55 protein-coding genes, 1 pseudogene and 1 riboswitch (1 of these 57 only partly in view) are annotated in these 55,881 nt (G+C 60.3%); of the genes and pseudogenes, 38 read left to right on the top strand and 18 right to left on the bottom strand.

The genetic code is table 11. From position 1 onward, the window contains the following. Positions 1-1,229, bottom strand: the 5' portion of a protein-coding gene (gene thiC / locus HMPREF2943_RS09425) for a phosphomethylpyrimidine synthase ThiC (protein ID WP_070445541.1). 574 nt of this gene lie to the left of the window's left edge; 1,229 of the gene's 1,803 nt are visible here — the first part of the coding sequence; the start codon lies at positions 1,227-1,229; the stop codon falls past the left edge of the window. Further along, positions 1,225-1,339: riboswitch (TPP riboswitch) on the bottom strand. (Overlaps the previous gene by 5 nt.) 173 nt (positions 1,340-1,512) lie before the next feature. Between thiC and rplS the strand changes: the two genes are divergently transcribed. The 9 genes from rplS to HMPREF2943_RS09380 all read left to right on the top strand — a co-directional run bounded on the left by rplS (position 1,513) and on the right by HMPREF2943_RS09380 (position 8,765). Then, entirely contained in the window at positions 1,513-1,857 is a 345-nt protein-coding gene (gene rplS / locus HMPREF2943_RS09420; protein WP_010190405.1) for a 50S ribosomal protein L19, read from the top strand. A 234-nt stretch (positions 1,858-2,091) separates the two neighbouring features. Then, positions 2,092-2,787 carry a signal peptidase I gene (lepB, locus tag HMPREF2943_RS09415; RefSeq protein ID WP_236659254.1) on the top strand — a complete coding sequence of 232 codons (696 nt, stop codon included), beginning with the start codon at positions 2,092-2,094 and terminating at the stop codon, positions 2,785-2,787. Beyond that, positions 2,765-3,466, top strand: a complete 702-nt coding sequence (lepB, locus tag HMPREF2943_RS09410) for a signal peptidase I (protein WP_070520044.1) — start codon at positions 2,765-2,767, stop codon at positions 3,464-3,466. Before lepB (HMPREF2943_RS09415) ends, lepB (HMPREF2943_RS09410) begins: the two co-directional genes overlap by 23 nt. Before the next feature lie 5 nt (positions 3,467-3,471). Then, positions 3,472-4,113 (top strand): ribonuclease HII, encoded by a 642-nt coding sequence (locus HMPREF2943_RS09405; protein ID WP_070643822.1) that lies wholly within the window; start codon positions 3,472-3,474, stop codon positions 4,111-4,113. 87 nt (positions 4,114-4,200) lie between these two features. Next, positions 4,201-4,506, top strand: coding sequence for a DUF2469 domain-containing protein (locus tag HMPREF2943_RS09400; protein WP_005528899.1), 306 nt, complete (start codon positions 4,201-4,203; stop codon positions 4,504-4,506). 209 nt (positions 4,507-4,715) lie between these two features. Beyond that, positions 4,716-5,153, top strand: a complete 438-nt coding sequence (locus HMPREF2943_RS09395) for a YraN family protein (RefSeq protein WP_070711420.1) — start codon at positions 4,716-4,718, stop codon at positions 5,151-5,153. Next, on the top strand, positions 5,140-6,663 hold the full coding sequence (locus tag HMPREF2943_RS09390) for a YifB family Mg chelatase-like AAA ATPase (RefSeq protein ID WP_070445555.1): 1,524 nt from the start codon (positions 5,140-5,142) through the stop codon (positions 6,661-6,663). The genes HMPREF2943_RS09395 and HMPREF2943_RS09390 overlap by 14 nt, the downstream gene beginning before the upstream one ends. Next, on the top strand, positions 6,660-7,838 hold the full coding sequence (gene dprA / locus HMPREF2943_RS09385; RefSeq protein ID WP_070711419.1) for a DNA-processing protein DprA: 1,179 nt from the start codon (positions 6,660-6,662) through the stop codon (positions 7,836-7,838). The genes HMPREF2943_RS09390 and dprA overlap by 4 nt, the downstream gene beginning before the upstream one ends. 15 nt (positions 7,839-7,853) lie before the next feature. Further along, positions 7,854-8,765: a tyrosine recombinase XerC gene (locus HMPREF2943_RS09380; RefSeq protein ID WP_070711418.1), complete on the top strand. Its 912-nt coding sequence runs from the start codon at positions 7,854-7,856 to the stop codon at positions 8,763-8,765. On the opposite strand, the gene HMPREF2943_RS09375 is transcribed toward HMPREF2943_RS09380, so the two are convergent. After that, a complete protein-coding gene (locus HMPREF2943_RS09375) occupies positions 8,728-9,234 on the bottom strand; it encodes a M23 family metallopeptidase (protein WP_070711417.1) in 507 nt (168 codons plus the stop codon). The genes HMPREF2943_RS09380 and HMPREF2943_RS09375 overlap by 38 nt on opposite strands. A 394-nt stretch (positions 9,235-9,628) precedes the next feature. Here HMPREF2943_RS09375 and rpsB point away from each other — a divergent pair, with 394 nt between their 5' ends. The 5 genes from rpsB to HMPREF2943_RS09350 all read left to right on the top strand — a co-directional run bounded on the left by rpsB (position 9,629) and on the right by HMPREF2943_RS09350 (position 14,112). Next, complete coding sequence (gene rpsB, locus HMPREF2943_RS09370; RefSeq protein ID WP_010190382.1) at positions 9,629-10,456, top strand: 30S ribosomal protein S2; 828 nt, start codon at positions 9,629-9,631, stop codon at positions 10,454-10,456. Between the two features lie 249 nt (positions 10,457-10,705). Next, on the top strand, positions 10,706-11,518 hold the full coding sequence (tsf, locus tag HMPREF2943_RS09365) for a translation elongation factor Ts (RefSeq protein ID WP_070643830.1): 813 nt from the start codon (positions 10,706-10,708) through the stop codon (positions 11,516-11,518). Positions 11,519-11,761: 243 nt separating this feature from the next. Beyond that, positions 11,762-12,499 carry a UMP kinase gene (gene pyrH, locus HMPREF2943_RS09360; RefSeq protein ID WP_010190380.1) on the top strand — a complete coding sequence of 246 codons (738 nt, stop codon included), beginning with the start codon at positions 11,762-11,764 and terminating at the stop codon, positions 12,497-12,499. A gap of 70 nt (positions 12,500-12,569) precedes the next feature. After that, on the top strand, positions 12,570-13,127 hold the full coding sequence (gene frr, locus HMPREF2943_RS09355; protein ID WP_070711416.1) for a ribosome recycling factor: 558 nt from the start codon (positions 12,570-12,572) through the stop codon (positions 13,125-13,127). Between the two features lie 130 nt (positions 13,128-13,257). Next, positions 13,258-14,112 (top strand): phosphatidate cytidylyltransferase, encoded by an 855-nt coding sequence (locus HMPREF2943_RS09350; protein ID WP_210399733.1) that lies wholly within the window; start codon positions 13,258-13,260, stop codon positions 14,110-14,112. 3 nt (positions 14,113-14,115) lie between these two features. On the opposite strand, the gene HMPREF2943_RS09345 is transcribed toward HMPREF2943_RS09350, so the two are convergent. Beyond that, the gene (locus HMPREF2943_RS09345) at positions 14,116-14,520 is read right to left on the bottom strand and encodes a LapA family protein (protein ID WP_070445571.1); all 405 of its coding nucleotides are present in this window, start codon (positions 14,518-14,520) and stop codon (positions 14,116-14,118) included. Positions 14,521-14,613: 93 nt separating this feature from the next. Here HMPREF2943_RS09345 and rlmN point away from each other — a divergent pair, with 93 nt between their 5' ends. The 3 genes from rlmN to HMPREF2943_RS09330 all read left to right on the top strand — a co-directional run bounded on the left by rlmN (position 14,614) and on the right by HMPREF2943_RS09330 (position 18,199). Beyond that, entirely contained in the window at positions 14,614-15,720 is a 1,107-nt protein-coding gene (gene rlmN, locus HMPREF2943_RS09340) for a dual-specificity RNA methyltransferase RlmN (protein ID WP_070711516.1), read from the top strand. A gap of 71 nt (positions 15,721-15,791) precedes the next feature. Beyond that, the gene (locus HMPREF2943_RS09335) at positions 15,792-16,613 is read left to right on the top strand and encodes an ABC transporter ATP-binding protein (protein ID WP_070711415.1); all 822 of its coding nucleotides are present in this window, start codon (positions 15,792-15,794) and stop codon (positions 16,611-16,613) included. After that, the gene (locus HMPREF2943_RS09330) at positions 16,610-18,199 is read left to right on the top strand and encodes an ABC transporter permease (RefSeq protein ID WP_246817303.1); all 1,590 of its coding nucleotides are present in this window, start codon (positions 16,610-16,612) and stop codon (positions 18,197-18,199) included. Before HMPREF2943_RS09335 ends, HMPREF2943_RS09330 begins: the two co-directional genes overlap by 4 nt. An 89-nt stretch (positions 18,200-18,288) precedes the next feature. Here the strand turns inward: HMPREF2943_RS09330 and HMPREF2943_RS09325 are convergent, their stop codons facing one another. Then, entirely contained in the window at positions 18,289-18,738 is a 450-nt protein-coding gene (locus tag HMPREF2943_RS09325; protein ID WP_070445597.1) for a DUF2631 domain-containing protein, read from the bottom strand. Positions 18,739-18,930: 192 nt separating this feature from the next. Between HMPREF2943_RS09325 and dxr the strand changes: the two genes are divergently transcribed. From dxr to map, 5 genes are all read left to right on the top strand, one after another. Next, complete coding sequence (gene dxr / locus HMPREF2943_RS09320; RefSeq protein ID WP_070711414.1) at positions 18,931-20,097, top strand: 1-deoxy-D-xylulose-5-phosphate reductoisomerase; 1,167 nt, start codon at positions 18,931-18,933, stop codon at positions 20,095-20,097. Between the two features lie 15 nt (positions 20,098-20,112). After that, positions 20,113-21,321 (top strand): M50 family metallopeptidase, encoded by a 1,209-nt coding sequence (locus HMPREF2943_RS09315; RefSeq protein WP_070711413.1) that lies wholly within the window; start codon positions 20,113-20,115, stop codon positions 21,319-21,321. Positions 21,322-21,398: 77 nt separating this feature from the next. After that, a complete protein-coding gene (gene ispG / locus HMPREF2943_RS09310) occupies positions 21,399-22,562 on the top strand; it encodes a flavodoxin-dependent (E)-4-hydroxy-3-methylbut-2-enyl-diphosphate synthase (RefSeq protein ID WP_070445607.1) in 1,164 nt (387 codons plus the stop codon). A gap of 57 nt (positions 22,563-22,619) precedes the next feature. Then, on the top strand, positions 22,620-24,470 hold the full coding sequence (locus HMPREF2943_RS09305) for a penicillin-binding transpeptidase domain-containing protein (protein ID WP_070711412.1): 1,851 nt from the start codon (positions 22,620-22,622) through the stop codon (positions 24,468-24,470). 69 nt (positions 24,471-24,539) lie between these two features. Continuing rightward, positions 24,540-25,409 carry a type I methionyl aminopeptidase gene (map, locus tag HMPREF2943_RS09300; protein WP_070711411.1) on the top strand — a complete coding sequence of 290 codons (870 nt, stop codon included), beginning with the start codon at positions 24,540-24,542 and terminating at the stop codon, positions 25,407-25,409. A gap of 108 nt (positions 25,410-25,517) precedes the next feature. Here the strand turns inward: map and HMPREF2943_RS12670 are convergent, their stop codons facing one another. The 6 genes from HMPREF2943_RS12670 to HMPREF2943_RS09270 form a co-directional block, all read right to left on the bottom strand. Then, positions 25,518-25,952 (bottom strand): hypothetical protein, encoded by a 435-nt coding sequence (locus HMPREF2943_RS12670; protein WP_246817302.1) that lies wholly within the window; start codon positions 25,950-25,952, stop codon positions 25,518-25,520. Positions 25,953-26,000: 48 nt separating this feature from the next. After that, the gene (locus HMPREF2943_RS09290) at positions 26,001-26,354 is read right to left on the bottom strand and encodes a hypothetical protein (RefSeq protein WP_070643849.1); all 354 of its coding nucleotides are present in this window, start codon (positions 26,352-26,354) and stop codon (positions 26,001-26,003) included. A gap of 304 nt (positions 26,355-26,658) precedes the next feature. After that, entirely contained in the window at positions 26,659-27,057 is a 399-nt protein-coding gene (locus tag HMPREF2943_RS09285; protein ID WP_070445619.1) for a hypothetical protein, read from the bottom strand. Between the two features lie 41 nt (positions 27,058-27,098). Beyond that, entirely contained in the window at positions 27,099-27,536 is a 438-nt protein-coding gene (locus HMPREF2943_RS09280) for a hypothetical protein (protein ID WP_070445621.1), read from the bottom strand. Positions 27,537-27,877: 341 nt separating this feature from the next. Further along, the gene (gene mtr, locus HMPREF2943_RS09275) at positions 27,878-29,263 is read right to left on the bottom strand and encodes a mycothione reductase (RefSeq protein WP_070711410.1); all 1,386 of its coding nucleotides are present in this window, start codon (positions 29,261-29,263) and stop codon (positions 27,878-27,880) included. Between the two features lie 56 nt (positions 29,264-29,319). After that, positions 29,320-30,321 (bottom strand): alpha/beta hydrolase, encoded by a 1,002-nt coding sequence (locus HMPREF2943_RS09270; protein WP_070711409.1) that lies wholly within the window; start codon positions 30,319-30,321, stop codon positions 29,320-29,322. 301 nt (positions 30,322-30,622) lie between these two features. Between HMPREF2943_RS09270 and mqo the strand changes: the two genes are divergently transcribed. After that, positions 30,623-32,125 (top strand): malate dehydrogenase (quinone), encoded by a 1,503-nt coding sequence (gene mqo / locus HMPREF2943_RS09265; RefSeq protein WP_070711408.1) that lies wholly within the window; start codon positions 30,623-30,625, stop codon positions 32,123-32,125. Positions 32,126-32,423: 298 nt separating this feature from the next. Here the strand turns inward: mqo and HMPREF2943_RS09260 are convergent, their stop codons facing one another. Both HMPREF2943_RS09260 and HMPREF2943_RS09255 read right to left on the bottom strand, forming a co-directional pair. Then, a complete protein-coding gene (locus tag HMPREF2943_RS09260; RefSeq protein ID WP_070711407.1) occupies positions 32,424-33,812 on the bottom strand; it encodes a protein adenylyltransferase SelO family protein in 1,389 nt (462 codons plus the stop codon). After that, a complete protein-coding gene (locus HMPREF2943_RS09255) occupies positions 33,805-34,620 on the bottom strand; it encodes a PhzF family phenazine biosynthesis protein (protein ID WP_070643863.1) in 816 nt (271 codons plus the stop codon). The genes HMPREF2943_RS09260 and HMPREF2943_RS09255 overlap by 8 nt, the downstream gene beginning before the upstream one ends. Before the next feature lie 51 nt (positions 34,621-34,671). On the opposite strand from HMPREF2943_RS09255, the gene HMPREF2943_RS09250 reads away from it, so the two are divergent. Beyond that, positions 34,672-35,985 carry a DUF4921 family protein gene (locus HMPREF2943_RS09250; RefSeq protein ID WP_210399732.1) on the top strand — a complete coding sequence of 438 codons (1,314 nt, stop codon included), beginning with the start codon at positions 34,672-34,674 and terminating at the stop codon, positions 35,983-35,985. Between the two features lie 71 nt (positions 35,986-36,056). Here HMPREF2943_RS09250 and yaaA read toward each other — a convergent pair whose 3' ends face one another. Next, complete coding sequence (gene yaaA / locus HMPREF2943_RS09245) at positions 36,057-36,779, bottom strand: peroxide stress protein YaaA (RefSeq protein WP_070711406.1); 723 nt, start codon at positions 36,777-36,779, stop codon at positions 36,057-36,059. Positions 36,780-36,811: 32 nt separating this feature from the next. Between yaaA and HMPREF2943_RS09240 the strand changes: the two genes are divergently transcribed. Beyond that, positions 36,812-38,581, top strand: a complete 1,770-nt coding sequence (locus HMPREF2943_RS09240; RefSeq protein ID WP_070711405.1) for a proline--tRNA ligase — start codon at positions 36,812-36,814, stop codon at positions 38,579-38,581. On the opposite strand, the gene HMPREF2943_RS09235 is transcribed toward HMPREF2943_RS09240, so the two are convergent. Continuing rightward, a complete protein-coding gene (locus tag HMPREF2943_RS09235; RefSeq protein ID WP_070711404.1) occupies positions 38,578-39,417 on the bottom strand; it encodes a hypothetical protein in 840 nt (279 codons plus the stop codon). The two genes, HMPREF2943_RS09240 and HMPREF2943_RS09235, sit on opposite strands and share 4 nt — an antisense overlap. 37 nt (positions 39,418-39,454) lie before the next feature. Here HMPREF2943_RS09235 and rimP point away from each other — a divergent pair, with 37 nt between their 5' ends. The 9 genes from rimP to HMPREF2943_RS09195 all read left to right on the top strand — a co-directional run bounded on the left by rimP (position 39,455) and on the right by HMPREF2943_RS09195 (position 48,675). Beyond that, the gene (gene rimP, locus HMPREF2943_RS09230) at positions 39,455-40,021 is read left to right on the top strand and encodes a ribosome maturation factor RimP (RefSeq protein WP_070711403.1); all 567 of its coding nucleotides are present in this window, start codon (positions 39,455-39,457) and stop codon (positions 40,019-40,021) included. A gap of 3 nt (positions 40,022-40,024) precedes the next feature. Continuing rightward, positions 40,025-41,041: a transcription termination factor NusA gene (gene nusA / locus HMPREF2943_RS09225; protein WP_070711402.1), complete on the top strand. Its 1,017-nt coding sequence runs from the start codon at positions 40,025-40,027 to the stop codon at positions 41,039-41,041. A gap of 120 nt (positions 41,042-41,161) precedes the next feature. Beyond that, entirely contained in the window at positions 41,162-41,497 is a 336-nt protein-coding gene (locus tag HMPREF2943_RS12265) for a YlxR family protein (protein ID WP_083276446.1), read from the top strand. A 109-nt stretch (positions 41,498-41,606) separates the two neighbouring features. Continuing rightward, a complete protein-coding gene (infB, locus tag HMPREF2943_RS09220; RefSeq protein ID WP_070711401.1) occupies positions 41,607-44,306 on the top strand; it encodes a translation initiation factor IF-2 in 2,700 nt (899 codons plus the stop codon). A 130-nt stretch (positions 44,307-44,436) separates the two neighbouring features. Further along, positions 44,437-44,880: a 30S ribosome-binding factor RbfA gene (gene rbfA / locus HMPREF2943_RS09215; RefSeq protein ID WP_070711400.1), complete on the top strand. Its 444-nt coding sequence runs from the start codon at positions 44,437-44,439 to the stop codon at positions 44,878-44,880. Then, positions 44,881-45,843, top strand: a complete 963-nt coding sequence (locus HMPREF2943_RS09210) for a DHH family phosphoesterase (RefSeq protein ID WP_070711399.1) — start codon at positions 44,881-44,883, stop codon at positions 45,841-45,843. It abuts the gene before it with no gap. Beyond that, the gene (locus HMPREF2943_RS09205; RefSeq protein ID WP_070711398.1) at positions 45,844-47,142 is read left to right on the top strand and encodes an MATE family efflux transporter; all 1,299 of its coding nucleotides are present in this window, start codon (positions 45,844-45,846) and stop codon (positions 47,140-47,142) included. Between the two features lie 44 nt (positions 47,143-47,186). Continuing rightward, the gene (locus HMPREF2943_RS09200; protein WP_070643879.1) at positions 47,187-48,008 is read left to right on the top strand and encodes a metallophosphoesterase family protein; all 822 of its coding nucleotides are present in this window, start codon (positions 47,187-47,189) and stop codon (positions 48,006-48,008) included. Then, entirely contained in the window at positions 48,001-48,675 is a 675-nt protein-coding gene (locus tag HMPREF2943_RS09195; protein WP_070711397.1) for a 4'-phosphopantetheinyl transferase family protein, read from the top strand. The genes HMPREF2943_RS09200 and HMPREF2943_RS09195 overlap by 8 nt, the downstream gene beginning before the upstream one ends. A 9-nt stretch (positions 48,676-48,684) precedes the next feature. Here the strand turns inward: HMPREF2943_RS09195 and truB are convergent, their stop codons facing one another. After that, positions 48,685-49,578, bottom strand: coding sequence for a tRNA pseudouridine(55) synthase TruB (gene truB / locus HMPREF2943_RS09190; protein WP_070445674.1), 894 nt, complete (start codon positions 49,576-49,578; stop codon positions 48,685-48,687). 37 nt (positions 49,579-49,615) lie between these two features. Here truB and HMPREF2943_RS12420 point away from each other — a divergent pair, with 37 nt between their 5' ends. The 4 genes from HMPREF2943_RS12420 (at position 49,616) to HMPREF2943_RS09170 (ending at position 54,273) form a co-directional block, all read left to right on the top strand. Beyond that, the gene (locus tag HMPREF2943_RS12420; protein WP_070711396.1) at positions 49,616-50,596 is read left to right on the top strand and encodes a bifunctional riboflavin kinase/FAD synthetase; all 981 of its coding nucleotides are present in this window, start codon (positions 49,616-49,618) and stop codon (positions 50,594-50,596) included. Next, entirely contained in the window at positions 50,597-51,514 is a 918-nt protein-coding gene (locus HMPREF2943_RS12415) for a nucleoside hydrolase (RefSeq protein ID WP_070547207.1), read from the top strand. A 78-nt stretch (positions 51,515-51,592) separates the two neighbouring features. Next, on the top strand, positions 51,593-51,862 hold the full coding sequence (gene rpsO / locus HMPREF2943_RS09175) for a 30S ribosomal protein S15 (protein ID WP_010190317.1): 270 nt from the start codon (positions 51,593-51,595) through the stop codon (positions 51,860-51,862). A 140-nt stretch (positions 51,863-52,002) separates the two neighbouring features. Continuing rightward, the gene (locus HMPREF2943_RS09170; RefSeq protein WP_070711395.1) at positions 52,003-54,273 is read left to right on the top strand and encodes a polyribonucleotide nucleotidyltransferase; all 2,271 of its coding nucleotides are present in this window, start codon (positions 52,003-52,005) and stop codon (positions 54,271-54,273) included. Between the two features lie 96 nt (positions 54,274-54,369). Here the strand turns inward: HMPREF2943_RS09170 and HMPREF2943_RS09165 are convergent, their stop codons facing one another. The 3 genes and pseudogenes from HMPREF2943_RS09165 to HMPREF2943_RS09155 form a co-directional block, all read right to left on the bottom strand. Then, on the bottom strand, positions 54,370-54,972 hold the full coding sequence (locus tag HMPREF2943_RS09165; RefSeq protein WP_246817301.1) for an AMIN domain-containing protein: 603 nt from the start codon (positions 54,970-54,972) through the stop codon (positions 54,370-54,372). 102 nt (positions 54,973-55,074) lie between these two features. Continuing rightward, a complete protein-coding gene (locus HMPREF2943_RS09160) occupies positions 55,075-55,431 on the bottom strand; it encodes a VOC family protein (protein ID WP_369816035.1) in 357 nt (118 codons plus the stop codon). 179 nt (positions 55,432-55,610) lie between these two features. After that, positions 55,611-55,881, bottom strand: a pseudogene (locus HMPREF2943_RS09155) (HNH endonuclease); the annotation flags it as partial.

The following is a 55,881-nucleotide window of genomic DNA, read 5'->3' as shown; positions in this document are numbered from 1 at the left end:
GTGTAGAAGGGAGCATCCGAGGCCCAGTCCTGCTCGAGCTCGTTATTTTCCTGAATCATGTTGAGCGGGACGTGGCCTGGGCCTTCCACCATGACCTGGACGTCATACTCCCAGGCACGCCGGGTGAGCTCACCGATGGTTTTGAGTTCAGCGAATTGGGCGGTGTCGTTAGCATCCGCCAAGGAGCCGGGGCGCAGACCATCGCCGAGGGAGAAAGCGACGTCGTAGCGCGCGAAAATCTCACAGAGTTCGTCGAAGTTCTCGTAGAGGAAGGACTCCTTGTGGTGCGCCAGGCACCAGCCTGCCATGATGGAGCCGCCGCGGGAAACAATGCCGGTGACGCGGTTCGTGGTCAGCGGCACGTAGGGCAAAAGCACGCCGGCGTGCACGGTCATGTAGTCCACGCCCTGCTCGCACTGTTCGATGACGGTATCGCGGAAAATCTCCCATGTCAGGTCTTCCGCGACACCATTGACCTTCTCCAGCGCCTGGTAGATGGGCACGGTGCCGATAGGAACCGGAGAGTTGCGCAGGATCCACTCGCGGGTGGTGTGGATGTCGTCACCGGTGGAGAGGTCCATGACGGTATCCGCGCCCCAGCGGGTGGCCCAGCGTAGCTTGGATACCTCCTCGGCGATGGAGGAGGTCACCGCGGAGTTGCCAATATTGGCGTTGATTTTGGTGAGGAACTTCCGACCGATGATCATCGGCTCCGACTCGGGGTGGTTGACGTTATTAGGCAGGATGGCGCGGCCACGGGCGATTTCGGAGCGCACGAACTCTGGGTCGCAGTGCTCGCGTAGGGCCACGAACTCCATCTCCTTGGTGATGATGCCCTGGCGCGCATAGTGCATCTGGGTAACGCGTTTGCCTTCCTTAGAACGCAGCGGTTGGCGACGCTCCCCCTTCCACTCCTGGGAAGCCGCACCGCGGCGCTCGGCCGAGCGGCCATCGTCAGCGAGGTTGCGTGCGCGGCCCTCATATTCCTCAACGTCCCCGCGCTCCGCAATCCATTCGGCGCGCAGTGCCGGCAGACCGACTTCGGGCTCACACTCCGGGCCACGTGTGCGGTAGATACGGAAGGGCTCATTGGGGCCGGTAGGGGAATCATCCAGCTGGATCTCGGTCTCCGGTACCTCCAGGCCATTCTCCCGGATGGGGGAGTAGGAGTGCTTGGGGTGGATCTCGCCGGAGTTGGTGGACTGGATGGGGTTATGGGTAGCCGTCATGGCTGCTCCTCTCTTCCTTCGCTGGTGCTAACCAGACAGGTTCGAACGGTGCAGGCGCGGTATCAGCGCCACTCTCAGCCCACTTCCCGTGGGCACCCGTGGGGTATCAGTGCGCCACCCACCTTAGAGCCAGCAATGAGGAGATGTCAGGCGTTTGACGGAATTTGTTCTTCCGGGGTGGGGTGTGGAAAGATAACGATGTTCTGTGTAATAGGCACGAACCGGTCAGCTGCCGCGAGGTGGCGCTAGGGTCCTCTGTCTTAAACTGAAAAGGAAAACACCAATGGCAAACCTCATTGACAAGGTTGATGCAGCTTCGCTGCGCGACGATATCCCGTCCTTCCGCCCGGGCGATACCCTCGACGTCAACGTCAAGGTCATCGAGGGCACCACCGAGCGTACCCAGCTCTTCAAGGGTGTCTGCATCCGCCGTCAGGGCGACGGCATCCGCGAGACCTTCACCGTGCGTAAGGTCTCCTTCGGCATCGGCGTTGAGCGTACCTTCCCGGTTCACTCCCCGAACATTGCCTCCATCGAGGTAGTCCGTCGCGGCCGTGTCCGCCGCGCCAAGCTGTACTACCTGCGCGACCTGCGCGGCAAGAAGGCCCGCATCAAGGAGCGCCGCTAATTTACAGCGCATCACAGCCCTTCGCCTTTATCCTCACCGCGAGGAAAGGCGAAGGGCTTTCCTTTTGCCTTCTCCTTTTAGCGTGCGCCGCGCGGGGCCACAAGGCCCGTGAGGGCAAGACACATTGCTAGGATTTAGCCCGTGGAAAAAGAAAACGACATTACTGAAAGTTCCCAGGGGGTTGGGAGAGAGGCGTCGGAAAGCGCGGCGCCCCCAGCTGAAGAAAAGAAGCAGATGCCCTGGTTGCTGGAGACTGCCCTCGTGGTGGTCTCCGTGCTCGCAGTCGTCGGCATTTTCCAGAACTTTGTAGGCCGGCAGTACGTGATCCCCTCCGGCTCCATGGAGCCGACATTGCATGGTTGCGAAGGCTGCAATAACGACCGGATCTTTACCGAAAAGGTTTCCTACTACGGCGATAAGAGCCCGGAACCCGGTGATGTCGTGGTATTCAAGGGCACCCCGGACTGGGATAGCAACTGGGTGTCCCCGCGTTCCGATAACCCAGTGATCCACCGCATTCAGGATGCCCTGAGCTATGTGTCGCTCACCCCGCCCGATGAGAACACTCTGGTCAAGCGCGTTGTTGCCACCGGTGGCCAGACGGTGTCCTGCCAAGAAGGGGATCCGGCAGTCATGGTGGACGGCAAGCCCATTGAACAGGATTATGTGCAGGATCCACCGACCTATCGCGTTGATGAAACCACCGGTTCCTATGCCTGCGGCGGCGCGTACTTTGGCCCCGTGACCGTGCCGGAGGGCAATATCTGGGTGATGGGAGATAATCGCACGGCCTCCGCGGACTCGCGCTATCACATGCAGGATGAGTACCAAGGAACAATCCCCCTGGAGAATGTTCGCGGCAAGGTCATGTTCATCTTCTTCCCCTTCAACCGTATTGGTGGAGTCGATGACCCGGACATCCAGTCCTAGAGTTCGCGATGTTCTTTCGGCGCTGGCTGTCACCTTCGTGGCGCTGGCGTTGATTCAGGCCTTCGTGGGAAGGCTGTATCTCATCCCGTCTTCTTCCATGGAGCCCACCCTGCATGGCTGCCCGGGGTGTACGAATGACCGCATTGCGGTGCAGAAGGTGAGCTATTACTTCAGCGATCCGCGCCCGGGAGAGGTTGTGGTCTTTGCCGGTCCGGAATCGTGGAACACGTCTTTTGAGGTCAAGCGTTCCCACAATGTGTTTCTCCGCGGCATCCAAAATATGGCGGCTGTTGTGGGGCTGGCTCCCAACGGCGATAACATTCTGGTCAAACGGGTCATTGCCACCGGGGGTCAGACCGTGTCGTGCCAGGAGGGCGATCCGGCCGTCATGGTGGACGGCCAACCCACCAACCAGGACTTTGTCCTCGATCCGCCGGAGATACCCGTCGATGAGCGGGTGGGATCGCAGGCCTGTGGCGGCGCGTACTTTGGGCCCGTCACCGTTCCCGAGGGGCACCTGTGGGTGATGGGGGACAACCGCACAAACTCTTTGGATTCGCGCGCGCACCTAGGCGATAAGCTCCAGGGCACCGTTCCAGTGGAGAACGTGCGCGGGAAGGTCGCTGCCGTGGTGGTTCCGATTAGCCGTGCGCACACTATCGAGGACATGCCCCTCTAACCGCTATGCGCCGTCTAAAACAGAAGAGAACCTATGAGGTCGCGCTCTCCAAAGCAGGGTTGGGGCCTGTTGCCGGGGTGGATGAAGCTGGGCGCGGAGCTTGCTGCGGGCCAATAACTATCGCCGCGTGTATTTTGCCGGATCGTATCCTGCCCGGCTTGGAGCGGCTTGATGATTCGAAGAAGCTCACGCCGGCGGCCCGGGAAAAGTTGGAGCCGGTGATCAAACGCCGTGCGCTGGCCTGGTCAGTGGTGCACATAGGCGCGAAGGATATCGATGCCTTTGGCATTCAGCATGCCAACCTGTCAGGAATGCGCCGTGCGGTGGCGCAGCTGGGGATCCGCCCGGGCTATGTGCTGAGCGACGCCCTCTTCGTCCCCGGCCTGCCCACCCCGCAGCTGCCGATCATCGCCGGCGATACCGCCGCACGCTGCATCGCTGCGGCTAGTGTTTTGGCCAAAGTTTCCCGGGACCGTCTCATGGTGGATGTGGCGAAGCACTACCCAGGCTATGCTCTGGAAACCCATAAGGGCTATGGCACAGCTGTGCATCAGGAGGCCATCGCCCAGCTGGGGGCGACGCCTGAGCACCGTATGAGCTATCGCAATGTTGCTGAAGCTCATGCACGATTCCTCGCGCGCGCCTGAAGGCTTAGGCAGCAAGTGCGAACTAAGCTTGTGCTCAATCTGTGACACCGTGATCCCGGGTAATTGTGAGCGAAGGAGAAGCACACCGTGAGCGCTGAGGAACTCGATAACTACGAGGCTGAAGTCGAGCTGTCGCTGTACCGCGAATATCGCGATGTGGTCAGCCAATTCTCCTATGTGGTAGAAACCGAACGCAGGTTTTACCTGGCCAATGCGGTGGAGCTCATCCCGCATACCTCCGGCCCGGATGTCTACTATGAGGTCCGCATGTCGGATGCCTGGGTGTGGGACATGTACCGCTCGGCGCGCTTTGTGCGCTATGTCCGTGTGATCACCTACAAGGACGTCAACATTGAGGAGCTGGACAAGCCGGACTTTGTTCTCCCTGAATAGAGTTCTAGGTAAAGGAGTGCGGGGAAACACCATCGAGGTGACCCCGGACTAGTTATCCACAGATTTGCGGTGGCGAGGGAAGAAGCCCTCGCCACCGGACTGTTGTGTGGGGTGTTCTGGAAGTGCCGTAAGGGGTGTGCGGCACGGGGATTTTCTTGTGTCGTGCTTACGGCGTGTTGTGTACACGTTCAATTCCAAGGAGCACCATAGTGACAAGAAATCTAGCAGCCTCTCTGCATTCGCCGACCGTGGGGCAGACCATTCGCCCCGCGGATGCACTAGGAAAAGCAGGGGAGAAATTCGCTGCTGACTTTTACCGCGCACGCGGGGCGCAGGTTATCGCCGCAAACGTTCACTACCGCGTGGGCGAGCTCGATCTCGTTGTGCGCGAGAGCGATGGGACCATTGTCTTTTGCGAAGTTAAGACTCGGGCTACCCGCAACTTTGGAGTCGCGGAGGCGGTAACCCCACGCAAGCTAAAGCGCCTGCGCAAAGCAGCCGCGCAGTGGCTGAGTACTGCGCGGAGTGAAAACCAGACATTAAGCAAGCTTCGTTTTGACGTGCTTGGACTCGTGGCCACCGGGGCACACTCTGGGGAAGCCTTCGAAGTGGAATATTTCCAGGGAGTTGATCATGGCTCTCGGTAGATGCGACACGATAGCGCTAGATGGAGTCCTGGCCCGGGTGGTCACAGTGGAGGCCAACGTTGGCCCCGGACTTCCCGGAGTTCACGTTGTGGGCCTGGGGGATGCAGCGATCTCCGAGTCGCGAGACCGCATCCGCACCGCGGTGAGCAATTCGCATTTGTCATGGCCTAAGACGAAGGTCGTGGTGTCCATGTCACCGGCGTCGCTGCCTAAAGCCGGGGCTCACTTTGACCTCCCGATGGCCTTGGCAATCTTAGCGGCCGGGCAGAGTGAGAAGAGTCGGCTCAGCGGGGCGCTCGTCCTCGGCGAGCTGGGATTGGACGGGCACGTGCGCCCAGTTTCTGGCATCATCCCGGCGATCCTGGCCGCGCGCTCGCAAGGCTATGACACCCTCATCATTCCTGTGGGAAATGCGGCCGAGGCGGCATTGGTGCCCGGAATGACAGTCCTCGTGGCCGAAACCCTGTGGGATGCTTTTGCCTGGGCGTGCGGGAGGGATTGTCTGCCGGATGCACATCTCATCGCACACGCGGCAGCGCCTGCCCGCGAACAGGTCGCAGACTTCAGCGAAGTCGCTGGCCAGAAAGAAGCCAAGTGGGCGGCGGAAGTCGCTGCCGCCGGCGGTCACCACGTGATGATGGTGGGACCGCCCGGCTCTGGAAAGTCGATGATTGCCTCGCGCTTGCCGGGCATTCTGCCGCGCTTGAGCATGGAGCAGGCGGTAGAAGCCACAGCCATCCACTCGGTGGCCGGGGACGTTGGTACCGCCGTTTCTCGCGCTCCCTTCATCGCACCGCATGCTTCGGTAACAAGGGCCGCGCTGATCGGTGGCGGCTCGGGGCGCCCGCGGCCAGGCGCGGTGAGCCTAGCCCACCATGGTGTGCTCTTCCTCGATGAAGTCAGTGAGGTTCCAGCGCAGGTTCTCGATAGCCTGCGCGCCCCTTTAGAAGAAGGACAGGTGCGCCTGACGCGAGCGAGCAGAGAAGTCATCTTCCCCGCACAATTCCAACTGGTACTAGCCGCGAACCCCTGCCGGTGTGGTGCCGAAGAACCAGCGCGCTGCGAGTGCCGTGCGGCAGACAGAATGAATTATCTGTCGAACCTTTCAGGGCCGCTGCGGGACCGCCTCGACATCATCGTGTCGCTATCGGGGCAATCCGCAGTGCTTCATGCCGAAGGGGAGGAAAGCTCAGCGGATATAGCGCAGCGCGTGGCTGCCGCCCGGGAACGGATGAAAGCGCGCTGGGAGGCTGACGGGTTGGGGAGCGTGGTCAATGGTGCCGTGTCCGCTTCCTATTTGAGGCGCCACCGCCCGGCGGCGGAGTCTGCGATGATTATGCTTGCTGCCTATCTAGCGGAAGGTGAGCTGAGCCAACGCGGAGTAGATCGGGTACTGCGTCTGGCATGGACCTTGGCAGACCTCGACGGCTCCGCACGCCCCGAGCTGGACCATGTCAGTCGGGCGTTGGATCTCCGCGGCGCCGGAACCATCGAAAGGCTGGCAGCATGAGCGAGCTCAATCTATCGAGTACCCGGCACACGTGGGCCTACCTTAACCGCGTTGTGGAGGGCCCCTCACCAACCCTCCACGGGCTGCTGAGTCAGTACCCGGCTGAGGAGATCGCCCGGGGAATCTACAAGGGCGAGGAATGGATCGGCCCCTTGCGGCAGGCGACGGCTTCGCGGCGCGATTGGCTGCGGCAAGAAGAAGACCTCGCCGCCGCGGAAGCGGTGGGGGCTCGACTGATCACACCCGCGGATGCGGAGTGGCCGGGAGAAGAGTTATCGCGAGCCTTTGGCTTCTACCACCAAGGAATGGTGGAAGCCCCAGCAACATTTGATGACCAAGCGTTTCCTCCTCACAGCCTGTGGGTCCGTGGAGGCAACCTGCGCGAAACGGTATCCCAATCGGTGGCGCTGGTGGGGACGCGTGCGGTGAGCCGATATGGCTGGGAAGCCGGCTCACTTCTGGCTAGCGGCCTTGCCTCCCACCAATGGACTGTGGTTTCCGGCGGGGCGGTGGGTGTCGATACAGCAGTCCACGAAGCCGCGCTGGATGCAGGAGGCCTAACGGTAGCAGTAGCGGCCTGCGGCATCGACATTTCTTACCCAGCGCGCAATGCAAGGCTCTTTGACAGAATCGCTGAGAAGGGATGCATCGTGTCAGAGTTCGCGCCGGGCACGCGGCCACAGCGTTTTCGCTTTCTATCCCGCAACCGCCTTGTGGCGGCGATGACGAGCGGTACCGTGGTGGTCGAAGCCGGATTCCGCTCTGGTGCGCTCAACACGTTGAACTGGGCGGAAGCACTGGGCAGGGTTGCCATGGCAGTGCCAGGGCCCATCACCACATCTGGGTCCTTGGGTTGCCATCAACGTATCCAGGATGGGCGGGCTCAGTTGGTGGCCTCTGCGGATGAAGTGCGGGGTTTGGTTGGCAAGGCGGGGGAGGTGGACGTGGCCGGCCAATACGAACTGGAGTTTCAGCCGACTGCGGTGCAGCGTCTGTCCCGCAATGAGCTTCGGGTGTATGACTCCACTCCGCCGGAAAGCGCGGAGGAAGGCGCGAGCGCAGAAGATATCGCGGCGGCCGCAGGAATGCGGGTAGCGCTGACTATTCACTTGCTCGTGGCCATGCAAAAGATAGGGGTGATCACCCGCTCGGGCGCGATGTGGCAGCGCACCTGAGTACACTCATGAGACATGAGTGGTGAAAGTGGCAGTAGCGAGCGGCGCGTGGGGGGACAGCTAGAGGAAGCGATCGAGGATTTCGCAGAATACCAGCGCATTGTACGCGGGCGTTCCGAAGCGACCGTCCGCGGCTATTGCTCTGACTTGCGCCTGTTGGCAACGGAAGTCCCGGAATTCGCAGCATTTACTCTGAACTCACTGCGCGAATGGTTGGCTCACGCCGTTGCTGAGGGCAAGTCCCGTTCCACCCTGGCGCGCCGCACCGCCGCGGTGCGCGCTTTTTCCACGTGGGCCGCGCGCGAAGGCTATTTACAATCGGATGTGGCGCAGCGCCTCGCCACACCCAAGGTGGGCAAGCACCTGCCAACTGTGATGTCGCCCATCGCAGCGGGGGAGTTGATGGGCAATGCCGTCTCCACCGACGAGGTCCACTTCTTGCGCGATAGCGCCATGCTCGAATTTCTCTACGCCACCGGTGTGCGTGTGGCTGAGCTCGTCGGCCTCGACGTCGGCGATATCGACCTGTCCCGCCGCACAGCCCGCGTGACCGGTAAGGGCAATAAACAGCGGGTTGTCCCTTTCGGGGATGCGGCTCATGATGCGCTCTGCGCTTGGCTAAAGACAGGGCGCCCCGAGCTTGCTGGCGATACGGAAGCGGTGTTTGTGGGCACGCGCGGCGGGCGCATCGACGCGCGTCAGGTCCGCCGCGTTGTCGAACGCGCCGCCCAAGTGACGGGGACACCGGGGTTAACCCCGCACGGTTTGCGCCACTCGGCGGCAACGCATCTGCTTGAAGGCGGAGCGGATTTGCGCATCGTGCAAGAGCTGCTTGGTCACTCGTCGCTGCAGACCACGCAGGTCTACACGCACGTCTCCGCCCAGCGTCTTAAGGACGTCTACGCTCGCTCCCATCCGCGGGCTTGAGGCGAATGACAGGTTCGCCGAGGAGATCCAGTGGGTTGATGTAGTCCTCGCGGCCTTCAATCGCGCCCCAGTGCAGCCCCGGATAGCCATCCACGGACGGCGCGAGCGTTCCGATGATGTCTCCTTCCTGCACCTGGTCACCTTTCTTAACCCGCGCAAACACCGGTTGATAAGTGGTACGTAGGCCGTTGCCATGAGCAATCGAAAGGGCCGGTTTGCCCGCTATGGAGCCGGCGAAATACACAACGCCGTCGCCAGCGGCACGCACCTTACCGCCGACGGGCAGGTCCAGATCCACACCGCGATGCCCGGCCATCCACCGCTTCTCAGGAGGTTCGAAGCCGCGCAAGACACGCGAAGCAACCGGTTCCCCAGTGGTGGGGTCGACGAAGGCGGCGGCAAGGGGGACGTCGACAAGCGCAGCCCAGAGGCATAGCAGGGCAGATAAACAAAGTAGACGGTGACGCATGATCTCAAGCCTGCGCGTGAGCACGGCCCGAGGTAAGGGGGTGTGGTCGACCTGTGGATAACGTGTTAAAGAAGTAACCCATGGTGCGCCAGGGATAAGCTTCGTGTGGCTGTCAACAAACCGGCGGCGATTAAACAGTCGCGCCGTTTGGAATCAGCGCGTGTGCAGTACTAAGCTAGCCCACAGCAGTCTGTGTCTAATGCCCGGAAGGGTTCTGCATGGATTGACTACGCGCGGCGAAGTAGTCGCTTCCTGGGTTAAGGAAGAGACAGTCCGTGGTTGACGTGGTCCCCAGGATAATGGGGTGTTAACCAGGGCCTTCGTTGCTAGGGTGCGGAATAAAACACCGCACAATTTTGCAAAACCGAAACAATATATAGAAAGCGAGCGAAACATGGCAGTCGTAACCATGCGCGAGCTCCTCGACGCTGGCGTCCACTTCGGTCACCAGACCCGTCGTTGGAACCCGAAGATGAAGCGCTTCATCTTCACCGACCGTAACGGCATCTACATCATCGACCTGCAGCAGACGCTGACCTACATCGATGAGGCCTTCGAGTTCGTCAAGGAAACCGTCGCACACGGCGGCACCATCCTCTTCGTTGGTACTAAGAAGCAGGCTCAGGAAGCCGTTGCTGAAGAGGCTTCCCGCGTTGGTATGCCGTACGTGAACCACCGCTGGCTCGGCGGTATGCTCACCAACTTCCAGACTGTCTCCAAGCGCCTGAAGCGCATGAAGGAGCTGCAGGCTATGGATGCGGCTGAGGACGGCTACAAGGGCCGCACCAAGAAGGAAGTTCTGATGCTGACCCGTGAGCGCACCAAGCTGGAGCGCGTCCTGGGTGGTATCTCCGATATGACCAAGGCTCCGTCCGCACTGTGGATTGTTGACACCAACAAGGAGCACATCGCGGTCAAGGAAGCTCAGAAGCTTAACATCCCAGTCGTTGCCATCCTGGACACCAACTGTGATCCGGATGAGGTTGACTTCCCGATTCCGGGCAACGACGACGCTATCCGCGCTACCAAGCTGCTCTCCGGCATCATCGCCACCGCTGTGGATGAGGGCAAGAAGGCCCGCGAGGAGCGCCAGCTTGCTCAGGCCAAGGAAGCTGCCGGCGACACTGCTGAGAAGGACGCCCGCGACGCTGCTGAGGCTGCCGCTGCGTCTGACCCGGCTTCCGCAGAGAAGTCTGAGGACGCCGAGAAGTCCGCAGAGTAATCTGCATACCTAAAGCCCCCGTACCGCACGGCCCACAGTGTCCGCGGCGATGGGGGCTTTTTCTCACGTGTTTTTCTTAGCTCGCTAAGGCACGTGACACACTAGAGGGTTGAAACACCACGCAGAGGTTTCCCTCCGCTTAGGGGAGTGGGAGAAAAACTACCACCCCCTCAACGCGACGTGGTGGTAGTGATTCGGCTACGCTGTTTCAACGAATACCGTTTAATTCCAAGGAGGATCGCTCCAACTATGGCGAACTACACTGCTGCAGACGTAAAGGCATTGCGTGAGGCCACCGGCGCCGGCATGCTCGATTGCAAGAAGGCTCTCGACGAGTCCCAGGGTGACTACGACAAGGCCGTTGAGTACCTGCGCATCAAGGGCGCAAAGAACGTGTCCAAGCGCGCTGAGCGTGAGGCTACCGAGGGCCTGATCGCCGTGTCCGGCAACACGATGGTGGAAATCAACTGCGAGACCGACTTCGTGGCCAAGAACGAGGCTTTCAAGTCCTTCGCTACCAAGATCGCTGAGGCTGCCGGTGAGGCCAAGGTCAACTCCGGTGAGGAGCTCAACAACCTGGAGATCGACGGCAAGAAGGTTTCCGAGGTCGTCGACGAAGAGTCCGCAAAGACCGGCGAGAAGCTGCAGGCCCGCCGCGCCGTCACCATCGAGGGTGACAACGTCGCTGTGTACCTGCACCAGCGTTCCGCTGATCTGCCGCCGGCAGTAGGTGTTCTGGTTTCCTACGAGGGCAACGCAGAAGGCGCTCACGCAGTCGCACTCCAGATCGCAGCCATGAACGCTGAGTACCTGACCCGCGAGGACGTTCCGGCTGAGATCGTTGAGAAGGAGCGCGAGATCGCTGAGGCCACCACCCGCGAGGAGGGCAAGCCGGAGGCAGCCCTGCCGAAGATCGTGGAAGGCCGCCTCAACGGCTTCTACAAGTCCGTGGTTCTGCTGGAGCAGGCTGCTCTGTCTGACTCCAAGAAGACCGTCAAGCAGGTCGCAGATGAGGCCGGCACCACCATCACCGGCTTCATCCGCTACGAGGTTGGCGCCTAAGCTTTGTGAGGTCATGCAGTCAGGGCACAGTGCCCGGTGACTGCGAGTACTCCCTCCTCCTCTTTCTTCCTAGGGCTGAGTGCCCGGTGGGGAGAAACTGGGGGAGGGAGTTCGCCGTTTTGCCCCCGCCCCTGAGGGTGGGGGTCGCACGCAGCTGAATATATGACAGCGCCTTCCTATGGTTAAGATGGAACAGAATTATTCAAGCGCTTAACTGAAGCGTCGCCATGCGTGAAGGAGACGATGAAGACCGTGACTACCCCTGAACCGAAGCGAACCGGATACAAGCGAGTCATGCTCAAACTGGGTGGTGAGATGTTCGGCGGTGGCAAGGTCGGCATCGATCCTGACGTTGTAGAAAATGTTGCCCGCCAAATCGCCGAGGTGGCGAAGCAGGGGACTGAAATCGCCGTCGTTATCGGTGGCGGTAACTTCTTCCGCGGTGCCGAGCTTTCGCAGCGCGGCATGGACCGCGCTCGCTCGGACTACATGGGCATGCTGGGCACCGTCATGAACTCCCTGGCGCTGCAGGACTTCCTCAAGCAGCAAGGCATTGACTGCCGCGTGCAGACTTCCATCAACATGGCGCAGATTGCGGAGCCTTACCTGCCGCTGCGCGCCGACCGCCACCTGGAGAAGGGCCGCGTAGTTATCTTCGGTGCCGGTATGGGCATGCCGTATTTCTCCACCGACACCACCGCCGCACAGCGCGCCCTGGAGATCGGTGCGGAGGTCCTCTTCCTGGCCAAGGCTGTCGACGGCGTCTACTCCGCCGACCCGCGCACCAACCCGGACGCGGAGCTGTACTCCGAAATCACCCCGCGCGAAGTCATTGAGAAGAACCTCAAGGTGGCTGATGCCACGGCATTTAGCCTGTGCATGGACAACAATATGCCGATTTTGGTCTTCAACCTGCTTACGGAAGGCAATATCAAGCGCGCTGTCAACGGCGAGCAGATCGGCACGCTGGTCCAGTCCTAGTACAAATAGGCCGCGACCTGCTAAATTCTTTCCCAGTACTTTTGACTATTTCAAGGGAGTTGTAACCCTCATGATCGACGAGATCCAGCTCGAAGCTGAAGAGCACATGACCGCTTCGGTTGAGCACACCCGCGAGCAGCTGCTTACCATCCGCACTGGCCGTGCCAACCCGGCTATGTTTAACGGCCTGGTTGCTGAGTACTACGGTGTGCCGACCCCGATTACCCAGATGGCCACCATCTCGGTCCCAGAGCCGCGCATGCTGCTTATCAAGCCTTATGAGCAGTCCGTGATGAACGAGATTGAGAACGCAATCCGTAACTCAGATCTGGGCGTGAACCCGACCAATGACGGACAGGTGCTGCGCGTGACCATCCCGCAGCTCACTGAAGAACGCCGCCGCGACATGGTCAAGATGGCCAAGAGCAAGGGCGAGGAGGGCAAGATTGCTATCCGTAATATCCGCCGCCGTGCGATGGAACAGCTCAAGAAGCTGCAGAAGGATGGTGACGCCGGCGAGGACGAGGTTATCGCTGCCGAGAAGGAGATGGAAAAGATTACCTCCGGCTACATCGAGCAGGTGGACAAGCTCGTCGCCAATAAGGAAGAGGAGCTCATGGAGGTCTAGCCTCCGCACTTTTAGAGCTTTGATTTGCCGCCGCGCCAGGCACCGGCCAGCACGGCGGTCTTTTCTGTGTAGAGCCAGACCACCCACGATGAGATGAGGAGCATGCGTGAGCACTGAGCACTCGAGTCGGATGCCCAAACCCAAGAATTCTGCGGGGCGAGACATGCCCGCGGCAATTGCCGTCGGCGTCGGCCTAGGCGCGCTCGTCGTCTTCGCGGTGTGGGCTGGGCCTCTTGTGTGGTACCTCGTCGTCGCCGCCGCGGTGGGATTGGGCATGTGGGAAGTGCTGACTCGGCTGCGGGAGCACTCCTACTATGTCCCACGCACCCTGCTGATCCTTCTCGGCCAGGCAATGCTCTGGGTCTCGTGGTTTCTTAACGCCCCGGGCCTTGTTGCGGTGTATGTGGTCGCGGTCCTAGCCCTCATGTTTGGGCGCCTCTTCCATAACGGCAGGCACCGCCCGCCAATTAACTATCTTCGCGATATGTCGATGGGCATCTTCGTGCTGACGTGGATCCCCTTGTTCGGCACGTTTGCCGCGATGCTCTCACGGGTGGAAACGCCGTTTGCCTCGGGGACGGCGTCGATTGTCGTGTTTATGCTCTGCGTGGTCGCCTCAGACACCGGTGGTTTCATCGCCGGCGTGATGTTTGGCTCGCACCCCATGGCGCCGGCTGTAAGCCCCAAAAAATCATGGGAAGGATTTGCCGGCTCTGTCGTTTTCGGCACCCTTACCGGTGCGCTATCTTTCGCATTCCTTCTTCACCACAAGCCGTGGGTGGGCGCGCTCATGGGACTAGGACTGGTTTTCTGCGCCACTCTCGGTGACTTAGTGGAATCCCAGTTCAAGCGCGAACTGGGAATCAAAGATATGTCTGCCCTGCTGCCGGGGCACGGCGGCATCATGGATCGCCTGGACGGCATGCTGCCCTCCGCGATGGTGACGTGGGTGGCGATGAGCTTTCTCACCACCCTTGCGCCTTAGGGCTTAGCGGCGAGCTTGCTTGCGCACCTGACGGCGTAGCTCGAACATGCGCCAGCCGCCTACCAGGGCCATGATGAGTGCGCCAGAAATAGCGCAAATGAGGTAGGTGACGCCAGCCGGGAACTGAACGGACCAGTTAAGGAAGTTCAGCGGTACCTGGTGTTGGTTCTGCAGGATGAAGATGATGAGGACGATGAGCAGCAGGAAGCCCACGATCAGGGCAATCCACGTGCTGGCAGCGAAGGAGCCCTTCACCTTGCCATCATGCTTGTTCTCATAATCCGGCGTGGTCGGAACCGGCTCTACGGAGCCTTCGGTGGCGGGGGCTTCCGCAGAGTAATCGGTCAACGGCTCCTCGGCCGGAGTGCTGGTGCGGAATTCCTCAGGGGAGTTTTCTGGATTCGTCATGCATCTATTAAATAGGTTGAGATGTCACTTTCGCCACTCCAGCAGAGTTTAGATTGGATAATGTGGCCGAAAACGTGGAAAATGGGCTCTACCATGGCTGAACCACTGAAACTGAATTTCTCCGCTCCGCGCCGCGGGCTACCCCCGAAGCACTTCGCGGACCTGACCGAGGCCGAGCGCATTGAGGCGCTCGCGGAACTTGGCCTGCCCAAGTTCCGGGCAAAGCAGCTAGCCAAGCACTACTACGTCCACCACACCGCCGATGTTTCTGAGATGACGGATATCCCGGCCGCCGCCCGCGAGGCGGTCCAAGAGCGTTTGTTCCCTACGCTCATGCAGCCCATTCGTCAGACCTCCACCGACGATGGGGAAACCACCAAGTCCCTGTGGCGTTTGCACGATGGCACCCTGTTGGAGTCCGTGCTCATGCGCTACCCAGGTCGCGCCACCCTGTGTATCTCCTCCCAGGCTGGCTGCGGCATGGCCTGCCCATTCTGTGCCACCGGCCAGGGAGGTTTGGATCGCAACCTGTCCACCGCGGAAATCGTGGAGCAGTTTAGGCACGCTGCTCGCCTCATGGAAGAAGAAGGCGGGCGCCTAAGCAACGTTGTCTTCATGGGTATGGGCGAGCCGCTGGCCAACTACAAACGCGTGGTCCATGCGGTGCGCCAGATTACTGGCTCTGACCTCACCGGTTTCGGCCTTTCCCAGCGCAATGTCACGGTGTCCACGGTCGGCTTGGCACCGGCCATCCGTAAGCTCGCGGATGAGGAGTTATCCTGCACCCTCGCAGTCTCCCTGCACACCCCGGACGACGAACTGCGCGATACCCTCGTGCCGGTTAACAACCGCTGGCCGGTTGAAGAAGTGCTCGATGCCGCTAAGTACTACGCCGATAAGTCGGGCCGCCGCGTGTCCATCGAGTATGCGTTGATCCGCGATAAGAACGATCAGGATTTCCGCGCCGACATGTTGGGCAGGAAGCTCCATGCGGCACTGGGCTCTAAGGTCCACGTCAACGTCATTCCGCTCAACCCCACACCAGGCTCGGAGTGGGACGCTGCCCCGAAGGCGCGCCAGGACGAGTTCGTTCGCCGCGTCATCGCGCAGGGCGTGCCCTGCACCGTGCGTGATACCAAGGGTGATGAAATCGCTGCGGCTTGTGGCCAGCTCGCCGCTGATGAGCGCGAGACCGCTTAAGGGCTCTGCTTACAGTTTCCTAACGATAGTTTTGCCGGAGAACAAAGCATTAATGGTTCTTGATACCGTTAATGCTTATGACTCATTCTTATCGTGAGGACTTAGCCGCTGATCCGCGCAGCCAAGCTCTGGCTGTGCGCGATCTGTGCAAGTCCTTTGGTTCTCAGATCGCTGTCAATAGCCTCAACCTGGATGTTCCACGCGGATCCATCTACGGGATAGTGGGGCCCAACGGTGCGGGCAAGACCACGATGCTGACCATGGCCTGTGGTCTCCAGCGCCCCGATTCGGGCCAGAGTTTCATCGCTGGTCACAATGTGTGGGAGGAGCCCATTCCCGCCAAGCAGGCCATGGGCTTGCTCATGGATGGGGCACCGGTCTTTGATCGCCTCACGGGCGCGGAGTATTTGCACTACCTCGGTGCTTTGCACAAACTGGAGCGCACCGAGTCGCTGCGCCGTGCGCAGGAGCTTCTCGACGCCCTCTCCCTCTCCGATGCCGCCGATAAGCGCATCGCGGATTATTCCGCCGGCATGACCAAGAAGATCCTCTTAGCAGGAGCCGTCCTGCACAACCCAGAGGTGCTCATCTTGGATGAGCCGCTGGAAGCAGTGGATCCGGTCTCTGGACGCCTCATCCAGCAGATGCTGCGCGCCTATGCCTCGCGTGGCGGAACAGTCATTTTGTCTTCACACGTCATGGAGCTCGTCGAGGGGCTGTGTGATCACGTCGCCATCATCAACGGCGGCCAAGTCATCACTGCGGGACACGTTGACGATGTCCGCCAGGGCCAAAGCCTGAGCGATCTATTTATCGCTGCCGTCGGCGGACGGGATCTGGATGCCTCGAAGTTTGGGTGGCTGCGCTCGCCAGCGGCAGGTGAGCGCGAATGACATCCACTCTGTTCAGCCTTCACCGCACTCTGTGGTGGCGAAGCGTTTCCTCCAATCCGGCGACGCTCATGATGGGGCTCATGATGCTGATCTACGGAGCAATCGGTCTCCTTTCCATCGCAGCTATGGCATATGCCGATATCACCACGCCCGGACACGGCTACCAAGCACTGACCGTCGGCGTGGCGGGCGGCATGCTCATCTACATACTCCTCGCTCTCTTCATGCCGGCGGGGGAGAACCAATTGAGTCCGACAACTCTGGGCGCACTTCCGTTGACTCCCCGCGAGGTCCTTCCGGGCTTGTTCTTTGCCGGCCTGCTGACCACCCGTGCCATCATGTCGGTCGTCTTTTCCCTGGTGTATGCGATCATCGGCAGCATTTTCCTCATCCTGACGGGGCCCGGGTGGGCTGCAGCGCCCTTCGCCGTGGGCATGGTTTTATCGTGCGTGACGACCATCATCTTCGGTGAATGCCTTGGTCAAGTGGCTTCTGCCATCGTGGATTCCCAGAAATCCCGCACCCAGATCGCGGCGATGGTCGTGATGGGCCTGCTGGTCTTTGGCGTGCTGCAAGCGCAGAGCGTTCTGGAGTCCTTGCCGCCGCTTCACACCGTGGGCGCGATCAGCGCCTGGACACCGTTTGGTGCTGGGGTGGGGTGGGCGCTCGCGCTTGCCGACGGCCACCTCATCACCGCTCTAGCCCAACTACTGATCGCGGCGGCCAGCCTTGGCCTGCTGGGCTGGGTGTGGTCGCGCCAGATATCCAGCCTCATGCGCAATCCGGGAGCGGGTGGTGACGTAGCCAGCGAGGTGACAGGAAAGGGCGTGTCCAAGTTGGAGCTGGGCGCGTGGTCTTATTCCAGCCCTGCGGCGATGGAATATACCCGCGCGTTGCGTTATCTCACCCGTGATAAGCGGCAAACGGGCATGCTGTATATGATGCCTCTGTTTGGTGTGCTGACGCTCTATCAGTTGTGGCGGGGCGATGATTTCACCGCCTATTTTATGCTCTGTTTCAGCGCCATCGTGCTCTCTTCGCTCTTGGCTAATGATTATGGCTTCGATGGGCCATCGAATTGGGTCCACATGGTGGCGCCGGTTGCCCCACGCACCATCCTTCATGCGCGCCACCTCGCACACGTGACTATTCCTTTTCTTGGGTTCGTTCTGCTTGCCGTAGTGGTTCTTGTCTTTAGTGAGAACTTCACCTTGGGCTTGTTGTGCACAGCTGTGGCCGTAGGTGTGTTTATCTCTACGGCGGCGGTGGGCTTGGGCCTGACCGTGCTGAACCCTTATCCCTTGTCCGCTCCTGGGCAGAACCGGTGGAACGATAAGTCTGGCTATTCTGCTGGTGCTTTTCTCACTGCGTTTGTCGGCATGCTGTTGGTGTGGGTGCCCGCGCTTCCCGGCATCGTGATTTCTGCCTTCAGCTATGAGCGCGGCGGCTGGTTGTTGTATGCCGCGTTGATTGTTTCCGTGCTGGTTCCGGCGCTTGTCTACGCCGGTGTCTGGCGGTTTGCCGGAAACAGGGCGCAGGCGCGAACCCCGGAGATTTACGCTACGGTAAACCGTTACGTGAGCTAGGGGTTGAGCAGACAGTACAAAAGCTCCCTTCCATGTGCAGTTCATTCATGAACTGCGGGAAGGGAGCTTGTGTTTAAAGCGAAGAAGCTTTAGTTAGCCACCGGCTTGGCAGCGTGGCGGCCTTCGGTTACGCCGCGGAGGTGAGCAACGCGGGAAGGCTCAATGTTGAGGGCACGCAGCTCATCGTCGGTCAGGGAAGCGTAGACGTTGCCAACGGTCTTCTGCTCATAGGCCCAATCCGGCTCCGCGTGGCCCACCGGCTTGTTACGGGCGGTCAGGGTACGCACCTGGGAGAGCTTCGGCTGCAGAGCGTAAATCACCAGACCAAGGGCAATAAGAATTGCCAGTGCGATAAGCCAGACCGTCTCCACGTGGCCCTTGTGGTTACCAAAGTTATAAGCAAGCAGGAAGGCGACGGACGTCCAACCAGCGATCTGTACGCCCGAGCGGCTGATGCGGGACCAACCGAAACCTGCGGACGGGACGTCATCGGTGGATACGCCGTCGAAAACCTGCGATGCCGGCTTGTGGGAAGACACTTGCTCTCCTTTGCGTGTACATGCAGCTCACCCGGGATAGAACTAGTTGAGTCGAGCGAGCGCACGAAAAATGCCAGTTATTCTGTGTAGTAGTTTAAATGATTCTGCCGATAACCGCGATTAAACACCCCCGACTATCGCTAGTGCAGCGCTCACGACTCTTGCTTGGGTTGACCGGCTAGGGTTGACAGGGTGAATACCCAACGCATTCTTATTCTCGGCTCTACAGGCTCGATTGGCACCCAGGCTCTGGACGTTATCGCGGATAACCCGGATAAGTTCACAGTCGTGGGTATCGCCGCCGGCGGTTCCAACCCGCAGCTCGTCATTGAGCAGGCTCGTGCCCTCAACCTTTCGTTTGACCACGTGGCCGTCGCCAAGCCCGATGCGGCACGCACCGTTTCCGAGGCCCTCGGAGGCACCGTGCTCTCGGGCCCAGACTCTGCCGAGGAGCTGGTTAAGGCGGTGGACGCCGATAAGGTCCTCAACGCGCTTGTGGGCTCCATGGGCTTGGCCTCCACCATCGCCACCTTGGAGAAGGGCGAACTATTGGCGTTGGCGAACAAAGAATCCCTCGTTGCCGGTGGTTCCATCGTGACCCGCTTGGCGGGGGAGGGCCAGATCATTCCGGTGGATTCCGAGCACTCCGCCATGGCGCAGTGCCTGCGTGCAGGCAGCGGCGTGGAGCTTGAGCGCCTCGTTCTCACCGCCTCCGGTGGTCCATTTCGCGGGTGGTCCCGCGAGGCGATGTGGGATGTCACCCCGCAGCAGGCAGCACAGCACCCGACGTGGTCGATGGGCCAGATGAACACTCTGAACTCGGCGACTCTTGTAAACAAAGGGCTTGAGCTCATCGAAGCGACGCTGCTTTTCGACGTCCACCCGGACCTCATTGACGTCACCGTCCACCCCCAGTCCATTGTCCACTCTATGGCTACCTTCACCGATGGCTGCACGATTGCGCAGTGCTCGCCGCCGTCGATGAAGCTGCCGATCTCCTTGGCGCTGGACTGGCCGCACCGCGTGCCAGGCGCGCAGCCGGCGCTGGACTTTTCCACCGCACATGAGTGGCGCTTCGAGCCGCTCGATGACGAAGCCTTCCCAGCCGTCCGCCTTGCCCGTGAGGTGGCCGCTGCCGGAGGCACCCACGCTGCCGTATATAACGCCGCGAACGAGGAGGCAGCAGCTGCTTTCCTGGCGGGCCGTATTCACTTCCCGGAAATTGTGGACGTGGTTAGCCACGTCGTGGGGCAGGCCTCAGAGTTTGCTGGTGTACCCTCTAGCGTCGATGATGTCCTCGCCGTGGAAGGTGAGGCCCGCCGTCGCGCTAATGCGATGGTGGATTCGCTCGCTCGTTAGAAAGCCCCGTAGTTTATGGCACATGTCCTCGGTATTATCCTCTTCGCTGTGGGGATCGGCATCACCGTTGCCTTACACGAGGCAGGCCACATGTTTACTGCCCGTGCCTTCGGGATGCGGGTGCGGCGTTACTTCATCGGTTTTGGGCCGCGCGTCGCCTCTTTTACACGTGGCCACACCGAGTATGGCCTTGCGGCATTTCCGGTAGGTGGCTTTTGCGATATTGCGGGAATGACGGCGCAGGATGAATTCCTCACGGAGGAAGAAGCGCCCTATGCCATGTACAAAAAGCCGGCGTGGCAGCGCATCATCGTGCTGGCCGGTGGTATCACAGTCAACCTGCTGTTGGGATTCATTATCCTGTTGATGATCGCAATGACCACGGGCTTGCCCAACCCAGACGCGGATGTTCGCCCGCGTGTAGGGGAGGTCTCCTGTGCCGCGAATCAGAATGCCGAGGGCAAATTAGAACCCTGCCAGGGGCTGGGCCCAGCCGGCGAAGCGGGTGTGGAACCAGGGGATATCGTTGTCGCGCTCAACGACGAAACGATGGACTCCTTCGCGCAGCTTCGCGATACCGTCATGAACTACCCCGGTGACACCGTCACCCTTACCGTCGAGCGGGATGGTGCACCGCGTGATTTCGATATCACGCTTGCAACAGTGACCCGGCTCAACGCGGAGGGGCAGCTGGTGAAGGTCGGCGCCATCGGCATGACCAACCAGATTATCGATATCAGGGAGACCTACTCCTTTGTCGACGCTATCCCGGCCACCGCTCGCTATTCGGGAAATGCCTTGAACGCCACCGTCCAGGGCATCGCCCAATTCCCGGCAAAGATTCCGGGTGTGGTGGCTTCTATCTTCGGGCAGGAGCGTGACGTCAACGGGCCCATGTCCGTGGTGGGTGCCTCCCGCGTGGGCGGCGAGTTGGTCGAGCGAAGCCTGTGGTCCTCCTTCTTTATGATGCTGGCCACCCTCAATTTCTTCCTCGCGCTGTTCAACCTCATTCCGCTTCCGCCTTTTGACGGCGGTCACATCGCCGTCATTTTCTACGAGAAGATTCGTGATGCCCTGCGCCGTCTTATGGGCAAGGAACCGAAGGGGCCGGCGGATTACACCAAGCTCATGCCGGTGACCTATGCGCTGGCTTTTGTTCTGATGGCGGTGGGTGCGCTCATCATGATTGCGGACGTGGTCAACCCAATTCGGCTGTTTGGCTAGTGATCTAGCTGCCTGCTCCCGCTGTCGTGCGCGGTGCTAGAGTAGGGGCGTTAAAACCCAATTAGCAAGGAGCACACATGTCGACCCCTATTGGTCTTGGTATTCCCGACGGCCCACCTCCCACCTTGGCGCCGCGCCGCAAGACGCGTCAGCTCATGGTTGGCCAGGTTGGCGTGGGCTCTGACCACCCCATCTCCGTGCAGTCGATGACCACGACGAAGACGCATGACGTCAACGCCACCCTTCAGCAGATTGCTCAGCTGACCGCCAGTGGCTGCGATATCGTTCGCGTGGCTTGTCCGAAGACGGTGGATGCGGAGGCTTTGCCGGCAATTGCGCAGAAGTCTCCGATCCCAGTGATTGCCGATATTCACTTCCAGCCCAAGTACATCTTCGCCGCCATCGATGCCGGCTGTGCCGCTGTCCGCGTCAACCCGGGCAACATCAAGGAATTTGATGGCCGCGTCAAGGAGGTAGCAAAGGCAGCCGGCGATGCTGGTATTCCGATTCGCATTGGCGTTAACGCAGGCTCCCTAGACAAACGCATCATGGAGAAGTACGGCAAGGCCACCCCGGAGGCTCTTGTTGAATCCGCACTGTGGGAGGCTGGCCTCTTTGAGGAGCACGGTTATGGCGATATCGCCATTTCCGTGAAGCACAATGACCCGGTCGTCATGGTGGAGGCCTACCGCCAGCTCGCCGCTCAGTGTGACTACCCGCTGCACCTCGGTGTTACCGAGGCCGGCCCCGCATTCCAGGGCACCATCAAGTCTTCGGTCGCTTTCGGCGCCCTGCTTGCCGAAGGCATCGGTGACACCATCCGCGTGTCCTTGTCCGCGGACCCGGTCGAGGAGATCAAGGTCGGCGACCAGATTCTGCAGTCCCTCAACTTGCGCCCGCGCAAGCTGGAGATTGTCTCCTGCCCGTCCTGTGGTCGCGCACAGGTGGACGTGTACAAACTGGCCAACGAGGTCACCGAGGGCCTCGACGGTATGGAGTTCCCGCTGCGCGTGGCCGTCATGGGCTGCGTGGTGAACGGTCCGGGCGAGGCCCGCGACGCTGACCTTGGCGTAGCTTCCGGTAACGGCAAGGGCCAGATCTTCGTTAAGGGTGAGGTCATCAAGACCGTTCCTGAATCCAAGATTGTGGAAACGCTCATCGAAGAGGCAATGCGTCTGGCAGAAGAGCAGGGCTTGGAAGCCGTGGAAGGCGCCAAGGCTGAGGTTCGCGTTACCAAGTAGTCCACCTGCGGTGTGGGGCGGCCGTCAGGCCGCCCTTGGCTGCTACGCTGCCCAATCATGAAGAAGTTCGTGGCGCTGCTCGGTGCGGCAAGCATTGCGGCGTCGTCCTTGGTGGGATGTACCCCCAAGCCGGTGTCCGCGCGCCCAGTTGCTGAGCAATTCCTAGAAGACATGGAAACCCGCAACAATGAGGACTTAGCGCAGCTCGTTGATGACAGCACCACCGCCACGAACACCCTCGACGCAACCTTCGCGGGCCTGCAAGCAGAGGGCCTCGACGTTGAATTGACCGACGTTGAACAGGAGGAAGCCAAGGCGACTGCGCACTATTCAGTGACGTGGGCCCTGCCGCGCAATCGTTCCTTGCGCTATGACACGTCCATGGCCTTGACGCGCAAGGATAAGGACTGGACCGTGCGCTGGCAGCCCAGCATTATCCACCCCGACCTCGGTGCGCACCAGCACCTTGAGCTGCGATCGATAGCGCCTAAACGCGCTGGTGTGGTCTCCTCCGATGGGGTGGAACTCATGTCTCCGGGCTTGCAATACCGGCTCGTCGTCGACACCGACGCCGTCGACGATCCCCGCCCCGTCGCCGCGAAAGTATCCGGCGCGCTGAGCCAGGCGCACCGGGAGGATGATTCCTTCCCCGAAATTGATTCCGGAGAGCTTGCCAAGAATCTTGAAGAGGTTGATGGCGCTTATTCGGTCACCATGCTCAATGAGGCTCAGGCAGCGCGGCTGCGCCCAGTCCTGGAGAACCAGAAGGGGATTCGCTTTAACGAGGAACCGGCGCTCATTACGCGCGATACTGGTTTGGCCCCAGATATCCTCGCCCGCGTGCGTTCTCTGGTCTCCGAAGACGTAGACGGCAAGAATGGTTGGTCCGTCTCGGTAGTCAACGAGCACGGCGCCGCGCTTTCCGACGTCGAGTATCACGAACCCGAGGCAGCCCCTTCCGTCAAAGTTTCGCTGGACTATGACGTCCAGCGTGCCGCTCAGGAAGCGGTCAATCTGCGCCCCGAGTACGAGGCCATGATCGTGGCCATGCGCCCCTCGACGGGCGAGATACTTGCTGTGGCCCAAACTCCAGAAGCGGATAAGAAGGGCGATATTGCCCTCCAAGGACAGTTCCCTCCCGGATCGGTGTTTAAGATCATTACGGCCTCGGCGGGCGTCGACAAGCAAGGCCTTTCGCCAGACTCCATCGTGCCGTGCCCCGGAACCATGGACCTGTATGGGCGAACCGTGACCAACGACAACGGTTTCTCCCTCGGCTCGGTGCCGCTGCGCCAAGCCTTCGCGCAATCTTGTAACACCACCTTCGCGCAGATCTCGACGGACCTGCCGAAGGGAGAGCTGCGCGATGTGGGCAAGCAATACGGACTGGGCATCGACTATGAGGTGCCGGGGCTGTCGACGCTCACCGGCTCCATCCCAGAGGGCGAGACTCCTCTGGAGCGCACGGAAGCTGGCTACGGTCAGGGCCTGGACCTTGTGTCTCCCTTTGGCATGGCCCTTGTCTCTTCGACGGTTGCAGCAGGTAAGACCCCGACGCCAACGCTCATCGAGTCACGCAAAACCAAGGTTTCTGAGGAGGTCCCCGCGCCCAGCGAGGAAACCCTGGCTCAAGTCCGTGACATGATGCGACAGGTAGTGGCGAGCGGTACCGCCGCCGGAATGCAGGCCCAGGGAACCGTCTACGGCAAGACCGGTGAGGCGGAAATCAACGGCGGCTCGCACGCCTGGTTCACCGGATTCCGGGATGATGACATTGCGTTCGCAACACTCGTCGTTTTGGGTGGTGGCTCGACCATTTCGGTCAACATCACTGATAATTTCTTGCAGCGTCTGGACGCCCTCCGCGCGGAAGGCCACGGCGAGGTTGCCCCGGCACAGTTGCAGTAGCGCGTCATAGCCGGTGCACCTGTGGTGTCCTTTGTCGGGTGCTGGGGAAGAGGGCTACCATGAGTAGTTATGACTAAGCGCGCGATGCTAAAACAAGAAAAAGATACCCCAATCCGCAAGGTACCGAAGGATATTGAGCGCCCCGAGTACGTGTGGAAGGACACGGTCCAGGAAGCTCAGGGCGAGCCATTCGTGCAGACCCCGGAGATTATTGAGGCCATGCGTGAGGCCTCCCGGATTGCCGCCAACGCCCTTCAGGAGGCGGGAAAGGCTGTGGCTCCCGGTGTGACCACGGATGAGATTGACCGCGTTGCGCACGAGTATATGTGTGACCACGGTGCCTACCCCTCGACGCTGGGTTACTTGGGTTTCCCGAAATCCTGCTGTGTTTCCCTCAACGAGATTGTCTGCCACGGCATCCCGGATACCACGGTGATCGAGGACGGCGATATTGTCAATATCGATGTCACTGCGTTCAAGAATGGTGTCCACGGCGATACCAACGCTACTTTCCTTGCTGGCAACGTCACTGAGGAACATAAGCTACTGGTGGAGCGCACTAAGGAAGCGATGATGCGCGGCATTAAGGCCGCTAAGCCGGGCCGTGAGATCAACGTCATCGGACGCGTCATCGAGTCCTATGCTCATCGATTTGGCTACAACGTGGTTACTGATTTCACGGGTCACGGTGTAGGTCCTACCTTCCACAACGGGCTGGTTGTCCTGCACTACGATTCCATGACCTACCGTGACATCCTCGAGCCCGGAATGACCTTGACCATCGAGCCGATGATTAACCTGGGCTCGCTGGACTATGAGATTTGGGATAACGGCTGGACCGTCCAGAACACGGATGGAAAGTTCACCGCCCAGTTCGAGCACACCATCGTGATCACCGACGATGGCAATGAGATCCTCACCCTGCCGGATGAGGCCTAGCGTTTAGGCGCTAAGCGCCTAAACATTGCTAAAACGAAACAAGCCCTCCGCCTCCCGTGTGATTCACGGTGGGGCGGAGGGCTTTGTGTTGCCAGAAATGAACGCGAACTAGAACGAGACGTTCTTGATGGCCTGGCCGACGTAGTCCGGGATCACGCCGGAAAATACAGCGTAGTTGTAAGCTGCAACGGCGGAGGAAACAGCAGCAGCGGCAACCATAGCGATGGTGCCACCACGCCAGAGGTCCAGCCACTGCGGAACCTGGGACGGGTTCTTGGTGGAGCCGAAAGCGTCGGCACCATTACCGGTGATGTTGCCATCGGTCACGCCGCCCAGCTTGGAGGAAAGAGAGCCCTCGCCCTCAGAGGAGAGCGCGGAGGACATTTCGGAGGAGGTAGCGTCCTTCTGGAGCTCCTTCTGGACCTGCTCTTCGGTCAGTCCGGAGCCCTCAACGGCCTCAGCGGCGGAAGCAACGGTGGTGCCAGCGAAGGCGACGGTGACGGCGGTTGCAGCAGCAACGGCGGCGGTGCGGAATTTACGCATCTTGAGAAAAGCCTTTCAAAAAGTGGGTTAGAAGGGGGAAGGGGAGAACTACATGCCGAACTTGAGGTAGTTCAGTGCCGGGCCAACCAGACCACCGGCGATGGTGATGATGGTGGCGACGATGCCGATGCCAGCCAAGGCCTGTGCCCACTTCGGCTCGGTGGAGATAGAAGAGTTCTGGCCGAAGATGTTCTGACCGTTGGCTTCCTTCTCAGCCTCGAGCGCCTTGCCCAGTGCGGAGGAGCCGCCTGCCTTCTGGGTGCCCTGCTGCTCACCAGCGGATGCGGAAGAGTTGGAAGTGGAATCGTTGCTGCTGCCCTCTGCAGCGGCAGCAACGGTGGTGCCGCCGAATGCAACAGCGAGAGCGGTAACACCGGCAATGGTGGCCTTGCGAATGCGCATAGTGTGAATCCTTTTAAACCTCGTAGGAACTGGAGTAACTATAGGGTGCCCCAAGTCACTTGAGCGATTCTAGCGTAAACATTGACAGGATTCACTGGAACGGCACCACTCTTAGATGTTTACTTGAGGCCGCCAAATCCCCCTGTCGGGCACACCACTGTAGCAATTCACTCAGCAATTATTAAGAGAGTTAGAGTATCTCCACAGTTCATCGGTGCCTAGGCATGCAAAAGCGCCCACCCCCACGATGCGAGGATGGGCGCTAATGAAGTGCGCTGAGTCAGTCAGCGTACCCGCAACTTAATTAGCGGCGGAAAATCGGGTCCAGCACGTGTGCCGGAACGATGTTGTTGTACACAGCGAAGTTGTAGGCAGCGAACAGGGCGCCTGCAATTGCGGTGCCGAGGGCAGCGTAGGTGCCGCCACGCCAGATCTCAGCCCACTGCGGGTTATCCTCGGCGCGCTTCTTGCCGAAGAGGTCCTCGCCGGTGACCTTCCTGTCCTTCTCGGTAGCGGTGCCCCACTTGGAGGACAGGGTCTCGTCGGAGTCGTCTTCCTTGACCTTGTCGTATGCGGAGGACAGGTTGGAAGAGGAGGTGTTCTCGGTCTCGTTGTCCTCTGCAGCGAAGGCAACGGAGGTGCCGGCGAAAGCAACGGAAGCGGCGGTTGCAGCGGCAACGGCAGCGGTGCGGAAGTTACGCATGAAATTTAAACCTTTCGGAAAAAGTGTGTAAGGGAGACGTCTTAGAAGGACGGGCCGTGGACGAAGAAGTTGTACACAACGCCGATGAAGCCAGCTACGGAAGCGATGGCGCTAGCGATGCCCAGGCCGTAGAAAGCCTTGGCCCAAGCCGGCTGGTCGCCGAGAGTGGTGCACTCTTCCTCGGTCTCGTCAGCATCGCAGTTCTCGTGCTTGGAGGAGCCGAAGATGGCGCGGCCGTCAGCCGCAGTGCCCTTGTTGTCGTTCTCATTAACGTAGAACCAGTCACCAATCTTGGAGGACAGGGAAGCCTCGGAGTTGGTGTTGTCCTCAGCGGAGGAGGAGCCGTTGTCGGTGGAAGCGGAAGAGTTGGTGTTCTCCTGAGCGGAGCCGTTGGCGTCCTCAGCGAAAGCGACGGTGGAGCCGCCGAAAGCAACAGCGAGAGCAGTAGCGCCGGCGATGGCTGCATTGCGGATACGCATATCAAAAGTCCTTAGAGTCGTACGTGCAAAGCCTCCAGAGTAGGAGGCTTTGATTTACAGGGATAGGGATTATTTTGGTATCCCCAAAACACACTGAGCCGGTAGAGAGTATCGGCTCGTTCCGGTGTCTGTAATTAACCTAGCCAACGGTCAGGCAAAATGCACGTCAGTTTGAGTCTTCTTTTAAGCCCTCACGGCTATCACCCCCAAAATGGGTGAAATTCTGAAAGGGTGCTGACAGATGTTGTTGGTGTTAAAAAGTGCTTGTAGTGCGGTTCAGGGCTTTTGGTGAAATTAGTTTAATCGCAATGTGAAAAAGATCACTCAATCCGATGTAACTTTCACTCCTGCCACTCTAGTCCCAAAACTGCGTTTTCCACTACTTCTGGCAGTGCCGGGTGGATCCAGTATTGCGAGCGAGCGAACTCGCGTATATCAAGGTCGTAGACCATGGCAGTGATCAACTGCTGTATAAGAGTGGACGCTTGTGGGCCCATGATGTGGGCGCCGAGGAGCTTGCCGGTGGCACGATCGGCCACGAGCTTGCAGATGCCCGTTGCGTCTTCCATAGCCCATCCATAGGCAACGTCGCCAAAGTTCTGCACCTTCACCGTGACGTCATAGCCCTCTTCGCGGGCTTGTGCCTCAGTAAGTCCCACCGTCGCAATTTGCGGGTGGGTGAAAATGGCAGCGGGGATGTGCTCGTGCGGCATGGGACGGAGGTCTTCAGGATGCAACAGATTGTGCTGTACCGCTCGTTGCTCCGCATTGGCTACGTGCTTGAGCATGTAAGGAGAGGAGACATCGCCGAGCGCCCACACGCCCTCGCAGGTCGTGCGACCAAACTCGTCGACCTTGATGCGCCCGTCCTCGTGCATTTCAATACCGCTGGTAGAAAGATCCATCTGATCGCCGTTGGGCTGGCGGCCGGTGGCCACGAGGATGGCTTCCGCCTCCACGACATCACCGTTATCCAAGGTGAGGCGTACACCGTCTGCGGTTTCCTCTAGTGCTGTGGCGGTGCCAATGCGTACGTCGAAACGTTCGCGTGCGATGTCGTTGAACCGGGAGCTTAAGTCTTCGTCAAGGAACCGGAGGAACTTCTCCGAGCGGTTGACCACGGTCACTTCCGTCCCCAGGCCGTCGAAGACGTGGGCAAATTCCATGGCGATGTAGCCGCCACCGACCACGATGAGGCTACGCGGCTGCTTCTCAAGCCGCATGATGTCCTCGTTGGTGTGGACCGGCACGGAAGAGCTGGCATAGGGTTCGGGCAGTACAGGGCGTGAGCCGGTAGCAATAACAATATTGTCACCGGTGATGATGTCATCGCCCGCTTGCAGGGTTTTCGGTCCGATGAACCGAGCATGTTGATCAAAGACTGTAATATTGGGCGTTTCCTCGCCACGGCGGTACTCTTCGCCGCCGCGGGCGATCTGATCGATGCGGTTGTGGAATACGCGCTCGACAATGCCGTCCCAATCCACAGCATCCACGTGGGCGCTGAGCCCAAGACGGGTTGCCTCGCGCGCGGCGAGTGCCACGTCGGCAGCGTAGACGTACATCTTCGTTGGGATGCAGCCCACGTTGAGACAGGTTCCGCCGAAGGTTCCCTTTTCGATGACGGCGATGGATTTATCGTCGAACTCAGGGGAGGGGATTGAATTTCCCGACCCAGTGCCGATGATGACGAGGTCAAAGTGCTGTGCGGAAGTCATGCCGACCATTCTAGAGGCTGCCTAGCCGCAACCCGTGCAGGCCGAAAAGCGCGAGGTGGGCGAGTCTAATCCGTCTCAAGAGGGGCCACGGCGCGCAACCATTCCGCGGCGGTGGAGAATGCTTCCTGCAGCGGCTCGGGGCGGGAAAGAAAGAGATCGTGGCGCCCATTATTTACAACGTGGAGCGTGTAACGGGCGCTGAGCTCCTTGGCCCATCGCTGGCTCTGGCGTACGTCCACAACAACATCGGCGGTGTTAGAGGATTCGCTATAAGGCTGATTGAGTTCGGAGCGTCCTGAAGTCATGGTCAGCAGCGGGAGTCCCATGTTGATGCGGCCGGAATGGATCGCGTCGAAGCCATGGAAGACCGCTGCTACCCAGCCCAGGTATTTCGGGTGCCCGCCCAGTGGCTTGAGGCGACGGTCGAAATCCCAGTCGCCCTGCTCCTCGGCATGGATAGATTCCCCGTAGGCGGTGAGATCGCCCCCGGGAATTTCGATCCGCGGAGCGATAGCGGCGCCAGCGAAGATTACGTGCTTGAGCACCTCATAAGTTTTATCCGCTATTCTCATCATGGCTAACCAGGGGCTGTTGAACACGACACCAGAGATTCGATCGAAGCGCTCACGGTCCTGGCGGCGAAGGCGATCAAGCCAGAGCGCGGTGATGGTGCCAGCGGTGGAGTGGCCCATGATGATGACACGCTGGTTGGGGAGGGCATCGAGGGCCGCGTTGAGATCAGCGTCGTAGTACTGCAAGTCGCTGATGTAATGCCAGGTCTGTCCGTCCCGTCGAGAGCGTCCGCACTTGCGCAGGTCGATAGCGTAGAAGGCATAGCCGAGCTCATAAAAGTATCGTGCCACGTGGTCGTGGAAGAAATAGTCCGTCATCCCGTGGACCCACAGTAAGGCGGGGCGGTCATCATGGGCATCGCCACGGGGGCAATAGCGCACGAGCGTCGCGCGGACATTGCCTTCACCGTCAGGGTCGGTGCCGAGTTCGAGTGGGGCGGCCTGGAAGTCGGGGCCGAGGATATCTTCTGACCATTCGAGTTCGTTATGCATCATGGGATTCATGATAGGTCGCGCTCCCAGAAGTGTCCGGCCCCGCAGAGCGCTGACGGGAAATGCCCTGCACCACAAATGGGGTAGCAACTTCAGATTCGGGCATTTATTTTTCCAGGAATGCCTATTTCGCACTAAGGGGCGTAAAGTGGAATTAATGCTTGACGGACCTCTCGTAGGGGAGGTCTGTATGCCGGTTTGCTTCCTAGCATCGTCGAGCGCTTTCTCACCGCGCCCTGTGTACCCACATGCGCAGGGCACTTGACCACAACGAATACATCGACTCAAAGAGGTAATAAGTACAGTGTCCTCCGATAAGAAGACAGCACAAGTAGTAGACGAGGTTGAGGTCGCACTCATTGGTGCAGGTATTATGAGCGCCACCCTCGGCGCCATGCTGCGTGAGCTCGAGCCCAGCTGGACGCAGATGGTCTTCGAGCGTTTGGACGGCCCTGCGCTTGAGTCCTCTTCCCCGTGGAACAATGCCGGTACCGGCCACTCCGCGCTGTGCGAGCTGAACTACACCCCAGAAAAGAACGGCCGCATTGATGTTTCCAAGGCTATGAATATCAATGAGAAGTTCCAGGTTTCTCGCCAGTTCTGGTCCCACCAGCTCAACAACGGCATCCTGACGGACCCGAAGGCCTTCATCAACTCGGTTCCGCATGTGTCCTTTGCACAGGGCTCCATCCAGGTGGATTACCTGAAGCGCCGCTTCGACGCGCTGAAGGATAACCACATGTTCCCGAACATGCAGTTCAGCGACGATGACGCCACCTTCCAGGAGAAGCTGCCCCTGATGTCCCAGGGCCGTGACTTCAACTCCCAGAAGGTTGCCATCTCGTGGACCGATGCGGGCACCGACGTCAACTTTGGCGCCCTGGCTAAGCAGTTCTTCACTGCGGCTAAGGCTGCCGGCACCGAGATCCGTTATGGCCACGAGGTCGTTGATATCAAGCGTGAGGGTTCCAAGTGGCGCGTGGTGGCAAAGAACCTCCACACCGGTGACTACCAGGCTGTCCACGCCAAGTTTGTTTTCGTTGGTGCCGGCGGTTACGCACTCGACCTGTTGCGCAAGGCTGGTGTCCGTGAGGTTTCTGGTTTCGCCGGTTTCCCGGTTTCGGGCCTGTGGCTGCGCTCCAAGAACCCGGAGCTGGTCAAGCAGCACCACGCAAAGGTTTATGGCAAGGCTGCTGTGGGCGCTCCGCCGATGTCCGTGCCGCACCTGGACACCCGTGTCATCGACGGTGAAGAAGGCCTGCTGTTTGGTCCCTACGGCGGCTGGTCCCCGAAGTTCCTGAAGAAGGGCTCCTACCTGGACCTGTTCAAGTCCATCCGTCCGGACAACATCACCTCTTACCTGGGCGTGGCAGCACAGGAGTTTGGTCTGACCAAGTACCTGGTCACTGAGGTTCTCAAGGACTTCGATAAGCGCGTTGAAACCCTGAAGGAATACGTCCCGAGCGCTGACCCGGCTGATTGGGAGACTGTTATCGCCGGCCAGCGTGTCCAGGTGATTAAGCCAGCGGGTGCACCGCAGTTCGGCTCCTTGGAGTTCGGCACCACCCTCATCAACAACCCAGAAGGCAGCATCGCTGGTCTGCTTGGCGCTTCCCCGGGTGCTTCCATCACCCCAGCCATCATGATTGAGCTACTGGAGCGCTGCTTCGGTGAGAACATGATTCAGTGGGGCGACAAGATCCAGGAGATGATTCCTTCCTACGGAACTAAGCTGTCCAAGGACAAGAAGCTCTACAACGAGATGTGGGAGTACACGCAGAAGACTCTGCAGCTGGACACCAAGTAATCTCGCTCTTCGCCCCGTCGGCGATTCCTCGCAGGTAATTCTCAGTAATTGGCAGGAAGCGTTCAGTGCACCGGAACGCTTCACCAAGGACAGCGCCCCATAATGATGGTGTGCGTTTGAGAGAGCGCATGCGAGAGAGATAGAGAGAACCCCAGCCACGCGGGGCGGTCGGCCTGAGAAACCGACCGGGAGCGTGGCAGTGAAAGATAGAGACGCACCGCCGCCCCGAGACTCCGTTTCCTTTCCTACGGAGACCTCGGGGCGGTGGTGTGTTTGCTTCTGTTTGCGCTCGTGGTTCTTAGGTTCCGCAGTAGGTGAGATAGCCTTCGGTGCCGCCGGGCTGCTCATACTCCGGCGCAGCATCAAAAGGATGCGTGGTGGCGTGCAGAAGACGGGCGAACTCTTCGGCATCGCCCAGAGCGCTTTCGACCAGCCGCGGCCGAGGAATCACGCGCGGCACGGTTCGCTCGAGCAGCACAGCGTCGGGGCTACTTGCGCAGTAGGCTTCAACGAAACTTCTATCCTTGAGGAGTTCATAGGCCGCCGCAGGCTCGCCCGCCGCGGCACTGACAAGGCTGCGGTTGGCTTGTGTGAGGTCCGGGGCGGCCTGCACGAGGGCAGCGTTGTAATCCTGGAAAAGCTCTTCGGGCATCTGTAGGCAGCGCTGTGCTTCCTGGTGACGCGCTCTTTCATAACGCTCGCCAAAGGTATCAATGGCCTCTTGAGCCCAGGTGAGGGCGGTGTCAGGGGAGTCGTCGATAAGCGGAAGCAGTGACTCCACCAATCGCGCAAGGTTCCAGCCCAACATGTCGGGCTGGCGCCCAAAGCGGTAGCGTCCCTGCGTATCGATAGAGCTAAACCAGGTGTTGGGGTCATAGCTTTCCATGAACGCGCAGGGGCCATAGTCAATGGTTTCGCCCGATAACGTGGTGTTATCGGTGTTCATTACGCCGTGAATGAAGCCCAGCTGCATCCACCCGGCGACCGTCGCGGCTTGTGCCTCCATGACGTGCGTGAACAGCTCCCGGAAGTCGGCGCCGGGGTAGTGGCGTTCACTGGTGTAGGCGGCAAGGCGCTGCAGTAGCCCAGGCACCTGCGAGTGCGCGGCAAAGTGGAAGGAACCAACACGGATGTGGCTCGCGGCCACTCGCACGAGAACCCCTGCCTCTTCCACCATCTGGCGCTGGATGGGGCGACCGGTGGCAAGAACCGCCAGCGACCGAGTGGTGGGCACACCTAGGGCATGCATCGACTCGGAGAAGAGATACTCACGCAGCATTGAGCGCAGCGTGCCGCGCCCATCAGAGCCATAACGCGAGTAGGGAGTCAGCCCCGTGCCCTTGGCATGCAGATCCCACAGACCCGTGGGGTTGTGAGCGGTGGTGGGGCCGGTGACTTCGCCCAAGAGGAGGGCGCGGCCGTCACCCATTGACGGGTTATACTGCCCGAACTGAAAGCCCGCATAGGCCATTGCGTGCGGAGCGACTGCTCCACGGCCAAGGAGGAACTCTATTCCGTCCTCGCTGCGCAGCCAGTCTGGGTCGAGGCCGAGCTCGGCGGCTAGGCGCTCATTGAGCGCCACGATTCGTGGAGCTGGCTGTTCTTCCCCGCGGCTTGCCGTGACCATCTGTGGCAGGCGTTGGGCAAAATCGTTGTGCAGCTCAAAAGGCAGGGGCTTTTTAGTCATCGCGGGACCCCAGGGTTCCGCGCACGCGAATGTGGACGTTGCCGCCTACCCAGAGCTCGTCCCCGTCATCGTCGATAAAGACGCGGCCATCGCGTCCTATTTGGCTGCCTTGTGCCGCGGTATAGCGGGCAGGAACGGCGCCCTTGGCACGGAGGAACTGGGCGGCTCCGCCATTGAAGGAACCGGTGACGGGGTCCTCGAATTGCCCGGTGATAGCGCGAACCTCGTAGGCCGGCTCCGTATCCCCGGTGAGGCCGACCACGCCGACCTTGACGCCGGGGGTGGGTGTGGGGCGAAGCTTCCGCACGGTTTCAGCAGATTCGAGCTGGACCAAGCGCCAGCCAGGCCCGTTGTCCACCCAGCCGGAGTCAACCATGCTCTCTTCATCGATTCCGAGTACGGCGGCTGCTTCGGAGCGCTCGGCCTCACTGAGTTCCCCGTGGCGCAGTAAGGGCGGGGTAGCGAAGGCGAAACGGCCCTCTTCCTGGCGCACGGTTACTAACCCGACACCGCATTCCTGAATCAGGGTCCCGCTCTTTCCTAATAGCTCCGCCGCGACGCGCGCACTGCCCAGCGTGGGGTGACCGGCGAAGGGGAACTCTTCGTACGGGGTGAAGATTCGTACGCGGTAGTCCGCGCCAGGATCTGTAGGTGAGCACAGGAAGGTCGTCTCAGAGAAATTGGTCCAGTGTGCGATACGCTGCATCTCTTCGGTGCTCAAACCATCGGCATCCGCAACCACGGCGAGGGGATTACCGGTAAACGGCCCAGTGGCGAAGACATCTACTTCAAAGAATCGGTGCTGCATGAGGCCTAAGTCTAGTCGCACCGGCGGGTGGGGAGGTCTACGCTGGGCAGCATGAGCGAAGCACTTTTTAGCCGCGTCGAACCTATCCAGACCATGGCGGATGGGACCGTCAAACAGGTCAACCCTTTCTCCGGAACAGAGGTGTGGACGGTGCCGGGACGTGGAAACCGTCCGCTTGCGCATGTGGCAAAGGAACCGCATCCGCTGGGCCCTGATGCCTTGACGCACAGCTGTGCTTTTTGCTCCGGGCGCATGCTGGACACCCCGCCGGAAAAGTCCCGCATCTTGGCTTCGGGGGAGATTCAGCGCGGCCTTTTTCCCCACGAGCTGGATAACTCCCAGCCGCTGTTTCGCCGCGTTCCGAACCTTTTTGAAATCGTGTCTTATGACTATTGGCACGAGAACTATGGCTTCACCATGGATCCAGACCTGGCTCAGCACAAGGAGAAGTACGAAGGCGACGAGGCTGGGCGCCTGCACGTACTTAACGTGGTGCGCACCAAGCTCAAGGCAGCGGGCAAGGATACCGCGCTGGACGACGATTCTCTGCTCGCCCTCGCCGATGGCTTCTTCGGCGGTGGACACGATGTCATCATCTCCTCGCGCCACTTCGTGGACGGGGCGGTCGATGACAGCCAGCTGGCGTCCTCCGGCACGCTGAGCCCCGATGAGCACTTCCTACTCACCACGTTTACTGCGGAATCAACGCGCGAGCTCTACCAGCGCAACCGCTATGCCTCCTATGTCGCCGTGTTCCAAAACTGGCTGGCGCCGGCGGGTGCGTCCTTCGATCACTTGCATAAGCAGCTCGTCGCGATTGACGCCCTGGGCATGGCCGCTCACCAGGAAAATGCGATTCTGCGTGCGCACCCCAACATGTACAACGACTGGGCTGTGGGCTATGCGGCAAAGCGCAACCTCGTCATCGCAGAAAATGATTATGCGGTGCTCTTCGCCGGATTTGGCCACCGCTATCCCACACTGGAGATCTTCTCCAAGTCACCGCGCTGTGAACCGTGGGAACAGAACCCGGAGGAAGTACGTGGAATGTCGGATCTGATTCACGCGGCCCACGCCGCGGTGGGGCCGGACGTGGCCTGCAATGAAGAATGGCACCACCGTCCGCCCAGCGTGGACCTGCCTCAGCCGTGGCGCGTCATGCTCAAGCTCAGGGTATCGACCTTGGCTGGCTTTGAGGGCGGCACGAAGGTCTACATCAACACCATTGATCCGTGGGGTTTGCGTGATCGCGTCGTGGACGCCATGTTCCGCCTTCGCGAGCGCGGAAAGATTGCTTCCGGCATCTCTATCGCCACTGAGTGCGAGCTCAAGCGCAATAGTTTGCGCTATAACCCATTGGTTTGAATGGCCCCGCTTCGCCTGAGCCAGATAAATAGATAAATCGGCGGGCGTAAATAAATTGATAAATAGATAAATCAGACCACGAGCACCAGCTCGGTGCCGCGCAGTTCGGTGCTCATGCCCGACTCTTGGGCTACGCGGGCGGCATCCTCGAGGGTGGAGACGCTCTCGCCCTTGAGAGCGAGTACGCGAGCGAGCTCCCCCTTGTAGTGCTTGTTGAAGTGAGAGACCACCTTGCGGGAGCCATCCTCTTGCACTGACTCCACGCGCACGGTGGCGGCGTCCTTGAGCTTGCCCAGCTGCTGATAGGTGCCCGAGCGCATGTCGATGAGGAACTCGCCAGCGTCGACAAGCGCGCGTAGCTCATCCGTGATCGCCGTACCCCACTGAGACTTCAGCGTCCGCCCGCCCAGTTTCGTACTACCGGAGAGCCGGTAGTGCGGGATGAGGTCATCGGCGCGCAGCAACCCGAAGAGCGCATCGCCCACGGCTAGGTACTTCCGTGCTTCTGGAGGGAGGGTGGGGGCGTCGAGGGCGTCGTAGAGCACGCCGGTGAAACGCTCCAGCGCGGGCATGGTGGGGGAGGAAGCCAACTCGCGGTTGGACTCGGCCTCCCCACGCAACTTCTCAGAGAGCTTGAGCACCTCCAGCGCTTCATCGACGTCGAGGGACGACAACTCTGCAGCAATTTCTCGGCGGATCGGGTTCAGCGCGGGAAAGGAAAGCTCGTCCCAGTTCAGGGCCGCGCCGCTGCCGCCGTGTGCTTTGGTCTCAGAAGGAGGGAGGATGATCAGCATGGCTACATGCTAGCGATGTAGACTGAGCAACCATGATTACACGTCTTTCTGAGCTTTTCCTCCGCACTCTTCGTGAGGATCCGGCTGATGCCGAAGTCCCCAGCCACAAGCTTCTCGTTCGCGCAGGTTATGTGCGCCGTGTCGCGCCGGGTGTGTACACCTGGCTGCCACTGGGGCTGCGTGCCATGCGCAAGATTGAAGACGTTATCCGTCAGGAGATGAACGCCATCGGCGGCCAGGAGATGCTCTTCCCGGCGCTGCTGCCGCGCGAGCCTTATGAGGAGTCGAACCGCTGGACGGAATACGGCGATAATCTGTTCCGTCTGAAGGACCGCAAGGGTGCGGACATGTTGCTGGGCCCGACCCACGAGGAGATGTTCACCACTGCGGTGAAGGATATGTACTCCTCGTACAAGGATTTCCCGGTCACGCTGTACCAGATCCAGACGAAGTACCGCGATGAGGAGCGCCCGCGTGCGGGCGTGCTGCGCGGCCGCGAGTTCACCATGAAGGATTCCTATTCCTTCGACATGACGGATGAGGGGCTCGATGAGTCCTATGCCCGCCACCGCAAGGCCTACCAGAACATCTTTGACCGCCTAGAGATCGATTACGCGATTTGCAAGGCCACTTCTGGTGCGATGGGCGGTTCGGCCTCTGAGGAATTCCTTGCCGTGTCTGAGGTAGGCGAAGATACCTTCGTGCGCGCCACCGAGGGCGATTACGCTGCCAACGTGGAGGCCGTGGTCACTCAGGCTCCAGAGGAAATCCCCTTCGACGGCCTGCCGGAGGCACAGGAGCATGAGACTCCGAAATCCGAGACCATTGAGTCTCTGGTGGAGTGGGCTAAGGGCGCCGGCATTACTGTCGACGGCCGCGAAGTCACCGCCGCGGACACCCTCAAGTGCATGATGATCAAGGTGGCCGCCCCCGCAGCCACGGAAGAAGAGAAGGAATGGGAGCTGGCCGCCGTCCTCATTCCGGGCGACCGCGAGCTGGATGAAAAGCGCCTCGAGGCCTCGCTGGAGCCGGCCGAGTTTGAGCTCGCCGGTGAGGGGGACTTCAAGAAGAACTCCTTCCTGGTCAAGGGTTATGTCGGGCCGCGTGTCCTGAATGCCCACGACGTGAAGGTTTATGCTGACCCGCGCGTGGTTTCTGGTACCTCCTGGATTACCGGCGCCGATGCCCCGCAGCGCCACGTCATCGGACTGGTGGCCGGCCGTGACTTCACTGTGGATGAGTTCATCGAGGCCGCCGAGGTTAAGGAAGGGGACCCGGCACCGAATGGTCAGGGCACTCTGACTCTGGAGCGCGGCATTGAGCTTGGCCACATTTTCCAGCTGGGCCGCAAGTACACCGAGGCTTTCGACGTTCAGATTCTGGATGAGAACGGCAAGCGCGCCGTGCCGACCATGGGGTCCTACGGCATTGGTGTTACGCGCATGCTCGCCGTGCTGGCAGAGCAGCGCCACGATGAGAAGGGCCTCAACTGGCCGGTGGCCGTGGCCCCGTACCAGGTGCACGTGGCCGTAGCGAACAAGGACGCCGCTGCCCTGGAGGCAGGTCAGAAGCTGGTGGAGGATCTGGATCGCGCAGGCATCGAGGTGCTTTACGACGACCGCCCCAAAGTCTCCCCGGGCGTGAAGTTCAAGGATGCTGAGCTTTTGGGTATGCCGTTCATCGCCATCCTGGGCCGCGCTTTCGCTGATGGCATCATTGAGCTGCGCATCCGCGGCGGCGAGACTCGTGAAGTTCCCGCCGATCAGATCGTGGAGACCCTCACGGAACTCATCCGCGGCTAGGCAGCATGAAAGCGGTGCGATTGCGCCGCAACCGTGATAAGCCAGTGCTGCCACGGGGTTGCCGGTGCCGCCGTGATGGCCGCATTGGTCCACTTCAGCGTGTCGTTATGTGCGACCTCGTCGATGAATGCGCGCGCTGAGTCGGCGTCCTTTGGCAGGCTACCTGCCGGTGAATCGTATGCGGGTGCGGGCTGCGGCACGGGACCGAGCTTTTCCAGTTGCAGCTGAAGTTGCAGGATTCTGTCCTCGTGAATGCGCAGAAGCTCATCGACATGATCTTCTTGGTCGGGGGACACATAGGAGCGCGCGAAATCGAGGGCATAGACCTGCTGGTATTCCCATTTTAGGAGCTCGACGCCGAGTTCACGGTCCTGTTCTGTGAGTTCGGGAGCGTCTGCCAGCTCCTCGTTCTTCCACGCGTTAAGCGCAATGGCTTGTGTCAGAACAAGGGCGCGGGATTCTTCAGGAACGTTGCTGATGTTCTCTTCGGAGAATGAGGAGGCGGCGTCAAACACGGCGGAGACGTCCGCGGAATCCTGCGGGGCAACGTCACGGTCGACCGCACAGGAGCGTGGAGTCTCTCCTTCCTCATCGCGTCCGCATAGTCGCTCGATTTCTTCATAGAGCTGCTCAGCTTGCTCTGCGCGCAAGGCAGCGGCATCCGCATCAAGTTCTTCCAAGGCGAGAGCATCCGCACTGGCGGTGTGAGCAAGCGAGGTGAGGGAGGGGTCCGCGTGGGGGCCAAAATAATCCACGATCGCGTCGGTGGCTTGGCAGCCGCCCATCCAGGGGGCAGCGCACACAAGCAGGGTGGGGACAACTACTCGGCGGTTCACGCGATAGACCCTACCCGGGTGACCTAGTCTAGAGCGCATGGCATTCCCAACACCCGCGCAACTAACCGAAATTCTGCAGCCCGTCGCCGTCGCACGCGGCCTCGACATCGAAGACGTGAAGACCACGCGAGCTGGTAAGAAATCTCAGGTCATCATTCGCATCGATGGCGATGAGCGCCCGAGCTCCGATCTCATAGAAGAACTATCGCAGGAGATTTCCGAGCTTTTCGATGCCCAAGAGGAAGCGGGCACCCTCAACTTTGGCGCGGGCTACACCTTGGAGGTGTCGACGCCAGGTGTGGACTTCCCGCTGAGCGCCCCGCGCCATTGGCGCCGCAACCAAGGAAGGCTGGTCGGATATGCGCTTGTCGAGGAACCTGGAACCACTCGCGTCGCGCGCATCGGCGCCCTGTCTGAGGACGAAGAATCCGTGGCGCTTATCACGACGGTGAAGAAGGAGGTGCGTTACCAGATCGAGCGATTGGAAAACTTGAGCCGTGCAGTGGTAGAAATTGAATTTGCTCAGCCTTCAGCCATGGAGCTGGAGGCGGCTATGCAGACGTTCGACTTCGCCGAGCAGAACTCGGCAACCCGAGAGGACTAACAAGTGAATATTGACCTAGAGGCACTCCGCACGATTCAGCGCGAGCGCGGCGTACCTGTGAAGGACCTGCTCGAAGCTATCGCGGGTGCCCTTTTGTATTCCTACCTGGACCACCGTGCAGAATCCGCTGAGAAAAAGGCGGAAGGTACGAAGTCGCGCGTAGACATCGACGCCGACAGCGGCGCCGTCACTGTAATCGTGACCGAAAGTGATCCGGAGACCGGAGAGGTCATCAGCGAATACGACGACACCCCGGACAACTTTGGGCGCATCGGCGCGCAGGCGGTCCGCGATGCCATTCTGCGCAAGTTGCGCGAGAACAAGGCTGAGCGAACCTATGATTCCTATTCTGAGCTGACCGGAACGGTAGTGTCGGGCGTCGTCCAGCGCGATATCCACGCCAACAAGCGCGGCGTCGTTGTGGTGCAGTTGGGCACCGAACACGATTCCCAGGATGCTTTCCTGTTGCCTGCTGAGCAGCTGCCAGGGGAGAAGCTCGAGCACGGTGACCGCGTCAAGGCCTATGTCGTGGGCGTGAACCGCAACGGCGCTAAGGTGCAGATCACGCTGTCGCGTACTCACCCCGAGCTGGTTCGCGGTCTCTTTGAGCTGGAGGTCCCGGAGGTTGCCGACGGTGCGGTCGAGATTATCGCCATTGCCCGCGAGGCTGGCCACCGCTCCAAGATCTCCGTTCGCGGCCACGCCAAGGGCCTCAACGCCAAGGGTGCGTGTATCGGCCCGAAGGGTTCTCGCGTCAGCAACGTGATGCGTGAACTCGGTGGTGAGAAGATTGACATCATCGACTTCAACGAAGACCCAGCTGTTTACGTGGGCAATGCTCTCGCCCCGTCGAAGGTCGTGCGCGTAGAAATTCTCGACGAGGAAGCGCAGGTGGCCAAGGTAACCGTGCCGGATTACCAGCTTTCGCTCGCTATCGGCAAGGAAGGCCAGAACGCACGCCTCGCAGCACGCCTGACCGGATGGAAGATTGATATTCACTCCGACGCCGCTCGGGACTAGCTTTCCGAGCAGCCTGCGGGGGAATTAAAGGTTTGGCCTATTTTCGCGTAGACTAGACAACGGCCCACATGCAGGAATGCTGTGGCGTAGCAGCAGTAGCGATATGACCTAAGGAGTTGGATGTCTCGAGGACAGCGTCTCCGCACCTGTATCGCTACGCGTCAAAAGCATCCCGACACGGAACTGCTGAGGGTTGTCGCCGATAAGGGTGATCCCACAGGATGCCGTGTTGTTCCGGATCCCGGCCGACGCCTTCCCGGAAGGGGAGCGTGGATAAGGCCTGATCTGGAAGCAGTAGAGCTGGCGGAGCGGACCCGTGCCTTCAGGCGCGCGCTCCGATTGTCCACAGACGTGGACACAGGTCACGTACGTGAGTACCTCGCTGCCACGCAGCAGGTGCAGTCGGCGGGCAACAGCCCGTGCGACCCAGAGTTAAAAAGGAAGACCGAACACTGATGAGCGCACAACCATGAAGCAGCATCAGCGATGAAAGTCCATAGCCATTAACTAGGGGTCAGGCCGTATTCCGCGGCCTTGGCTCCTAGAAAGATTAAAGAGGAGACAAGTGCCCGGAAAGCTACGTGTACACGAGTTGGCAAAGCAGCTCGGCGTAACCAGCAAGGAACTACTCGCCACGCTGAAGGAACAAGGCGAGTTCGTCAAGACCGCATCCTCGACCATCGAACCCCCGGTGATCAAGAAGATGCGCGCTCACTACGAAGCTAAGGGTGGCGAGGACAAGGCAGCGGAGAAGAACGCGCCAGCAGCCACCCCAGCTTCTGCTGCCAAGAAACCGGCAGAAAAGAAGCCTGCCGCCGCGGCAAAGCCAGGCCCGAAGCCAAGCGCTGCCCCCAAGCCGGGTGCCGCCCCCAAGCCGGGCGGTGCACCGAAGCCGGGTGCCGCTCCGAAGCCGGGTCCCGCACCGAAGCCTGGAGCACAGCGCAAGAACACCGAGAAGGGTGGCGAGCGCGCTGTCACTCCGCGCAGCATGCCGAAGCCTGGTGGCACCCGCCGCGTGGCTAATAACCCGTTCTCCACGGGTAGCTCCAGCGATCGTCCGAGCCCCGGACCTCGCCCAGGCGGCACCAAGGGACAGCGCTCCGCTGGCAAGCCCGGTGATAACCGTGGCGGCAAGGGCGGCGCACGCCCGCAGGGCGATGGCAACCGTAGCGGTGGACGTCGTCCTTCGCCGGCAATGATGCCTTCGCACCCGAACCCGGCCAGCATGCCGTCGAAGGCCGCTGGTAGTGGCGGCGGTGGTCGTGGTCGCGGCGGCCGCGGTGGCGGCCCCGGCCGCGGTGGTCCTGGCCACGGTGGTTTCCGTGGACGCGGCGGTCGTCGCGGTGGCACCGCTGGTGCATTCGGCCGTCCGGGTGGTGCGCCGCGTCGCGGTAAGAAGTCGAAGCGTCAGAAGCGCCATGAGTTTGAAGAGCAGCAGAAGCATGAGGTAGGCGGCGTACGTCTGCCTGACGGCGGCGGTAAGGTCGTGCGCCTGCGTCGCGGTGCTTCCCTGGCTGACTTCGCTGAGAAGATTGGTGCAGATCCTGCAGCATTGGTGCAGGCGCTGTTCAACCTCGGTGAGATGGTGACTGCTACGGCTTCTGTCTCCGAAGACACCCTGCAGCTGCTGGGTTCGGAGATTAATTACGAGGTCCAGGTCGTCTCCCCAGAGGATGAGGACCGCGAACTGCTCGAGTCCTTCGACCTGCAGTTCGGCGAGGACGAGGGTGGCGAAGAGGCACTTGAGAAGCGCCCGCCAGTGGTTACTGTGATGGGTCACGTCGACCACGGTAAGACTCGCCTTCTGGACACCATTCGTAAGACCAACGAGGGTGCCGGCGAGGCCGGTGGCATTACCCAGGGCATCGGCGCTTACCAAACCACGGTGGACCTGGAGGATGGTCCTCGCACCATCACCTTCCTGGATACCCCGGGTCACGAGGCCTTCACCGCCATGCGTGCCCGCGGTGCTAAGTCCACCGACTTGGCCATCCTGGTCGTTGCCGCCGATGACGGCGTGATGCCGCAGACCATCGAGGCAATCAACCACGCGAAGGCAGCAGACATCCCTGTGGTTGTCGCAGTCAACAAGATTGATAAGCCGGAGGCTTCCCCGGACAAGATCCGTGGTCAGCTCACTGAATACGGACTGGTTCCGGAAGAGTACGGTGGCGACACGATGTTCGTGGATATCTCCGCGAAGAACAACATCAACATTGATGATCTGCTTGAAGCCGTCATCCTGACGGCGGACGCTGCCTTGGAGCTCACCGCTAACCCGGACATGGATGCACAGGGCTCTGCCATCGAGGCCCACCTCGACCGCGGCCGCGGTCCGGTGGCTACGGTCATCATCCAGCGCGGTACGCTGCGCATTGGTGATTCCATCGTGGTTGGTGATGCACACGGACGTGTGCGCCGCATGCTCGATGAATTCGGTCACGATGTGGAAGAGGCCGGCCCGTCCCGCCCGGTCCAGGTGCAGGGTCTCAATGGTGTGCCAGGCGCCGGCGACAACCTCCTAGTTGTTGAGGATGACCGCGTGGCACGCCAGATTGCTGCACAGCGCGATGCCCGCAAGCGTTCTGCTCTGCAGGCGAAGGCTCGCAAGCGCGTCTCCCTCGAGGACCTGGATGCAGTGCTCAAGGAAACCTCGACGCTCAACCTCATCCTCAAGGGCGACAACGCAGGTTCCGTGGAAGCCCTCGAAGATGCCCTGTTGGACATTGAGATCGACGACGAGGTACAGCTCAACATCATCGACCGTGGTGTGGGTGCGGTGACGCAGACCAACGTCTCCCTGGCTGCGGCGTCGGACGCCATCATCATCGCTTTCAACGTCCGCGCTGAGGGCAAGGCCACCGAGGAAGCCAACGCTGAGGGCGTCGATATCCGCTACTACACGGTGATCTACCGCGCCATCGAAGAGGTTGAGGCAGCTCTGAAGGGCATGCTCAAGCCCATCTACGAGGAGCGAGACACCGGTGCGGCAGAAATCCGCGCGCTGTTCAAGTCCTCCGCCGTTGGCACCATCGCCGGTTGTATGGTCACGGAGGGCAAGGTCAAGCGCAATGGCAAGGTGCGCCTGGTCCGCGACGGAAACGTCATTACCTCCGATGCCAAGATCGAGTCCCTGCGTCACGAGAAGGATGACGCAAACGAGATCAACGCCGGCTACGAGTGCGGTATGGTTCTGTCCTACCCGGATATTCAGGTAGGCGATATCATCCAGGCCTACGAAGAGGTCGAGGTCCCGCGCGACTAAGCGCAGGAAACCTCAGGTAGTGAAGCCCAGCCAGGAAAGATTCTGGCTGGGCTTTCCTCATTTCAGCCGAAAGGTGCAGAATCGGTATCCTAGACTAGTTGCCAGTAACCGTACGTAAAGGAGCTTCACTATGGTTGATCACGCACGCGCCGCACGCATGGCAAAGCGCATTCAGACAATCGTTGCCAGCGCAATTGAGCGCCAAATCAAGGATCGCCGCCTTGAGCTGGTGACAATCACGGATGCCCGGGTCACGGGTGATCTCCACGATTCCACCGTGTTCTACACGGTGCGTGGTACGGATATCGAGACCGAGCCAGATTATGATCAAGCGGCCGAAGCCCTCACCAGGGCCAAGGGGCAATTGCGCAAGATTGTGGGTGATGAGCTCTCCGTTCGCTTTACACCGACGCTGTCTTTTGAGCTTGATACCGTCCCCGAGGCTTCCGCGCACATGGAGGAACTGCTCGCCCGCGCCCGTGCACGCGATGCGGAGTTAGCGAAGCTGAAGGAAGGTGCACAGCCCGCAGGCGACGCGAACCCGTACAAGACCTCGGATGGGGAAGAGGACTAAGTGTCGCGAACCAATTACGAAGCCGCAGTGGATGCGCTGGTGCAAGCCAGCAGCATTTGCATCATCACGCACTTGCGCCCAGACGCCGACGCGGTCGGCTCGGCAGCCGCCCTTACCCTGGCGCTCCGCCAGCGCGGGAAACAAACCCGCACCGTGATTGGCCAACGCCGTGACATTTCAGCCAACCTGTTTACCATCCCCACGGTGGATGAGATTGAGTTGGTGGATGAGCTTCCACAAGGATATGACCTCTATGTCACTGTGGACTGCGGCTCGATCGATCGGACGGGTTCGGTGGCCCGGGAGATCGAAGACATGGCCGCCGTGGGCCGCGTCCTGTGCATCGACCACCACGCCTCCAACGATGGTTTTGGAGCCATCAATGTGGTGGATCCGGTATGTGAGTCCACCACGGTGGTGCTGCTGGACATTCTGGACAGGCTGTCCATCCAGATCGATCGCGTCATCGCGCATTGCCTGTACGCGGGCCTAGTCACCGATACCGGTAATTTCCGGTGGGGGCGCCCAGCCATGCATGATATCGCTGCGCGCCTGATGCTCTATGGTCTCGACACCAAGCAGATTGCGCTGGAACTCATGGATTCCAGCACCGCCGATGACCTGCAGATGATTGGACGCGTGCTCTCAGGCCTCAGGATTGAAGAAGCAGGGGAGCACCGCCTCGCAGTTCTCTTCGTCCCGCATGAGGAGGTCAGCTCTCACGCCGATTCCGCGATTGAATCTTTCGTCGATTATGTCCGGGCCTTGAAAGGCACTGACATCGGAGTGGTCTTCAAGGAACAGGCGCCCGAAATGTGGGCGGTGTCCTTACGTTCCTCCGCTGTCAACTGTGCGGAAGTGGCCCTCACCTTCGGCGGCGGCGGGCATATTCCAGCCGCAGGCTATACCGCGCACGGAAGGCCCGAGGAAGTTATCGCACAGCTGGTAGGTGCGTTGTCCTAGATGGCTTCCGAGCAACCAGTGAAGGTTTCTGCCGCCGAGGTCTTCCGCCTCGCCGTCCCCGCCCTGGGCGTTCTGGCGGCCATGCCGCTGTATTTATTGCTGGATACCGCGGTCGTAGGCCGTTTAGGGGCGGAGGATCTGGCCTCGCTTGGCGCAGCGGCCACACTCCATTCGGTGGTTACCACCCAATTAACCTTTCTGTCTTATGGCACGACCGCGCGTGCGTCACGGCTGTTCGGCGCGGGGAAGCGCGAGGAGGCCGTCGCCGAGGGCGTCCAGGCAACGTGGGTTGCCGTGGGCGTTGGAATGGTGCTCGCCGTCATCATGTGGCTCTTTGCCGGCGTCTTTGCCACCCGGTTGACAGGTAACCCGGATACAGCGCGAGGGACTGCACAGTGGTTGCGGATTGCCGCCGTCGCTATTCCTTTTACCCTCATCAACATGGCCGGCAACGGCTGGATGCGCGGTGTTCACAACACCCGCAAGCCCCTTTACTTCACCCTTGCAGGTATGGTTCCCGGCGCCATCGCGGTGCCTATTTTCGTGCACTTCTGGGGTCTACCGGGCTCCGCTCTGGCCACGGTGCTGGGCATGGGGATCATCGCGGCGTTCTTCGTGGCGGAGCTGCGCCGCGAGCATACCGGCTCGTGGGAGATTCGCTGGAGCGTGGTTCGTCGGCAGCTCGTGCTGGGGCGTGACCTCATCGTGCGTTCGCTGAGCTTCCAAGTGGCGTTTCTGTCAGCGGCGGCCGTGGCCTCACGTATCGGCACTGCGCAGCTCGCTGCGCATCAAATCATGATGCAGATGTGGAACTTCCTATCCCTCGTTCTGGATTCCCTCGCGATCGCTGCCCAAGCCTTGACCGGCGCGGCATTGGGAGCGGGATCAGCGCGCTATGCCCGCACGGTAGGAACCAAGGTGACGCTCTACTCGACGTCCTTCTCCCTCGCACTGGCAGCGGTATTGGGCCTTGGCTCCGCCTTTATCCCACGGATATTCACCACGAGTCCGGAGGTCCTAGAGGTCATCTCCGGCCCCTGGTGGGTTATGACTTTCCTCGTCATTATCGGCGGCGTTGTCTTCGCTTTGGACGGCGTCCTTCTGGGTGCTGGGGACGCAGCCTTTCTCCGCACGCTGACCCTCGCGTCAGTGCTTCTCGGCTTCCTGCCCGGGGTCTGGTTGGCCTTTGTTTTCGGCACCGGCCTGACCGGGGTGTGGGGCGGTATTGCCGCTTTCATCCTCATCCGCATGGTGGGCGTGGTTGGGCGCTTTTACTCCATGCGGTGGGCACGGGTCTAAGCCTGTGGTACAAGTAGAAGGACTGTTCGTGCGAAGGAGGCGCTATGACCACTCTGTGGGCCGTCTCTGATCTCCATGCAGCGGTACGCGTGAACGGGGACCGCATTGATGAACTTGTCCCGCCGAATCCCAACGATTGGTTGATTGTTGCGGGAGACGTCGCCGAACGCATTGATCTGGTGATTAACACCCTGGCGCGCCTAAAGAACCGCTACGCTACGGTCATTTGGGCACCTGGCAACCATGAGCTTTTTTCTCGGTCACAGGACGTTTACCAGGGACGCTCGAAATACGATCGCCTCGTTGAAGGCTGCCGGGAAATCGGCGTGATTACCCCAGAGGATCCGTTTCCGGTATTCGGAGGCGTCACCGTGGTCCCGCTGTTTACGCTCTACGATTACAGCTTCCGTCCACCAGGCACCACGGTGGAACAAGCGCTTGCGAGTGCGAAGGAGAAGCAGATCGTCATGACCGATGAATTTGCCATCGCCCCCTTCGTCGATGTGCGCGCGTGGTGCTGGGACCGCCTGGCTTATTCGATCAAGCGGCTGTCACGGGTCGAGGGCGAAACGGTTCTTATCAACCACTGGCCGCTGGTACAGGAGCCGACTCTCTACTTGCGTTGGCCCGAAGTGGCCTTGTGGTGCGGCACCCGCCACACGCGCTCCTGGCCGCGGCGCTATAACGCTAAGGCTGTGATCTATGGTCACCTCCACATGCCTAATCGCGCCAACATCGATGGGGTAGACCACATCGAGGTGTCCCTGGGCTATCCGCGTGAGTGGCAGGCGCACGGTGGTCTTCAGCCGTGGCCGTACCCAGTGCTTACCATCGACGAGAAGACAGGGAGGGCCGAGCATGCTTGAACCTTCTCTCTTCCCGGAATCAGCTCGTTTTTGCTATGTGCGCACGGATGAGTCGATGACCAATCTTCTCAATTATCATCATCTCTCCCCGGAAGAGCGCTCCGTGGTCTCCCAAGCCGTGGACGTGCGCAAATCCGAGTTCGGGGATGCGCGCTGGTGCGCCCACCAGGCCTTGAAGGAGCTCAACTACACGGGAGACGAGCCGATTCTGCGCGGCGAGCGGGGCATGCCGCTGTGGCCGGAGGGCTATACCGGATCGATGACGCACACCGAAGGTTTGCGCGCAGCCGTGGCAGCTCCTGCCACGCACGTGCGCTCCATGGGGCTCGACGCCGAACCAGCGGAGCCCCTGCCGGAACACGTGCTGACGATGATCGCGCGGCCGGGGGAGATGCCGCAGTTGGCTCAGTTGCAAGCGGCGGGTATTTCCTGTCCGGACCGCCTGTTGTTCTGCTCCAAGGAGGCCACCTACAAGACGTGGTTCCCCATGACCCGGCGCTGGCTGGATTTTGACCAAGCCGAAATCGATTTACGCCTCGATGGCACTCTGGTGTCCTACCTCTTGGCGCGGCCGACCCCAGTGCCTTTCATCACTGGGCACTGGATCATCCGAGATGGCTATGTCATCGTCGCCACCGCTGTCCCTGCGCTCAACTTTGACCGCTAAATCAGGCAGTTATAGCGTCGAGGGGCGCGCGACGAAAACCGTGGCTAAGCGCTTTCCTTTTTCCTTGATCAAGGCAATCGACCGTCCCTGCGGGTCGACGGCCGCGTACGTGCCTTTCAACCCACGCGGCTCCAGCCACTTACCCATGGCCAAAGCTTGGGCCTCATCATCGGTGACGTCCACAACCGGATAGCTGCGAGCGAGCGCCTCGTCGAGGCTTAAGGACAACTCCGGGGAGTCTTCGAGGGCGTCGAGAGGGAGGGCGTCGTCAAGCGTGAAAGGGCCCACTTCCGTGCGGCGCAGCGCGGTAAGGTGTCCGCCGACGCCGAGGGCCTCGCCCAAATCCCGAGCCAACGAGCGGATATAGGTTCCCGAAGAACACGCCACTGAGACGTCGAGGTCGATGAACTCACCCTCGCGGCGCGTAGCGAGAATATCGAAGCGGCTGACCGTTACTGGCCGAGCCGGAAGCTCGACCTCTTCACCTGACCGCACCCTTTCATGCGCGCGCTTGCCATCCACTTTGATGGCGGAGACCGCTGCTGGGCGCTGCATAATATCGCCGGTCAAGGCAGCAATTTCTCGCGCAATGGCGGAATCCTCCACTGCGGTTGCCGGTTTGCCCCACGTTGCTTCCCCCTCCGCGTCGTCGGTGTGGGTTGCCATGCCAAGACGAATCGTTGCGTCATAGGCCTTGGTGGAGGCCACCATGTGGGCAAGAAACTTGGTGCCGCGCTCGATGCCTACGACGAGCACTCCAGTAGCCATCGGATCAAGCGTGCCTGCGTGCCCCACCTTGCGGGTGCGGAAGAAGCGGCGCAGTTTTCCCACGACGTCGTGCGAGGTCATGCCGGCGGGTTTGTCGACGACCACGAGGCCGGAACGTTCGAGCGGATCAGTCATGCCCTGCAGTCTAGGGCACCGGCCGCAGTGGGATAGCATGGTGCCCGTGGATATTTGGTACGGAATCGATAGCATCCCCACTGACCTTGGCCCGACCTCGGTGACAATTGGTGTCTTCGACGGCCTGCACCGCGGGCACCAACAGCTCGTGAGGAAGGCCGTTGAGCACGCACACAGACATGGACAGCGCGCGGTCATGGTGACCTTCGATCCGCACCCAGTCTCCGTATTCTTGCCGGAGCGTGCTCCTCTCTCCGTGATTACTTTCGAGCGCCGCATGCAGCTGGCGGAAGAAATGGGCATCGAGGCCGTGCTCGTCATCGACTTCACCGAAGAACTCCGGGGCGTCGAGCCGCGCGACTATGTGACGGAGCTCCTGGTGGAGCGTTTGCACACAGAGCACGTCGTGGTGGGGGAGAACTTCACCTTTGGCGCGGGCGCGTCCGGCACCGCGGAGGCGCTGGCGGAATTCGGCGCTGAGTTCGGCTTCGGCGTTGACATCGTGCCCTTGCTTGACGACGACGGCGAGCGCATCTGCTCCACCAACATTCGCGCCGCCCTTGCCAAGGGCGATATTGCGCGCGCCAATTGGGCGCTGGGGCGTCATTTCACGGTGACTGGGCCCGTTGTGCGTGGTGCAGGACGTGGTGGAAAGGAGCTTGGTTTCCCAACCGCTAACCAGTATTTCCCGGAATCCGTCGCCATTCCAGCCGATGGCGTCTACGCGGGCTGGTTCGTGGTTGAGCCCACCGGCGCCCCTCTGGAAGGTGACATGGAGCCCGGCATTCCTTATCCCGCAGCCATTTCGGTAGGCACCAACCCTACCTTTGGTGACGAGGAGCGTTCGGTGGAGTCCTTCGTGCTGGACCGCGACGCTGACCTCTACGGCCACGAAGCCACCGTGCATTTCGTCGACCACGTGCGTGACATGGAAAAATTCAATTCCGTGGAGGAACTCCTGACAGCTATGGAACGTGACGTTGCCCGAGTTCGTGAAATTCTTGCCCGCGAGGTTTAAATGAAGATCATCCTCGACCTTGATACCGGAATTGATGACGCCCTTGCGCTCGCCTATGCCTTAGCGCACCCCGATCTCGAGCTGATCGGGGTTACGGGTACCTATGGAAACGTTCCGGTGGCGTTGGGCGTGCGTAACTCGCTGGCGTTGCTCGAGCTTCTCGACGCCGAGGATGTCCCCGTCTTCATCGGTCCGACGCGGCCGGGCTTTAGCGTTGCTCCCATTTCTGCTTTCATCCATGGCCGCAATGGACTTGGGGAAGTTCTTCTGCCTCCGCCGCGCCGCAAGGCATACGAGGACGCAGTGGGCTTTCTTATCCGTTCGGTCCGTGAGCATGGCGAGGATCTGGTTATCGTGCCGACGGGGCCGTCGACAAGCATTGCAGCCGCCATGCGCAAAGACCCGGACTTTGCCCGCAACGCCCGCATCGTGATGATGGGTGGGGCGCTGACCGTACCCGGGAACGTCACTCCTTATGCCGAGGCCAACGTTTTCCAAGATCCCCAAGCCACGGACTATGTATTCCGCCATGCTCAGGACCTCACGATGGTGGGGCTCGATGTCACGCTGCGCACGTTGCTCACCAGGGAGCACACGAAGCAATGGCGCGGTACACCCACTGGTCGTATCTACGCAGACATCGTGGACTACTACATTCGCGCCTACAAGACGACCTCTCCGCACCTTGGCGGTTGCGGGCTCCACGACCCTTTAGCGGTAGCTGTGGCTGCCGATCCCTCGCTGGTCACCTGCCTCGACCTCAATCTGCGGTGTGAGGATACTGGCCGCACAATCGGTGACCCGGAACGCTTGGATAACCCCACCACCCGTGTGGCCGTTGCGGTAGATGACGCGCGCTTTGTTGATGATTTGATGTCGAAGCTCGGCAGCCTCTATACTTCTACTTCGGCTTGCTGACTGCGGTCCACAGTAGTCACGGGCAGCGCCTCATGGCGCAACATTTCATGTGGACTGAAATACAATAGGAGATTTTCCATGGCTTTGAGCACCGAGAAGAAGGCTGAAATCCTCAAGGAGTACGGCCTGCACGAGACCGATACCGGTTCCCCGGAGGCACAGGTTGCGCTGCTGACTTCCCGCATCAACAACCTGACCGAGCACCTCAAGGATCACAAGCACGATCACCACTCCCGCCGTGGTCTGTTGCTGATGGTTGGTCGCCGTCGTGGCCTGCTGAAGTACCTGGCCGCTAACGACGTTGACCGTTACCGCGACCTGATTTCTCGCCTGGGTCTGCGCCGCTAAGCGCTTAACTTTTGGCCCCCGCACCTTGTGTGCGGGGGTTTTCTTGTCTCATCTGCTAAAATCCTTGGACGTTGTCAGAAAACATCGAAGAAGAGGCGGCACCGAAGATCGCCATGACAGCTCCAAGGAGAGTTATATCCATGAGCGCTAAGAACGCTAAAAAGCAACCGAACAATTCCGTCGAGTTTCTTATCGACGACGATTACGGCATCACCGAGGCCATCGCCACCCTGGACAACGGCGATTTCGGCACTCGCACCATCCGTTTTGAGACGGGCCAGCTGGCTCGCCAGGCCGGTGGCTCCGTGACCACTTACCTGGACGAGGACACCATGCTGCTGTCCACGACCACCGCTTCTAACCAGCCGCGCGAAGGCTTCGACTTCTTCCCGCTGACTGTGGACGTCGAGGAGCGCATGTATGCCGCGGGTAAAATCCCGGGTTCCTTCTTCCGCCGCGAGGGGCGCCCTTCCACCGAAGCTATCCTGGCCTGCCGCCTCATCGACCGCCCGCTGCGCCCAACCTTCGTGAAGGGCTTGCGCAACGAGGTTCAGGTCGTTGTCACGGTCCTCTCCATGGACCCGGAGGAGTACTACGATGTCGTTGCCATCAACGGCGCTTCCGCCTCCACCCAGCTCTCTGGCCTGCCGGTATCCGGCCCGGTGGGCGGCGTGCGCATGGCACTGATTGCTGATGATAAGCACCCGAAGGGCCAGTGGGTGGCCTTCCCGAATAACGAGCAGCACGAGCATGCCCTCTTCGAGATGGTCGTTGCCGGCCGCATCGTGAAGAAGGGCCGCAAGGACGACGTAGCCATCATGATGGTCGAGGCCGGCGCTGGTGTGAACGTAGCCGAGCGCATCAAGGAAGGTGCACCGGCTCCGCAGGAGTCCACCGTGGCTGAGGGCTTGGAGGCTGCGAAGCCTTTCATCAAGTCCCTGTGTGAAGCGCAGGCAGGTCTGGCGGAGCGTGCAGCCAAGGAGACACAGGAGTTCCCGCTCTTCCCGCCCTACGGTGATGATGTTTACGCGGCCGTCGAAAAGGCAGCCTCCAAGAAGCTGGAGAAGCTGCTTACCATCCCGGGTAAGCAGGACCGCGACGACGCCACTAATGAGTACATGGAGCAGGTCGAGGCTAAGCTCATCGAAGACTTTGATGACCTCGACGAGACCGATGCATCCAAACAGATCCGCAACGCCTTCAACGCCGTGATGAAGGACATCGTGCGCACCAAGATCCTCACCGAGGGCTTCCGGATCGATGGCCGTGGTGTGACCGATATCCGTGACCTCGGCGTGGAGGTTGATCTGATCCCGCGTGCACACGGCTCCTCTCTCTTCGAGCGTGGCGAGACCCAGATCCTGGGTGTGACCACCCTGGACATGCTGAAGATGGAGCAGCAGATCGATTCTTTGACCCCAGTGGAGTCCAAGCGCTACATGCACCACTACAACTTCCCGCCGTACTCCACCGGCGAGACCGGCCGCGTAGGTTCCCCGAAGCGCCGCGAGATTGGTCACGGTGCGCTGGCTGAGCGCGCGTTGCTGCCGGTGATCCCGTCCCGTGAGGACTTCCCCTACGCCATTCGCCAGGTGTCTGAGGCCCTTGGTTCCAACGGTTCTACCTCCATGGGCTCCGTCTGTGCGTCCACCCTGTCCCTCTACAACGCGGGCGTTCCGCTGAAGGCTCCGGTGGCGGGTATCGCCATGGGTTTGGTCTCGGGCGAAGTCAACGGCAAGGAAAAGTTCGTGGCGCTGACCGATATTCTCGGCGCTGAGGATGCCTTCGGCGATATGGACTTCAAGGTTGCCGGTACATCCGAGTTCATCACCGCCCTGCAGCTGGATACCAAGCTGGATGGCATTCCTTCGCACGTGCTTGCCGACGCCCTCGAACAGGCCCGCGACGCCCGTGCCGCCATCCTCGACACGATGTCTGAGGTCATCGAGGGTCCAGACGAGATGTCTGGCCTGGCTCCGCGCATTACCTCGGTGACTATCCCGGTGAACAAGATTGGTGAGCTCATTGGCCCGAAGGGCAAGACTATCAACGCCATTACTGAGGAAACTGGCGCCGATGTCTCCATCGAGGAAGACGGCACTGTGTATATCTCTGCCGCTACCGGTGAAGCAGCTGACGCTGCGATCGACCGCGTGAATAGCATCGCTAACCCGCAGCTGCCGAAGGTGGGTGAGCGTTTCCTTGGCACCGTGGTGAAGACCGTGGCTTTTGGTGCCTTCGTTTCCCTGACTCCGGGTCGTGACGGCCTCGTACACATCTCGAAGCTCGGTGGCGACGAGCGCATTGAGAAGGTCGAGGACGTCGTCAATGTTGGCGATAAGATTCAGGTCGAAATTGCCGACATTGATAATCGCGGCAAAATCTCCCTGGTTCCGGTTGAGGAGGACTAATCCTCGGACTAGCTAGGACCACTAGGACCTCCTAGATCAAGGGCCCTGTAACCCAGAAATTAGCTGGGGACAGGGCCCTTATCGTTTCACCACACGTCAAACCTGGAAGTCGAGAACTAGGCGTTTAGGGTCCTCCAGGAAAGTCACTGAGTACGGTGTCTTCTTCTGTAGTCCAATGATCAATTGGGTTTGTGCCTCGAATGAGGTCGTGTATACGACTTCGCTCACCACACCAGTACCGGGAGTAGTTCCTGGCTTCATATACCTTTCTTCGAGATCGGGTGTGGAAGGCCACGGAGTTCCTTCGACCCCCAGATTGAGAAAAGTGCTTCCCTTTACTTCGACTGGATGACCTGATGCCTGCTGACGAGGATCGTCGGTATAGGCGGTGAACCAGCCGGGCTCACCTTCTCCCTCGAGGTCAACCACTACCCGCGTGAAACCGTCGTGAGCACCTACGCGCACGCCCGTCGGAATGAGGCCGCCCAACCGATCTGGCATGTGGTGTTGGTCATCAATCGCAGCCGTCCCCATACCCGCAAAGGCAGCAACATTGGCATCCTGTTGTGAGAGAGCATTCTGCGTGTCACTGGACGGCGGCTCCGGCCCATCGATAGCAGCGGAGCTAGACGGAATTGCACTGAACTGCGGTGCCGGAGTCGTGTCTGACGCACGCTCCGCGCATGCAGTTAGAGGCATTACGCATAGGGCGCTAACGGCTGCGATGATAGCGACGGAAGAAGGTAAGTGTGACATTCTTTATTCTCTATTTCTTGAGCTGTACCAGTTGGATGAGGTTGCCTACGGTGTCATCGAAGACGGCGATGATGGAGGGGCCGACGTCGGTCGGCACCATAGTGAAATGCACTCCCACTTTTCAGTGAGCTCGCTATATTCTCGCTCCACGTCTGCGGATAGGAACTGGGTGACAGGGACACCGTCAGCCTTGAGTGCTGCTGCGTAGTCCTTGGCCGCGGAATGGGCCTTGGGCTCGAGCAGGAGCTCCATATCCCCTTGGCCTTCCGCATTGGTGACCGTGAGCCACCGAAAGTCTCCGTGGGTTACATCGTCCTTGACTCGAAAGCCGAGCGTATTGACATAGAAGTCGTGAGCGAGGGCAACATCATCGACGGGTACTGAGGCAATGTAGATCTGCATTCACTCCATCCTAACCGGCATGACTAAGTCCAGCCGGTCCCAATGGCAACAGTTGGGGCGAGCCTGACTGGGCTTCGGCAGTGCAGTCGTCGTCTGTGACGACGGTGGTTGTGTTCCTGGTTTCTTGGGTTCTTTCCTTTCTGCTGGATTGGTGTCGTCGTTTTATTCGACGGTGAGGTTTAGAAGGGGATGTCGTCGGTGCTGGCATCTGTGTCGGTGTTGTCCTCGGCTTCGGCTTGGGCTTGGGCTTGGGCTTGTTGTTGTGCGTAGTCGTCGAGTTCTTGTTTTAAATGTTGGGCTTCCTCGCGGATGCGTTTTCTGGTGGCGGTGATGTGTTGGGCGACTGTTTGTGCCCAGCGTTTCTGTTTTGGTGCAAGCGGGCCGTCGGCTTCGGTAATAGTCCAGGTGCCATCCTCAAAAAGCCAGATGACATCCCCGCTGTAGGGGTCC

Origin of the sequence: Corynebacterium sp. HMSC072D12 (genome assembly GCF_001813925.1) — a bacterium.
GTDB classification, from domain to species: domain Bacteria; phylum Actinomycetota; class Actinomycetes; order Mycobacteriales; family Mycobacteriaceae; genus Corynebacterium; species Corynebacterium aurimucosum.
The sequence above is the reverse complement of the archived record's forward strand: the minus strand, read 5'-3'. Positions and strand labels throughout refer to the sequence as shown.

Excerpts from the sequence above, each read along its gene's own strand:
- HMPREF2943_RS09260 (WP_070711407.1), bottom strand. The coding sequence starts at position 33,812 with ATGACTAAAAAGCCCCTGCCTTTTGAGCTGCACAACGATTTTGCCCAA.
- HMPREF2943_RS09280 (WP_070445621.1), bottom strand. The coding sequence starts at position 27,536 with ATGCGTATCCGCAATGCAGCCATCGCCGGCGCTACTGCTCTCGCTGTT.
- ispG (WP_070445607.1), top strand. The coding sequence starts at position 21,399 with ATGTCGACCCCTATTGGTCTTGGTATTCCCGACGGCCCACCTCCCACC.
- rbfA (WP_070711400.1), top strand. The coding sequence starts at position 44,437 with ATGGTTGATCACGCACGCGCCGCACGCATGGCAAAGCGCATTCAGACA.
- HMPREF2943_RS12670 (WP_246817302.1), bottom strand. The coding sequence starts at position 25,952 with ATGCGTAAATTCCGCACCGCCGCCGTTGCTGCTGCAACCGCCGTCACC.
- rimP (WP_070711403.1), top strand. The coding sequence starts at position 39,455 with ATGGCATTCCCAACACCCGCGCAACTAACCGAAATTCTGCAGCCCGTC.
- HMPREF2943_RS09330 (WP_246817303.1), top strand. The coding sequence starts at position 16,610 with ATGACATCCACTCTGTTCAGCCTTCACCGCACTCTGTGGTGGCGAAGC.
- HMPREF2943_RS09380 (WP_070711418.1), top strand. The coding sequence starts at position 7,854 with ATGAGTGGTGAAAGTGGCAGTAGCGAGCGGCGCGTGGGGGGACAGCTA.
- map (WP_070711411.1), top strand. The coding sequence starts at position 24,540 with ATGACTAAGCGCGCGATGCTAAAACAAGAAAAAGATACCCCAATCCGC.
- rlmN (WP_070711516.1), top strand. The coding sequence starts at position 14,614 with ATGGCTGAACCACTGAAACTGAATTTCTCCGCTCCGCGCCGCGGGCTA.
- HMPREF2943_RS09305 (WP_070711412.1), top strand. The coding sequence starts at position 22,620 with ATGAAGAAGTTCGTGGCGCTGCTCGGTGCGGCAAGCATTGCGGCGTCG.
- truB (WP_070445674.1), bottom strand. The coding sequence starts at position 49,578 with ATGACTGATCCGCTCGAACGTTCCGGCCTCGTGGTCGTCGACAAACCC.
- HMPREF2943_RS09270 (WP_070711409.1), bottom strand. The coding sequence starts at position 30,321 with ATGATGCATAACGAACTCGAATGGTCAGAAGATATCCTCGGCCCCGAC.
- HMPREF2943_RS09250 (WP_210399732.1), top strand. The coding sequence starts at position 34,672 with ATGAGCGAAGCACTTTTTAGCCGCGTCGAACCTATCCAGACCATGGCG.
- pyrH (WP_010190380.1), top strand. The coding sequence starts at position 11,762 with ATGAAGACCGTGACTACCCCTGAACCGAAGCGAACCGGATACAAGCGA.
- rplS (WP_010190405.1), top strand. The coding sequence starts at position 1,513 with ATGGCAAACCTCATTGACAAGGTTGATGCAGCTTCGCTGCGCGACGAT.
- HMPREF2943_RS09405 (WP_070643822.1), top strand. The coding sequence starts at position 3,472 with ATGCGCCGTCTAAAACAGAAGAGAACCTATGAGGTCGCGCTCTCCAAA.
- HMPREF2943_RS09315 (WP_070711413.1), top strand. The coding sequence starts at position 20,113 with ATGGCACATGTCCTCGGTATTATCCTCTTCGCTGTGGGGATCGGCATC.
- dprA (WP_070711419.1), top strand. The coding sequence starts at position 6,660 with ATGAGCGAGCTCAATCTATCGAGTACCCGGCACACGTGGGCCTACCTT.
- HMPREF2943_RS09200 (WP_070643879.1), top strand. The coding sequence starts at position 47,187 with ATGACCACTCTGTGGGCCGTCTCTGATCTCCATGCAGCGGTACGCGTG.
- HMPREF2943_RS09165 (WP_246817301.1), bottom strand. The coding sequence starts at position 54,972 with ATGCCTCTAACTGCATGCGCGGAGCGTGCGTCAGACACGACTCCGGCA.
- lepB (WP_070520044.1), top strand. The coding sequence starts at position 2,765 with ATGACCCGGACATCCAGTCCTAGAGTTCGCGATGTTCTTTCGGCGCTG.
- HMPREF2943_RS09335 (WP_070711415.1), top strand. The coding sequence starts at position 15,792 with ATGCTTATGACTCATTCTTATCGTGAGGACTTAGCCGCTGATCCGCGC.
- HMPREF2943_RS12420 (WP_070711396.1), top strand. The coding sequence starts at position 49,616 with ATGGTGCCCGTGGATATTTGGTACGGAATCGATAGCATCCCCACTGAC.
- HMPREF2943_RS09375 (WP_070711417.1), bottom strand. The coding sequence starts at position 9,234 with ATGCGTCACCGTCTACTTTGTTTATCTGCCCTGCTATGCCTCTGGGCT.
- HMPREF2943_RS09390 (WP_070445555.1), top strand. The coding sequence starts at position 5,140 with ATGGCTCTCGGTAGATGCGACACGATAGCGCTAGATGGAGTCCTGGCC.
- tsf (WP_070643830.1), top strand. The coding sequence starts at position 10,706 with ATGGCGAACTACACTGCTGCAGACGTAAAGGCATTGCGTGAGGCCACC.
- HMPREF2943_RS09240 (WP_070711405.1), top strand. The coding sequence starts at position 36,812 with ATGATTACACGTCTTTCTGAGCTTTTCCTCCGCACTCTTCGTGAGGAT.
- HMPREF2943_RS09285 (WP_070445619.1), bottom strand. The coding sequence starts at position 27,057 with ATGCGTAACTTCCGCACCGCTGCCGTTGCCGCTGCAACCGCCGCTTCC.
- HMPREF2943_RS09345 (WP_070445571.1), bottom strand. The coding sequence starts at position 14,520 with ATGACGAATCCAGAAAACTCCCCTGAGGAATTCCGCACCAGCACTCCG.
- HMPREF2943_RS09290 (WP_070643849.1), bottom strand. The coding sequence starts at position 26,354 with ATGCGCATTCGCAAGGCCACCATTGCCGGTGTTACCGCTCTCGCTGTT.
- HMPREF2943_RS12415 (WP_070547207.1), top strand. The coding sequence starts at position 50,597 with ATGAAGATCATCCTCGACCTTGATACCGGAATTGATGACGCCCTTGCG.
- mtr (WP_070711410.1), bottom strand. The coding sequence starts at position 29,263 with ATGGTCGGCATGACTTCCGCACAGCACTTTGACCTCGTCATCATCGGC.
- frr (WP_070711416.1), top strand. The coding sequence starts at position 12,570 with ATGATCGACGAGATCCAGCTCGAAGCTGAAGAGCACATGACCGCTTCG.
- HMPREF2943_RS12265 (WP_083276446.1), top strand. The coding sequence starts at position 41,162 with ATGTCTCGAGGACAGCGTCTCCGCACCTGTATCGCTACGCGTCAAAAG.
- yaaA (WP_070711406.1), bottom strand. The coding sequence starts at position 36,779 with ATGCTGATCATCCTCCCTCCTTCTGAGACCAAAGCACACGGCGGCAGC.
- HMPREF2943_RS09170 (WP_070711395.1), top strand. The coding sequence starts at position 52,003 with ATGAGCGCTAAGAACGCTAAAAAGCAACCGAACAATTCCGTCGAGTTT.
- HMPREF2943_RS09255 (WP_070643863.1), bottom strand. The coding sequence starts at position 34,620 with ATGCAGCACCGATTCTTTGAAGTAGATGTCTTCGCCACTGGGCCGTTT.
- HMPREF2943_RS09350 (WP_210399733.1), top strand. The coding sequence starts at position 13,258 with ATGCCCAAACCCAAGAATTCTGCGGGGCGAGACATGCCCGCGGCAATT.
- HMPREF2943_RS09205 (WP_070711398.1), top strand. The coding sequence starts at position 45,844 with ATGGCTTCCGAGCAACCAGTGAAGGTTTCTGCCGCCGAGGTCTTCCGC.
- HMPREF2943_RS09160 (WP_369816035.1), bottom strand. The coding sequence starts at position 55,431 with ATGCAGATCTACATTGCCTCAGTACCCGTCGATGATGTTGCCCTCGCT.
- HMPREF2943_RS09195 (WP_070711397.1), top strand. The coding sequence starts at position 48,001 with ATGCTTGAACCTTCTCTCTTCCCGGAATCAGCTCGTTTTTGCTATGTG.
- rpsO (WP_010190317.1), top strand. The coding sequence starts at position 51,593 with ATGGCTTTGAGCACCGAGAAGAAGGCTGAAATCCTCAAGGAGTACGGC.
- rpsB (WP_010190382.1), top strand. The coding sequence starts at position 9,629 with ATGGCAGTCGTAACCATGCGCGAGCTCCTCGACGCTGGCGTCCACTTC.
- lepB (WP_236659254.1), top strand. The coding sequence starts at position 2,092 with ATGCCCTGGTTGCTGGAGACTGCCCTCGTGGTGGTCTCCGTGCTCGCA.